Source organism: Microvirga antarctica, from assembly GCF_017921815.1.
Taxonomy (GTDB): Bacteria; Pseudomonadota; Alphaproteobacteria; order Rhizobiales; family Beijerinckiaceae; genus Microvirga; species Microvirga antarctica.
Window position 1 is genome coordinate 1 of the sequence record NZ_JAGEMM010000007.1, and the last position, 57,671, is coordinate 57,671.

49 protein-coding genes are annotated in these 57,671 nt (G+C 65.7%); 25 read left to right on the forward strand and 24 right to left on the reverse strand.

What is annotated here, in order from left to right:
* A partial coding sequence (locus J4G32_RS18050; protein WP_210496950.1) for a hypothetical protein occupies positions 1 to 524 on the reverse strand: 524 nt, incomplete at its 3' end.
* On the opposite strand from J4G32_RS18050, the gene rsmD reads away from it, so the two are divergent.
* Positions 523 to 1,077: a 16S rRNA (guanine(966)-N(2))-methyltransferase RsmD gene (gene rsmD / locus J4G32_RS18055; protein ID WP_210496951.1), complete on the forward strand. Its 555-nt coding sequence runs from the start codon at positions 523 to 525 to the stop codon at positions 1,075 to 1,077. The two genes, J4G32_RS18050 and rsmD, sit on opposite strands and share 2 nt — an antisense overlap.
* 60 nt (positions 1,078 to 1,137) lie before the next feature.
* Here the strand turns inward: rsmD and mutL are convergent, their stop codons facing one another.
* The 7 genes from mutL to ileS all read right to left on the reverse strand — a co-directional run bounded on the left by mutL (position 1,138) and on the right by ileS (position 11,494).
* The gene (gene mutL / locus J4G32_RS18060) at positions 1,138 to 2,979 is read right to left on the reverse strand and encodes a DNA mismatch repair endonuclease MutL (protein ID WP_210496952.1); all 1,842 of its coding nucleotides are present in this window, start codon (positions 2,977 to 2,979) and stop codon (positions 1,138 to 1,140) included.
* A 96-nt stretch (positions 2,980 to 3,075) separates the two neighbouring features.
* On the reverse strand, positions 3,076 to 4,395 hold the full coding sequence (locus tag J4G32_RS18065; RefSeq protein ID WP_210496953.1) for a glucose-6-phosphate isomerase: 1,320 nt from the start codon (positions 4,393 to 4,395) through the stop codon (positions 3,076 to 3,078).
* Between the two features lie 98 nt (positions 4,396 to 4,493).
* Positions 4,494 to 5,771, reverse strand: coding sequence for a M16 family metallopeptidase (locus tag J4G32_RS18070; RefSeq protein WP_210496954.1), 1,278 nt, complete (start codon positions 5,769 to 5,771; stop codon positions 4,494 to 4,496).
* Positions 5,772 to 5,797: 26 nt separating this feature from the next.
* Positions 5,798 to 7,129, reverse strand: coding sequence for a M16 family metallopeptidase (locus J4G32_RS18075; protein WP_210496955.1), 1,332 nt, complete (start codon positions 7,127 to 7,129; stop codon positions 5,798 to 5,800).
* A gap of 200 nt (positions 7,130 to 7,329) precedes the next feature.
* A complete protein-coding gene (locus tag J4G32_RS18080) occupies positions 7,330 to 7,962 on the reverse strand; it encodes a hypothetical protein (RefSeq protein ID WP_210496956.1) in 633 nt (210 codons plus the stop codon).
* Between the two features lie 92 nt (positions 7,963 to 8,054).
* Entirely contained in the window at positions 8,055 to 8,552 is a 498-nt protein-coding gene (gene lspA / locus J4G32_RS18085) for a signal peptidase II (protein ID WP_425515532.1), read from the reverse strand.
* Positions 8,549 to 11,494: an isoleucine--tRNA ligase gene (gene ileS / locus J4G32_RS18090; RefSeq protein ID WP_210496958.1), complete on the reverse strand. Its 2,946-nt coding sequence runs from the start codon at positions 11,492 to 11,494 to the stop codon at positions 8,549 to 8,551. The genes lspA and ileS overlap by 4 nt, the downstream gene beginning before the upstream one ends.
* Positions 11,495 to 11,838: 344 nt before the next feature.
* On the opposite strand from ileS, the gene msrB reads away from it, so the two are divergent.
* Together msrB and J4G32_RS18100 are read left to right on the forward strand one after the other, a co-directional pair.
* Positions 11,839 to 12,369: a peptide-methionine (R)-S-oxide reductase MsrB gene (gene msrB, locus J4G32_RS18095; protein WP_210496959.1), complete on the forward strand. Its 531-nt coding sequence runs from the start codon at positions 11,839 to 11,841 to the stop codon at positions 12,367 to 12,369.
* A 63-nt stretch (positions 12,370 to 12,432) separates the two neighbouring features.
* Positions 12,433 to 13,614 (forward strand): DUF3095 domain-containing protein, encoded by a 1,182-nt coding sequence (locus tag J4G32_RS18100; RefSeq protein ID WP_343232689.1) that lies wholly within the window; start codon positions 12,433 to 12,435, stop codon positions 13,612 to 13,614.
* Here the strand turns inward: J4G32_RS18100 and J4G32_RS18105 are convergent, their stop codons facing one another.
* The 3 genes from J4G32_RS18105 to J4G32_RS18115 form a co-directional block, all read right to left on the reverse strand.
* Positions 13,615 to 14,583, reverse strand: a complete 969-nt coding sequence (locus J4G32_RS18105) for a bifunctional riboflavin kinase/FAD synthetase (protein WP_210496960.1) — start codon at positions 14,581 to 14,583, stop codon at positions 13,615 to 13,617. It abuts the gene before it with no gap.
* A gap of 69 nt (positions 14,584 to 14,652) precedes the next feature.
* Entirely contained in the window at positions 14,653 to 15,534 is an 882-nt protein-coding gene (locus tag J4G32_RS18110; protein WP_210496961.1) for a TIGR01459 family HAD-type hydrolase, read from the reverse strand.
* 51 nt (positions 15,535 to 15,585) lie between these two features.
* Positions 15,586 to 16,929 (reverse strand): EAL domain-containing protein, encoded by a 1,344-nt coding sequence (locus J4G32_RS18115; RefSeq protein ID WP_210496962.1) that lies wholly within the window; start codon positions 16,927 to 16,929, stop codon positions 15,586 to 15,588.
* 260 nt (positions 16,930 to 17,189) lie between these two features.
* Between J4G32_RS18115 and aptA the strand changes: the two genes are divergently transcribed.
* The 6 genes from aptA to J4G32_RS18145 all read left to right on the forward strand — a co-directional run bounded on the left by aptA (position 17,190) and on the right by J4G32_RS18145 (position 23,610).
* Positions 17,190 to 18,536 carry an omega-aminotransferase AptA gene (gene aptA / locus J4G32_RS18120; RefSeq protein WP_210496963.1) on the forward strand — a complete coding sequence of 449 codons (1,347 nt, stop codon included), beginning with the start codon at positions 17,190 to 17,192 and terminating at the stop codon, positions 18,534 to 18,536.
* A 101-nt stretch (positions 18,537 to 18,637) separates the two neighbouring features.
* On the forward strand, positions 18,638 to 20,146 hold the full coding sequence (hisS, locus tag J4G32_RS18125; protein ID WP_210496964.1) for a histidine--tRNA ligase: 1,509 nt from the start codon (positions 18,638 to 18,640) through the stop codon (positions 20,144 to 20,146).
* Positions 20,147 to 20,229: 83 nt separating this feature from the next.
* The gene (locus J4G32_RS18130) at positions 20,230 to 20,793 is read left to right on the forward strand and encodes a hypothetical protein (protein WP_210496965.1); all 564 of its coding nucleotides are present in this window, start codon (positions 20,230 to 20,232) and stop codon (positions 20,791 to 20,793) included.
* 141 nt (positions 20,794 to 20,934) lie between these two features.
* Positions 20,935 to 22,035: an ATP phosphoribosyltransferase regulatory subunit gene (locus J4G32_RS18135; RefSeq protein WP_210496966.1), complete on the forward strand. Its 1,101-nt coding sequence runs from the start codon at positions 20,935 to 20,937 to the stop codon at positions 22,033 to 22,035.
* Positions 22,032 to 23,006 (forward strand): ATP phosphoribosyltransferase, encoded by a 975-nt coding sequence (hisG, locus tag J4G32_RS18140; RefSeq protein ID WP_210496967.1) that lies wholly within the window; start codon positions 22,032 to 22,034, stop codon positions 23,004 to 23,006. The genes J4G32_RS18135 and hisG overlap by 4 nt, the downstream gene beginning before the upstream one ends.
* Before the next feature lie 124 nt (positions 23,007 to 23,130).
* Complete coding sequence (locus tag J4G32_RS18145; RefSeq protein WP_210496968.1) at positions 23,131 to 23,610, forward strand: META domain-containing protein; 480 nt, start codon at positions 23,131 to 23,133, stop codon at positions 23,608 to 23,610.
* A gap of 54 nt (positions 23,611 to 23,664) precedes the next feature.
* Here J4G32_RS18145 and J4G32_RS18150 read toward each other — a convergent pair whose 3' ends face one another.
* The gene (locus J4G32_RS18150; protein ID WP_210496969.1) at positions 23,665 to 25,761 is read right to left on the reverse strand and encodes an ABC transporter ATP-binding protein/permease; all 2,097 of its coding nucleotides are present in this window, start codon (positions 25,759 to 25,761) and stop codon (positions 23,665 to 23,667) included.
* Positions 25,762 to 26,058: 297 nt separating this feature from the next.
* On the opposite strand from J4G32_RS18150, the gene J4G32_RS18155 reads away from it, so the two are divergent.
* From J4G32_RS18155 to J4G32_RS18165, 3 genes are read left to right on the forward strand one after another with little or no spacing between them, the layout of a single operon-like run.
* Positions 26,059 to 27,153 (forward strand): methionine ABC transporter ATP-binding protein, encoded by a 1,095-nt coding sequence (locus J4G32_RS18155; protein WP_281413588.1) that lies wholly within the window; start codon positions 26,059 to 26,061, stop codon positions 27,151 to 27,153.
* Positions 27,143 to 27,808 carry a methionine ABC transporter permease gene (locus J4G32_RS18160; RefSeq protein WP_210496970.1) on the forward strand — a complete coding sequence of 222 codons (666 nt, stop codon included), beginning with the start codon at positions 27,143 to 27,145 and terminating at the stop codon, positions 27,806 to 27,808. The genes J4G32_RS18155 and J4G32_RS18160 overlap by 11 nt, the downstream gene beginning before the upstream one ends.
* Before the next feature lie 27 nt (positions 27,809 to 27,835).
* On the forward strand, positions 27,836 to 28,621 hold the full coding sequence (locus J4G32_RS18165; protein ID WP_210496971.1) for a MetQ/NlpA family ABC transporter substrate-binding protein: 786 nt from the start codon (positions 27,836 to 27,838) through the stop codon (positions 28,619 to 28,621).
* A gap of 432 nt (positions 28,622 to 29,053) precedes the next feature.
* Here J4G32_RS18165 and groL read toward each other — a convergent pair whose 3' ends face one another.
* From groL to J4G32_RS18180, 3 genes are all read right to left on the reverse strand, one after another.
* Positions 29,054 to 30,703, reverse strand: coding sequence for a chaperonin GroEL (groL, locus tag J4G32_RS18170; RefSeq protein WP_210496972.1), 1,650 nt, complete (start codon positions 30,701 to 30,703; stop codon positions 29,054 to 29,056).
* Between the two features lie 55 nt (positions 30,704 to 30,758).
* Positions 30,759 to 31,049, reverse strand: a complete 291-nt coding sequence (gene groES / locus J4G32_RS18175; protein WP_210496973.1) for a co-chaperone GroES — start codon at positions 31,047 to 31,049, stop codon at positions 30,759 to 30,761.
* A 176-nt stretch (positions 31,050 to 31,225) separates the two neighbouring features.
* Positions 31,226 to 32,071 carry a DMT family transporter gene (locus tag J4G32_RS18180; RefSeq protein ID WP_210496974.1) on the reverse strand — a complete coding sequence of 282 codons (846 nt, stop codon included), beginning with the start codon at positions 32,069 to 32,071 and terminating at the stop codon, positions 31,226 to 31,228.
* A gap of 196 nt (positions 32,072 to 32,267) precedes the next feature.
* Here J4G32_RS18180 and J4G32_RS18185 point away from each other — a divergent pair, with 196 nt between their 5' ends.
* Complete coding sequence (locus J4G32_RS18185; RefSeq protein WP_246505271.1) at positions 32,268 to 33,059, forward strand: L,D-transpeptidase; 792 nt, start codon at positions 32,268 to 32,270, stop codon at positions 33,057 to 33,059.
* Between the two features lie 72 nt (positions 33,060 to 33,131).
* Positions 33,132 to 33,461 (forward strand): DMT family transporter, encoded by a 330-nt coding sequence (locus tag J4G32_RS18190; RefSeq protein ID WP_210496975.1) that lies wholly within the window; start codon positions 33,132 to 33,134, stop codon positions 33,459 to 33,461.
* Between the two features lie 25 nt (positions 33,462 to 33,486).
* Here J4G32_RS18190 and J4G32_RS18195 read toward each other — a convergent pair whose 3' ends face one another.
* From J4G32_RS18195 to J4G32_RS18220, 6 genes are all read right to left on the reverse strand, one after another.
* A complete protein-coding gene (locus J4G32_RS18195; protein ID WP_210496976.1) occupies positions 33,487 to 34,224 on the reverse strand; it encodes a DUF2076 family protein in 738 nt (245 codons plus the stop codon).
* Between the two features lie 132 nt (positions 34,225 to 34,356).
* Positions 34,357 to 35,856, reverse strand: a complete 1,500-nt coding sequence (locus J4G32_RS18200; protein WP_210496977.1) for a chromosome partitioning protein ParA — start codon at positions 35,854 to 35,856, stop codon at positions 34,357 to 34,359.
* Positions 35,857 to 35,974: 118 nt separating this feature from the next.
* A complete protein-coding gene (gene glcF / locus J4G32_RS18205) occupies positions 35,975 to 37,312 on the reverse strand; it encodes a glycolate oxidase subunit GlcF (protein ID WP_210496978.1) in 1,338 nt (445 codons plus the stop codon).
* 33 nt (positions 37,313 to 37,345) lie between these two features.
* A complete protein-coding gene (locus J4G32_RS18210; protein WP_343232678.1) occupies positions 37,346 to 37,954 on the reverse strand; it encodes a DUF2585 domain-containing protein in 609 nt (202 codons plus the stop codon).
* A gap of 1 nt (position 37,955) precedes the next feature.
* Positions 37,956 to 39,140, reverse strand: coding sequence for an FAD-binding protein (locus tag J4G32_RS18215; RefSeq protein ID WP_210496980.1), 1,185 nt, complete (start codon positions 39,138 to 39,140; stop codon positions 37,956 to 37,958).
* Entirely contained in the window at positions 39,137 to 40,570 is a 1,434-nt protein-coding gene (locus J4G32_RS18220) for an FAD-linked oxidase C-terminal domain-containing protein (RefSeq protein WP_210496981.1), read from the reverse strand. Before J4G32_RS18220 ends, J4G32_RS18215 begins: the two co-directional genes overlap by 4 nt.
* Positions 40,571 to 40,702: 132 nt before the next feature.
* Here J4G32_RS18220 and J4G32_RS18225 point away from each other — a divergent pair, with 132 nt between their 5' ends.
* The 7 genes from J4G32_RS18225 (at position 40,703) to bfr (ending at position 45,943) form a co-directional block, all read left to right on the forward strand.
* Positions 40,703 to 41,092, forward strand: a complete 390-nt coding sequence (locus J4G32_RS18225) for a c-type cytochrome (protein WP_210496982.1) — start codon at positions 40,703 to 40,705, stop codon at positions 41,090 to 41,092.
* A gap of 393 nt (positions 41,093 to 41,485) precedes the next feature.
* The gene (locus J4G32_RS18230; protein WP_210496983.1) at positions 41,486 to 42,289 is read left to right on the forward strand and encodes a (Fe-S)-binding protein; all 804 of its coding nucleotides are present in this window, start codon (positions 41,486 to 41,488) and stop codon (positions 42,287 to 42,289) included.
* A gap of 37 nt (positions 42,290 to 42,326) precedes the next feature.
* Positions 42,327 to 43,760 (forward strand): LutB/LldF family L-lactate oxidation iron-sulfur protein, encoded by a 1,434-nt coding sequence (locus tag J4G32_RS18235; protein ID WP_210496984.1) that lies wholly within the window; start codon positions 42,327 to 42,329, stop codon positions 43,758 to 43,760.
* Positions 43,757 to 44,428, forward strand: coding sequence for a LutC/YkgG family protein (locus J4G32_RS18240; RefSeq protein ID WP_210496985.1), 672 nt, complete (start codon positions 43,757 to 43,759; stop codon positions 44,426 to 44,428). Before J4G32_RS18235 ends, J4G32_RS18240 begins: the two co-directional genes overlap by 4 nt.
* A 3-nt stretch (positions 44,429 to 44,431) precedes the next feature.
* Entirely contained in the window at positions 44,432 to 45,004 is a 573-nt protein-coding gene (locus J4G32_RS18245; RefSeq protein WP_343232679.1) for a putative glycolipid-binding domain-containing protein, read from the forward strand.
* Between the two features lie 113 nt (positions 45,005 to 45,117).
* Positions 45,118 to 45,375, forward strand: coding sequence for a (2Fe-2S)-binding protein (locus J4G32_RS18250; protein ID WP_210496986.1), 258 nt, complete (start codon positions 45,118 to 45,120; stop codon positions 45,373 to 45,375).
* 82 nt (positions 45,376 to 45,457) lie between these two features.
* A complete protein-coding gene (bfr, locus tag J4G32_RS18255) occupies positions 45,458 to 45,943 on the forward strand; it encodes a bacterioferritin (protein WP_210496987.1) in 486 nt (161 codons plus the stop codon).
* Positions 45,944 to 46,000: 57 nt separating this feature from the next.
* Here bfr and J4G32_RS18260 read toward each other — a convergent pair whose 3' ends face one another.
* Together J4G32_RS18260 and J4G32_RS18265 are read right to left on the reverse strand one after the other, a co-directional pair.
* On the reverse strand, positions 46,001 to 48,730 hold the full coding sequence (locus J4G32_RS18260; RefSeq protein ID WP_210496988.1) for a bifunctional acetate--CoA ligase family protein/GNAT family N-acetyltransferase: 2,730 nt from the start codon (positions 48,728 to 48,730) through the stop codon (positions 46,001 to 46,003).
* Positions 48,731 to 48,851: 121 nt separating this feature from the next.
* Positions 48,852 to 52,310 carry a PAS domain-containing sensor histidine kinase gene (locus tag J4G32_RS18265; RefSeq protein ID WP_210496989.1) on the reverse strand — a complete coding sequence of 1,153 codons (3,459 nt, stop codon included), beginning with the start codon at positions 52,308 to 52,310 and terminating at the stop codon, positions 48,852 to 48,854.
* Positions 52,311 to 52,508: 198 nt separating this feature from the next.
* Here J4G32_RS18265 and J4G32_RS18270 point away from each other — a divergent pair, with 198 nt between their 5' ends.
* The 4 genes from J4G32_RS18270 to J4G32_RS18285 all read left to right on the forward strand — a co-directional run bounded on the left by J4G32_RS18270 (position 52,509) and on the right by J4G32_RS18285 (position 55,998).
* The gene (locus J4G32_RS18270) at positions 52,509 to 52,889 is read left to right on the forward strand and encodes a phasin (RefSeq protein WP_210496990.1); all 381 of its coding nucleotides are present in this window, start codon (positions 52,509 to 52,511) and stop codon (positions 52,887 to 52,889) included.
* Between the two features lie 30 nt (positions 52,890 to 52,919).
* A complete protein-coding gene (locus J4G32_RS18275; RefSeq protein WP_210496991.1) occupies positions 52,920 to 53,540 on the forward strand; it encodes a phasin family protein in 621 nt (206 codons plus the stop codon).
* A gap of 378 nt (positions 53,541 to 53,918) precedes the next feature.
* Complete coding sequence (locus tag J4G32_RS18280) at positions 53,919 to 54,626, forward strand: outer membrane protein (RefSeq protein ID WP_210496992.1); 708 nt, start codon at positions 53,919 to 53,921, stop codon at positions 54,624 to 54,626.
* 127 nt (positions 54,627 to 54,753) lie between these two features.
* Positions 54,754 to 55,998 carry an NAD(P)/FAD-dependent oxidoreductase gene (locus J4G32_RS18285; RefSeq protein WP_425515535.1) on the forward strand — a complete coding sequence of 415 codons (1,245 nt, stop codon included), beginning with the start codon at positions 54,754 to 54,756 and terminating at the stop codon, positions 55,996 to 55,998.
* Between the two features lie 16 nt (positions 55,999 to 56,014).
* On the opposite strand, the gene J4G32_RS18290 is transcribed toward J4G32_RS18285, so the two are convergent.
* Positions 56,015 to 57,424 carry a sensor domain-containing diguanylate cyclase gene (locus J4G32_RS18290; RefSeq protein WP_246505273.1) on the reverse strand — a complete coding sequence of 470 codons (1,410 nt, stop codon included), beginning with the start codon at positions 57,422 to 57,424 and terminating at the stop codon, positions 56,015 to 56,017.
* Positions 57,425 to 57,671: the final 247 nt, after the last annotated feature.

Sequence of the window (57,671 nt, forward strand, 5' to 3'; positions counted from 1 at the left end):
CCGAAGGTGGCAGGAGTGAGGGTGGCAGGCCGCCGTTCCGCGCCCGTCCCGATGTCGGCGAGCGCGCCCACCGACCCGCAGGCGACCGTCCGTTCCGTGCCCGCGAAGGCGACAGCGAGCGGCCGCGCGGGCCTCGGCCCGAAGGTGGCAGGAGTGAGGGTGGCAGGCCGCCGTTCCGCGCCCGTCCCGATGTCGGCGAGCGCGCCCACCGACCCGCAGGCGACCGTCCGTTCCGTGCCCGCGAAGGCGACAGCGAGCGGCCGCGTGCGCCTCGGCCCGAAGGCGGGAGGCCAAGCCGTGGCCGGGACGGCGACAAGCCGTTTCGCGCCGGGGGCGACGATCGTCCGCGTCGGGGTCCGCCCCGGAGCGACGGTCCGTCCCGCGGTGCCCCGCGCGGGGCGCCCGGCGGCGGTTTCAAGGGCGGCCCGAAAAGCGGTCCCGGCGGCGGCAGGGGTGGCCCCCGTGGCGGTGCCAGTGGTGGCAAGGGCGCTCCGAAGGGCCGTCGTCCGTGAGAACTGACGCATGAGAATCGTGGGCGGGCGCTTGCGCGGCCGCTCGCTGGCCGGGCCGAAATCGGACGCGATCCGTCCGACCTCGGATCGGCTGCGCGAGTCGCTCTTCAACGTGCTGCAGCACGGTTATGACGATGCCATCGCGGGCGTGCGCGCTCTCGATCTCTTTGCCGGAACCGGCGCCATGGGGCTCGAGGCGCTCTCCCGCGGCGCGGCCTTCGCGCTCTTCGTCGACGAGGGGGCCGAGGCCCGCAGCCTGATCCGCGAAAATGTCGAGGCTCTCGGCGTCGGTGGCGAGACCCGCCTGTTCCGCCGGGACGCCACCCGCCTGGGCGCGGCCGCGCCCGTTGCCCCGTTCCAGCTCGTCTTCTGCGATCCGCCCTATGGTCGCGACCTCGCTCCGAAAGCGCTCGTCTCCTGCGCCGACGGCGGCTGGCTGTCGCCCGGCGCGCTCGTGGTGGTGGAAGAGGCGCAAAGCGCTCCCCTCACGCTGCCGGCGGGCTTTGTCCAGCTCGAACGGCGCGATTACGGGGACACGCAGGTGGTGTTCGGGCGGTTCGGATAGGCGCGTCTCAAACGCTTGTTCGTCCGAAAACCGCGTGGAACCAATGGCTTGAGGGCGAACCTACCGCCGTCCGAACAGGCGTTCGATATCGGCGAGCTTGAGCTCCACATAGGTGGGGCGGCCGTGATTGCACTGGCCGGAGAGCGGGGTCACTTCCATCTCGCGCAGGAGCGCGTTCATCTCGTCGGGCTTCAACTGCCGCCCGGCCCGCACCGAGCCGTGGCAGGACATGCGGGACAACACCGCGTCGAGGCGGGTCTCGACCGGGCTCTGGCCGCCCTCCCCCCATTCGGCGAGCGCATCCGCCACATCCTGCACCAACGCCTTGATCCGCCCGCCGGCGAGTGCCGCCGGCACCTCGCGCACGAGGATGGCGCCGGGCCCGAAGGGCTCGATGACGAGACCCAGAGCCGCCAGAGTCTCGGACTCCGCACAGACCCTGTCCGCATCCACCGGATCGAGATCGACCACGTCCGGGATCAACAGCAGCTGGCGGGCGATTCCGGCGCTCGCACGCTCGCGTTTGAGCCGCTCGTAGACGAGGCGCTCGTGAGCCGCGTGCTGATCGACGATGACGATTCCGTCCTGCGTCTGGGCCAGAATGTAGGTGCCGTGGACCTGCGCCCGCGCTGCCCCAAGCGGAGACGATTCCATGCCGTGGCTCGGAACGATCCGGCTATCCGCCGAAGGCCCTGAAAAATCCGAAAAGCCGCGCTGCGGTTCGGACAGGCCCTGCCCGTAATCCGGAGCGAGCGGGGCCTGCAAGCCGCCAAAGCCAGCGCTGGAGCGGATCGCGCCGCCGCGATGATGGGAGGCGGCCAGATTGAGCGGGTGATGACCCGGGATACCGCCATGGGGACGCAGGCTGTCCAGCGTGCGCATGCCCCCGGTCGTCGCGGACCGAAAGCCCGAGCGGGTGATCGCCTCGCGCAAGGCGCCGACGACGAAACCGCGAATGAAGGCCGGGTCGCGGAAGCGCACCTCGGTCTTGGCCGGATGGACGTTGACGTCCACGTCGCGCGGATTGAGGTCGATCATCAGCGCCAGCAGGGGATGACGATCGGACGTCATCACGTCCGCATAGGCCCCGCGTACCGCGCCGAGGAGCAGCTTGTCGCGCACCGGGCGGCCGTTGACAACAAAATGGATGTGGGTCGAGGTGCCGCGATGGTAGGTCGGCAAGCCGGCAAAGCCGCTGACCCGCACGCCCTCGCGCGCGATCCCGATCTCCATGGCGTTGTCGGCGAAATCCGGCCCAAGCACCCGCGACAGCCGGCGCAGGAAGCCGTGCTCGCTGGGTTCCTCCGGTGCGTAGGTGAACGGCGTCAGATGCTCGCCCGCCAGCGTGAAGCGAATGGTCGGATGGGCGATGGCGAGCCGCTTGACGATCTCGGCCACCGCCTGCGCCTCCGAGCGGTCGCTCTTCAGGAATTTCAGGCGCGCAGGCGTCGCGGCAAACAGATCCGTGACCTCGATCCGGGTTCCCACGGGGGCGGAAACCGGCCGCACCGGGCCCTTCAGGCCAGCCTCGACCACGAGATTCGCCGCCATATCGGCCGCGGGCGTGCGGGTGGTGATGGACAGGCGCGCGACGGCCCCGATGGACGGCAGGGCCTCGCCCCGAAAACCGAGAGTGCTGATGGCAAACAGGTCGCCGTCCGGAATTTTCGAGGTGGCGTGTCGCTCCACGGCGAGCGCCAGATCGTCCGGGCTCATGCCATGCCCGTCATCGACGATCCGGATGAGCTTGCGGCCGCCCGCCTCGATGGCGACCTCGATGGAGCGGGCGCCCGCATCGACCGCGTTCTCGACCAGTTCCTTCACGGCCGAGGCCGGACGTTCGACCACTTCGCCGGCGGCGATGCGGTCGACCAGGATGGGATCGAGACGGCGGACGATCATGACGGTTGGGGCTCGGACGATTCGGAGGGAAACAATAGGCCCATTGCGGGCCGCATTCCACAAACGGCCCCGTAAGAGCAGGGGACGACGGGTCCCCTACTTGCCCTCGGCCAGATATTGCTTGGCGAGGATCTTGCCTTCCTCCACCGCCGGCTGGTCGAACGGATCGACGCCCAGCGCATAGCCGGTCAGGATCGTCTCCAGCATGAAATGCATCAGCAATTCGCCAAGCGAGCGTTCGTCGAGCGTGTCGAGGTGCATGGTGCGGGTCGGACGGCCGTTGCGGGCGAGCGTATCGGCCGTAGCGCGTCCCTGGGCCGCCACGAGATCGCCCATGTGCTTGCCGGCAAAGCCCGCCTCGCCCGCGCGCTTGGACAGTTTCTCGTCCATCACCGGCCCGAGACCCGCAACGCCTGTCGTCATGACGGTGAACAGCTTGTCGTTGGGGCCGCCGAGATAAAGCTGCATCTGGCTATGCTGGTCCACCGGCCCGATGGCAGCGACGGGCTGCGAGCCCTTGCCGTCCTTGCCCACGCTTTCGGCCCAGAGCTGCACCCACCAGCGGGTGAAGCGCTCCAGCCGGTCGGCATAGGCCATGGTGACGGTGATGGCGCGGCCTTCCAGCGCCACCGCGATGTTGAGCGCCGCCCCCAGAGCCGCGGGAACATCCCGCGCGGCCTTGCCGTCGCGGACCGGCCCGTAGGCATCCGCCGCACCCTGCCGGATGGCCTTGACGTCGAGGCCCATGACGGCCGCCGGCAGCAGGCCCACATTGGTCAGCACCGAGAAGCGGCCGCCGACGCCGGGATTGTGGTCGAGAAACCGCACGCCCTCCGGCTCGAGCAGATCGCGCAGGCCGTTCTTGCGGCCCTCCACGCGGGGCTCGGACAGACCCAGAAGGGTGTCGGCCGGCCGCGCCCGCAGACCCGCCTTTTCGAGCGCGCCGAGGACCGCGATGGTCTGCATCAGCGTCTCGCCGGTGCCGCCGGATTTCGAGATGGCGACGAAGCGCGTGGAGGACAGCGGCAAGCGGTGCAGGATGTGGTCGAAGGTGATCGGATCCAGATTGTCGAGGAAATGCACGCGCGGACTGTCGATGAAACGACCGGCGCCGGGCACCGCGTAATCCTTGAGCTGCGCCAGCGCCTGTCCGCCGAGGCTCGACCCGCCGGTGCCGAGAAACACCACGTCCGTCGCGTCCCGCCGCAGGAACGCAGCCGCATCCGCGATGGCTGTAAGATCGGCGGTCTCGTAGGGCAGTTTGAGGAGCGGCAGGCGACCCGAGGTGTCATCCTCCAAAAGCCGCTTCAGCGCTGTCTCGACGGCGGACAGCGCCGCATCGAGCGCCATCGTCGGAAGGCCGCTCGCGCCGATGGACGAGGCAAGGGCAAGATCGATGGATTGCTTCAGGGCCATGCGGGAACGCTCCGAGTCGTCACAAGAGGGAGCCGAACACTAGGGCAGACGCGCCGTGGCGGGAAGAGCGCCGCCCGCCCGTCCGAACGCGACAGGCCTCAGAGGCCGGTGGGACGCCCGGCGATCACCGTCAGCATCGGGCCTGTGCCGAAGATCCGGTCGCTGGCGCTGCGGATATCGGCCTGCGTAACCGACGCCACCAGTTCGTTGCGGCGGGCGATGTAATCGATGCCGAGGCCCTCGAAGGCGATCTGCACCAGTGTATGGGCGATCTTGGTCGAGGTATCGAAGCCGAGCGCGTAGGACCCGACGAGATAATCCTTCGCCTTGCGCAGTTCGTCATCGGTCGGCCCATCGGTGTGGAGCCGTGCGATCTCCGATCCGATCACATCGAGGCACTCGGTCACGCGCTCGTTCTTGGTGGCGGTGTAGCCCCACGTCATCGACGCGGAGCGATAGCTCACCAGCGACGTGCCGACGCTGTAGGCGAGGCCGCGCTTTTCGCGCACCTCCTGGAACAGCCGCGATGTGAACGCGCCGCCCCCCAGAATATGATTGAGCACATAGGCCGGGATGAACCCGGGATCGCGCCAGGTGATGCCCTGCGTCCCGAACCGGATCACCGATTGCGGCACGTCGAGATCGGCCACGATGCGCTGACCCGTGGCGATCAGCCCGACGGTCTCAATCGGCGTCAGCGGCTCGGCCTCGTGCAGGCCGCCAAAGACCTTGTCGACGAGGGCCGACAGGCGCTCCGCATTGATGGCGCCGACAACCGCGATCTTGACGCGACCACGGGCGATGAGGCGGCGATGCATGTCCACGAGGTCATCGCGCGTGATCATCGACACGCTCTCGACCGTGCCGGATGTGGGGCGCGAATAGGGATGGTCCGGGAAACCCGCTTCAAAGAAATGACGGGTCGCCATGACGCCGGGATCGTTCTGCTGGTAGCGCAGGCCCGCAATCGTCTGCGCGCGCACGCGCTCGATGGAATCGGCATCGAAACGCGGCTCGGCAAGGGCCAGCCGCAAAAGATCGAATGCTTCATCGGCATGCTTGAGCAGGGTTTTCAGCGAGCCGCCGATGGCGTCGTTGCCGGCGTTGAACGACAGCTCGATGGCGCGTCCCGCAAGACGCTCCTGAAAGGCGTCCGAATTGTAGTCGCCCGCGCCCTCGTCGAGCAGGCGGCTCAACATCTGGGCCACGCCGGGCTTGTCGACCGGGTCCTGGGCCGAGCCGCCTTCGAACGTGAAGGCGACGGCGATGAGCGGCACCACATCCGATTCCACATGCCACGCCTCGACGCCACCCGGAGACGTCAGGGTCTTCACCACGGTCGGGGAGGCAGAGCGCGTTGCAACGGAGGATGTCATGAAACTCTCACTCAAAGAACCGGCGATCAGCCAGCAGGCTTTTTCAGGTATCCGGTCACAGACCGGCGCGGGATGAGAAAGCGTTCGGCAACGGACGCGAGATCGTCCTTCAGCACGGCCTCGATCTCCGACGGCCAACGCTGGACGTCCTCGATGCTCTCGCCGATGGCGAGCGCCGAGCCGTAAATGCGCGCCAGCGACGACTGGCTGTCGGTCGAATAGATCGTCTCGGCCACCAGGCGGATCTTGGCGCGCTCGATTGCCTCGCCATCGAGCGCAAGAGCAGGCGCGGCGCGCAACGCCGCATCGACGGCAGCTTCCAGCGTCTCCAGCGATACGCCTTCAGCCGGCACCGCATAGACGCTGAAGCGCGTCTCTTCCATGGCCGATGACATGTACCAGGCGCCGGCATTGACGGCGACGCCCTGCTCGAGAACGAGCGCGCGATACAGATAGGAGGTCGGCCCGCCGCCAATGACTTCGGCCAGCAATTCGAGCGCGTAGCAATCGCGATCCGTCGCCGAGCAGCAGGACGGAACGAGATAGAGCCGCTGCAGGGTCGGCTGTTCCACCTTCGGATCGGTGACCGTGATATGGCGCGCAGCGGTGGGTTCGGGCTCGCGCGGACGGAAGCGGATCGGCCGTTCGCCGCGCGAGGGCACGCGGCCGTAGGTCTCCTCGCTCAGCAGGCGCACTTCGTCGGGCGTCACATCGCCCGCCACCACCAGGATGGCGTTCTCGGGCGTGTAGAAACGGTTGTAGTAATCGAGCGCGTGCGCCCGGTTGAGGCCTTCGATCTCGTGCATCCAGCCGATGATCGGAATGCCATAGGGGTGATGCACGAACAGGGAGGCGGCCATCGCCTCCGACAATTGCGCCGACGGATCGGTTTCGACGCGCATCCGGCGCTCTTCGAGCACGACGTCGCGCTCGGGCGCGATGACGCTTTCGTCGAGAAGCAGGTTGGTCATGCGGTCGGATTCGAACTCCATCATGGTCTTGAGGTGTTCGCGGGTGACGCGCTGGAAATAGGCCGTGTAGTCGAACGACGTGAAGGCGTTCTCCTGGCCGCCGAGGCCCGACACGACCTTGGAGAATTCGCCCGCCGGATGTTTGGCCGTTCCCTTGAACATCAGGTGCTCGAGAAAATGCGCGATGCCGGATTGGCCGAGCGGATCATCCGCCGAACCATTGCGATACCAGATCATGTGCGTGACGACGGGCACGCGGTGATCGGGGATCACGACAACGTCGAGACCGTTTTCCAGCGTGAAGGACGACACCTCGGGACCGCCACCCTCAATGCGCCCGAAAGGCGGAGCATCTGTGCGTCGAATGGGCCGGGGGACAGTATCCATGACGGTTCAACCTTAACGGAATCGGATCGGCTGACGATTTTCTCCTATGGGAGATACTGCAATCCGACGATCAAGCAAGCGAAGCAGGGCACCTTTGGGGTGCAGAGGCTATAATTCGCAACGGCGACAGCAAGTCAGAAACGGCTTCGGGCGAAGCGGAGAACCGTTCGCCCGAAGGAAAAGCATACAAGGGGAAGCGCTTAGCGCTTGTTTTGCTGCTGAATGAAGCCAAGAGGGCTGTCCGGATCCACCACCGGGACTTCGTCCACCGAGGCCTTGAGCGGCGCGCCGCCCTGGGCCTTGAGAAGCGGAGCCGGCGGATCGCTGAGATAGCGGCGCTCGATCCCGTTGCCCGACAACTTGACGTCGTCGCCGGTCTTGAAGGAGCGGAGCTGGTCGGGGCTCATCTTGCTGTTGTCGGCCTGGCCGCCGACCATGGCGGGCGGCGTCTTCACGTAATTGTCCGGGTTCCGGCCGGCCCGCATCTCCTCGGGCGACAGAAGGCCGCCGCGATTGGCGCGGTAGACGTCCGAACTGGTGGCCGGAGCCCGCGCATCGGCCGAGGCCTTGCGGGCCGCGGCGACGTCCGGATCCTTCGGCCAGTTCGCGGTGGATTCGGCGCTGCGCGGAGGCGCAGGCGCCCGCAATTCCATCTTCGGCGGAAGAACGAGCGGCGGCCGCTCGTTGTAATTGATGGGCGGCTTGTCCTTGGGGATGATGCCGATGCTGCCGAGGAGGCTCTTCATGACCTCCCCTTCCTGGGCCGACGCGCCAGAGGCCGCGACCATCAGCGCCAACGCGCCGGCACAACCCAAGACCTTCAATCCCCTCATGGCACCCACCTTCCGGATATTCCCATTGTGGCCGAAACGCCTGATCGCCCAATGGGGCAAACATAAGGCAAAGGCTCGTTTTGGTGCCGGGCTCAAGCTAAGCGGCGCCGTTCCAGCACGAAGGAGTCATAGAGCAAACCGACCACCCCCGCAACGATGGCCGCATCCGCCACGTTGAACACGTACCAGGACCAGTCCCCGATCCGCAGTTGAATGAAGTCGAAGACGGCCCCGTAGGCGAACCGGTCGATGACGTTGCCGACCGCACCGCCGACGATGAGGCCGAGGGAGGCCGCCAGCATCTTGCCGGAGGCCCGGCGAATCCACACCGTCAGGGCGATGGCGGCCACGATCGACACGACGATGAGGATCCAGCGCCCGAGATCCTCGTGCTGCTGAAACATTCCGAACGAGATTCCGCGGTTCCAGACCACGATCAGGTTGAGAAACGGTCCCAGCACCACGGGTTCCCGTACCGGCAGGTCGTAGACGAACAGGGTATAGAGCTTCGTCGCCTGATCGAGGATCAGGACGAGCGCCGCGATGCCGAAACCGATCCGGGCAGCCGCCGACGTGGAAGGCCGGCTCACGCGCCGGCCCTCGCGAGGTCCCATTCGCGCAAGGCCAGCGCGTCGCGCGGCGTCACGTCCGGATATTCGGGATCGGCCCCAACATCCGGCGAGACCTTCCACGAGCGGGCGCATTTGCGGCCTTCGGCCAACGCCGGCACGACGGCCACACCCTTGACGTCCTCCAGCCGGAACGCGTCTGCCGGGCCCTCGCCGGCTTCGACGCGGATATCGGACGTGATGCAGATTTCGGCGAGATCCAGCCCCTGCACCGCCGCGAGCAGGTCCGGATCGGTCACAGAGACAATCGGTGCCGCCTCGAGGCTCGCGCCGATGCGTTTCTGCGCCCGCTCGATCTCCAGTGCGCCGGTGACGACCCGGCGCACACGGCGCACCTTCGCCCAGCGGGCCGCAAGCGCATCGTCGCGCCATGCCGCCGGGATCTCGACGAAGGTCTCCAAATGCACGGATTCGGCGTCCGGATAGCGCGCGAGCCATGCCTCCTCGGCCGTGAAGGCGAGGATCGGCGCCATCCAGGTGGCGACCGCGCGGAACGCCACGTCGATGACCGTGAGCGCGCTCTTGCGCACATGGCTCGAGAGCGGATCGCAATAGAGCGCGTCCTTGCGGATGTCGAAATAGAACGCCGACAGGTCGCTTGTCAGGAACCCGTTGAGCAGCGCGATCACCCGCTTGTAGTCGAAGCTGCGATAGGCCTCGCGCATCTCGCCGTCGAGTTCGGACAGGCGATGCAGCACGAAGCGCTCGAGGTCCGGCATGTCGGCGAACGCCACCGTGTCGGCCGCGTTGAAATGACCGAGCGATCCCAGCATCCACCGCACCGTGTTGCGCAGCTTGCGATAGGTCTCGACGAAGGTCTTCAGGATCTCGGGACCGATGCGCAGATCGTCCGCGTAGTCGGAGGCCGCCACCCACAGGCGCAGGATGTCGGCGCCCGATTCCTGGATGACCTTCTGGGGCGCCACGACGTTGCCGATCGACTTCGACATCTTCTGGCCCTTCTCATCGAGAACGAAGCCATGGGTCAGGACAATGTCGTAAGGCGCGCGCCCGCGCGTGCCGCAACTCTCCAGCAATGACGAGTGAAACCAGCCGCGATGCTGGTCGGTGCCTTCGAGATACATGACCTGGTCGGGCCCGCCATCGACCTTGCGCTTCACCTTGAGATCGTCGCGTTTTTCGAGCGCGAAGGCGTGCGTGCAGCCGGAATCGAACCACACGTCGAGGATGTCGCCGATCTTGTCGAAATCAGCCACCTCGTGACCGCCCGCCGAAAGGAAACGCTGGCCGTCATCCGCATACCACGCATCGGCGCCCTCGGCCTCAAAGGCCGCCGCGATGGCGGCGTTCACGCGCTCGTCCTTGAGGATGTCGCTCGTGCCCTTGCGCACGAAGACCGCGATGGGAACGCCCCAGGCCCGCTGCCGCGAGACGACCCAGTCGGGCCGGTTCTCGATCATGCCGGTGATGCGGGTCTCGCCCGATTCAGGAACCCATTCGACCGTGCGGATGGCTGTCAGCGCGCGCTGGCGCAGCGTGTCGCCCTCGTGGTCGAGCGCCTTGTCCATGGCGATGAACCATTGCGGCGTGTTGCGAAACAGCAGCGGGGCTTTCGAGCGCCAGGAATGGGGATATTGGTGCTTGAGACGACCGCGCGCGATCAGCGCGCCGACTTCCATCATCTTGCGGATCACCGCCTCGTTGGCGCCGCCATCCTTGCCCTTGTCGTCGTAGACGCGCTCGCCCGCAAAAAACGGGATGTCGGAGAAGTAGGACGAATCCGGCGACACCGTATGCGGCACCTGCGGCGTGCCGCAGGCCTCGAACACCGCCCGGTGCTTGAGGAAGGTGTTGTAATCATCCGCGCCGTGTCCGGGCGCGGTGTGCACGAAGCCCGTGCCCGCATCGTCGGTGACGTAATCGGCCGGCAGCACCGGGACGGCGAAGTCCCAGTAGCTGTTCGCGCCTTCGAGCCCGCGAAACGGGTGCGCGGTGCGCTGGATCATCACCGGCAGCACATCCTTCACGCGCGCATAGGCCCCGACTCGGGCGGCCGCGAAGACCTCGGCTGCGAGCTTGTCGGCCAGCACGAGGCGGTCGCCCACCTTGGCCCAGTTATCCTCCGCCGCCTCCGTGACCTCATAGAGGCCATAGGCGATGGTCTCGCCATACGCGATGGCCCGGTTGGCCGGGATCGTCCACGGGGTCGTGGTCCAGATGACAACGGACGCGCCGGCGAGGTCGCCGTCGAGCGTCTCGGTGATGGGGAACTTCACCCAGATCGTGCTCGACGTCTTCTCGTGATATTCGACTTCGGCCTCGGCCAGAGCCGTCTTTTCCACCGACGACCACATCACCGGCTTCGAGCCGCGATAAAGCTGGTCCGTCACGGCGAAATTCATGATCTCGCGCGCAATCTGCGCTTCCGCATCGAACGACATGGTGGCGTAGGGATGGTCCCAATCGCCCTCGACCGCCAGGCGCTTGAACTCGGCGCGCTGGATGTCGATCCATTTCTCGGCGAAGGCGCGGCACTCGCGCCGGAACTCGATGACCGGCACGTCATCCTTGTTCTTGCCGCGGGCGCGGTATTCCTCCTCGATCTTCCATTCGATCGGCAGGCCGTGGCAATCCCAGCCCGGCACGTAGTTTGAATCGAAACCGAGCATCCCTTGCGAGCGCACCACGAGATCCTTGAGGATCTTGTTCAGCGCGTGTCCGATATGGATGTTGCCGTTGGCGTAAGGCGGGCCGTCATGCAGGACGAAGCGCGGACGCCCCTTCTGCACCTCCCGCTGGCGCTGGTAGAGCTTCATCTCCTCCCAGCGCTTCAGCAGCTGCGGTTCCCGCTGCGGCAGACCTGCGCGCATGGGGAAATCGGTCTTGGGCAGGAAAAGCGTCTCGGAATAATCGCGAGCCGGGGTTTGCGTCGTATCGGTCATGGTGGTCAATAATCTCGGGCTTCCCGCAAGGGCGCGGCACAATCAGGCAATCTGTGAGGGCGAGGTGTGTGTTGGTCGCGTGATCCGAGCCCTGGTCCGGTCTCGGCGGCGGCGGGTCACGCGTGACATCCCGGACATCGCGTTCAAGCGAGGGCCGGGCCGGTAATTCGCGGAATGCGTGCGACGCGCGCGCGGATCGCCTGGGAAACCTGGGACATGGCTGCCTTTTAGCAGCGACGCGCGGCAGAATAAAGCGGGCGGGAGGCGAATGGCCCCTTGAAAAAGCCGTACCCGCGCCCGACCCTTCGGAAGACCCCTCACCCTTGGTGAAAGTGACGATACCCATGACCTCCACCTCTGTGACCTCCACCTCTGTGCCCTCGACACCCGGGACCGAACGCCGCTCGCAGGCGGGCTTCGACCTCTCGCCGCCCTCCCCCGAGCAATTCAGCGCCCTTGTGGCCGATCTCGACGACGAGGAGCGCCGCGTTCTCCTCGACCACGGGACAGAACGCCCGTTCTGTGGCGTCTTCAACGAGGCCAAGGGCAAGGGCACCTATGGCTGCCGCCTGTGCGGCCTGCCGCTGTTCAAATCCGGCACGAAATTCGAATCCGGCACCGGGTGGCCGAGCTTCTTCGACCCGATCGACCGCGAGCACGTCGCCTTCATCCGCGACCAGAGCTTCGGCATGGTGCGCACCGAGATCCGCTGCGCCCGCTGCGAAGGGCATCTCGGCCATGTGTTCGACGACGGTCCGCCCCCCACCGGCGAACGTTACTGCATGAATTCGGCTTCCTTACGCTTCGTGGCCGATGGCGACCCGCTCCCCGACGATCTCGGCCGCGGGGCCCCGGAAGGCGAGCGCTTTGCCTAGCGGCCCATCGGCCCCATAGTGCCGGTGGGATTTCGGAAACCCCGCCGGAGGTCGCGCGTGCCGATTGAGATAACCAACCCGGCCGTGGGACGTGCGGCGGCCCCGGCCGCGCTCACCGGCTTCTATGCCGGCCTCCCCGTCTTCGACAGTTTCGAACACCTGACCGACCCGTCGATCTATACGCCGCTGCCGGCAGGCTGGCTGATCGGCACCTCGGACATCGTGCGCTCAACCGCCGCGATCGAAGCGGGTCGGTACAAGGTCGTGAACACCGCGGCCGCGGCGGTCATCGTGGCTGTGGCTAACGCCCTGAAAAACAATGACTTCCCGTTCGTTTTCGGCGGCGATGGCGCAGGCTTCGCGTTGCCGCCGGAGCTGCACGACCTTGCGGCCGAGGCGCTGGCCGAGGTCGCCACCTGGGTGCGCGACGAATTCGACCTCGACCTGCGCGTCGCCCTGGTGTCCATCGACACCCTCCGGGAGCGGGGTTTCGACGTCCAGGTCGCCAGGTTCGCGCCCTCGACCCATGTCTCCTACGCCATGTTCACGGGCGGCGGCCTCGCCTACGCGGAACGGCAGATGAAAGCGGGCGAGTTCGCCGTGCCCCCGGCGCCTGTGGGGGCCCGGCCGGATCTCAACGGCCTGTCCTGCCGGTTCGAGGAGATCCGCGCCGAGAACGGACTCATTCTGTCGCTCATCGCCATCCCGGCCTCCCCCGAGGTGGATCTTGCGACGTTCAACGCGGTGGTGGCCGATATCCTGCGCCTCGCCGAGCGGGGGCATGGCGGGAGCCGGCCAATTCCCGAGGGCGGCCCGTCTCTTGCGGCGCCCTTTAAGGGCTACGGGATCGAGCGCAAGGCCCTCCAGAAGCCCGGCCTTGCCGGCGCGCTCGGCCTAGCCGCCCGGCGCCTGGTCTCTTACGCCATTTTCGCGCTCAACCGCCCCGTCGGCAATTTCGATCCGACGCGGTATCGCCAGCAGCTCGTCGACAACACGGATTTTCGCAAGTTCGACGATGGCCTGCGCATGACGCTGGATTGCACACCGGCCCTTGCCGATGCCCTCGAGCGTCGTCTCGCCGAGGCGGAGCGGAAGGGCATCGTGCGCTTTGGCCTGCACCGGCAGGAGGCGGCTCTCATGACCTGCTTCGTGCCGTCCGCGACCCGCAGCGACCACATCCATTTCGTCGATGGGGCGATGGGCGGCTACGCGATGGCGGCCCGGGCGCTGAAACCGCAGGACTGATCAGCCGATCATCGACGCAACCGCGTCCTTGGCGAGCATGTGCCGGGCCTCTTCGGAATCGCGATCCATCCGCTGGATGAGCGCCTCGATGCCGTCGAATTTCTCTTCGCCACGTATCCAGCCGACGAATTCCACATCAAGCTCGCGCCCGTAGAGATCGCCCGCGTAGTCGAACAGGTGGACCTCCAGCAAGGGCGCGCCGTTGTCGAAAGTCGGGCGGCGTCCGAAGCTTGCGACCCCATCGACGTGTCTGCCCGCGACAGAGGTCCGGACGGCGTAGATTCCATGACGCAGCCCGCAATCGTCCGGCAATTTGAGATTGGCCGTCGGATAGCCGAGTTCACGGCCGCGCTTTTCCCCGTGACGCACCTCGGCCCGGACGAACCAGCGATAACCCAGCATGGCGTTCGCGCTCGCCACGCGACCGGCCTCAAGCGCCTGGCGAATGGCGCTGGAGGAAACCGGCTCCGAGCCCTCGGTCACGGCCGGGGCCACGTGGCAGGCAAGGCCACGCTCCCGGCACAAGGCCGCCATGATGGCGGGCGTTCCGGCCCGGCCACGGCCGAAATGGAAATCGTAGCCGATCAGCACGCCCGAGAGCCCGAGATCCTGCGCCAGAAGGTCGACGAATTGCTCGGCCGTGAGCGCGGCGAAATCCGCGTTGAAGGTCCGCACGAACACCCCCGCAAGCCCCATCCGCTCAAGGATGGCGAGCTTGATCGGCTCCGGGGTGAGCCGGAACATCGGGACATCGGGCTGGAAGTAGGAGCGCGGATGCGGCTCGAACGTCACCACGGCGGCGGGGCGTCCGGTTCCAAGCGTGAGCCGGATGAGTTCCTGATGCCCCCGATGGACGCCATCGAAATTGCCGATGGCCGCGACCGCGCCCTGAAGGCGCGCCGGCACGACATCGCCGTCGCGGCAGACGGCGAAACGCGGCGGGGACGGCGATGGGTCGGTGTGGGGCATGGATCTGGAAGTGGCCTCAGCGGTCGCGACGGTGTCGAAAACCCGCCCGCGGGTCAAGCGGGCGCAGTGTCAGGCTGCCCATGTCAGCACCGTGGTCACGGCGATGGGCCGCGCGCTCTGCCGGTCGACCCAATCCTGCACATGGTCGGATACCAGCGCGCCGCGATGCAGGTTGAGCTCCTCCGCGTGAATGCCACGGGCGACCAACAGGGCATCGATGCCGAACGCCACGGCCCCCGCGATATCGGTGCGGATGGCGTCGCCAACGGCCAGAATGCGGGCCTTGTCGATGGCCCGTCCAGACAGCAGCTCGGCTCCAGCGACCGCGCGCTCATAGATCGGCCGATGGGGCTTGCCCGCATAATAGACCCGCCCGCCCAATTCCTCGTAGGCAACCCCGATCGCGCCCGCGCAAGGGATGATGCGGTGGCCGCGCTCGACGAGCAGATCGGGATTGGCGCAAACCATGAGCAGATCGCGCGCCCGCATCTCCTCAAGGCGGGAGAGATAGTCGGCGGCAGTCTCGCGCTCGTCGTCGTCGAGGCCCGAGCACACCACGTAATCGGCCTCAGCCACCGTTCCGAACCGGACATCGAGGCCGTCATAAAGCGGCGTGTCGCGCTGCGGGCCGATATGGTGGACGACCTCGGAAAGGCGCTCCTCGATGGCAATCCGGGTCAGGTCGCCGGAGGTCACGATCGCGTCATAGGCGGACCGCGGCACGCCGAAGGAATCGAGCTGGGTAGCAACGGCCGATCCCGGCCGCGGCGCATTCGACACCAGAACGACCTGCCGGCCGGCGGCGCGAAAGCGCGTCAGCGCGTCGCCTGCGGCCTCATAGGCGGTCAGCCCGTTATGCAGCACGCCCCAGATATCGCAAAGGATGAGGTCATACCCATCGGCCAGGGGCTTCAGGCCCTCGACAAGAGCGGGACGGAGCGGCGCGGTCATGAGATCTCACTGGCTGTTCAGCCGGGCGGGTAGGCCGTCGGAGCCTTCAAGTCAACCGACGCGGCGCAGTTCCGTTGCCCGCAAAGGCATCGCGGCGGGTCCGAGGACTTCCGCGCGCACCGCCCGCGGGGCCGCGAACACGAAGCCCTGGGCCAGCGGCACGCCCAGATCCACGAGGGTCGGCACCATGTCCTCGTGGTCGACCCGGTCGGCAATCAAGCGGATCCCGGATTTGCGCAGCAGGGAGGCGAAATCGCGCACGCAGAGATCCGCCTCATTGTTCTCGCCTGCCGCCGCGATCAGCATCTCGGCCGGGAACTTGAGGAACCGCACGCCGCTTTCGGACAGCGCCCGCGCATCGAGGGAGAGGTCCGGCGCCTGGTCGAGGGAGAGCGGCAACCCGCAGCGGCCGAGGGCGGCGAGCGCTCCCCTCTCGCCGTCATCGAGCCCGCGCCAGCAGGCCTGGGACAATTCGAGTACGATCTTGCCGACAATCTCCGGCGAGGCGGCGACCATCCCCTGGAGCTGGTCGATGAAGTCCGGATGGGTCACGGAGCGTGGGGAGAGATTGACCGCGACGATGGCCTCGCTGCCTCGGGACATCAGATGCCGCGCCACGGCCATTGCCCGCGTCAGGACACGCCGGTCGAATTCCGGCGCGCGGCCGAGGCGCTCGATGCGGGAGAGGAATTCGGCCGGGGCCAGCAATGTGCCATCGTCGAGACGCAGCCGGGCGAGCGCCTCGTAGAAGCGGACTTTCCGGTTCGGCAGGCTGACCACGGGCTGCAGGTGGACCTCGATGCGGTCGGCCTCGAATGCCTGCGTCACCAGCCGGGTGCGATGAAGCTCGCTTTCGGTTTCGAGGGGTCGAAGAGGCAGCAGGGAGGGGTCCGGTTGAACCACCGCAACAGCGACCGGCCTTTCGTCCACCCGCCTGAGCGACGGTCGGGCGGCCGCGCCCGCGGGCTGCTGGAGGCTGTCCTTGATGTCCGCCACGTCCCGGTTTTGCGCCGCCACTGTGCGCGCGAGTTCGCGCACGACACCGCCGAGCATCCCGACCGTTCCCGTCACCTCCGCCATGGTGGAGCGCAAGACCGGGGACCCGCCTTGCGGGATCCGCGCCTGCTGCTGTTCAAGCCGCATCAGGCGACCGGCCAGGAAATCGACGTCATGGGCGTTGCGCCGCGCTTCCGCGGCGGCGGCTTTCGCCCGCACCCACGCCAGCGCGAGAATCGTGAGGGCGGCCACATGAAACACCAGAAGGAGAATGCTCATCAGCCGCACCTGCAGGGCGTAGCCGATCACCGCGACGGCAGCGCTTGCGGTGATGCCGATGGCGACAAGCCGTGCCTCGCCACTGTCGAGCCATCCCCGGTCTCTGGCTGGTTCCAGCATGGACGCCCCTGGTCCGGGCGATCCACCTTTCCGCGCCGGAAAGCCTCGCGAATCACCGCCTGAGGATGGTGTCCGACCGCAAGCGCGGCCGCAAGAGTCCGGCACGCACTGAGCAGTGTTTTCAAAGGGTTTGCGCAGATATGCAGCCCTCAGGCGCGACCATTGTGGGCCGCGCGGCCCGTCGCGTCTCGAAGAGTTCTTTTGCGGCGGCCTGAAACCGCTGATAGATTGTAGCCGAATCCAGCATCCGGGGACCGGACATGACAGCCCATTCAGCACGCGCCGCCAACGATCTTGCCGCCCCCAACGATCTCGAGGCCTGGTGGCTGCCGTTTACGGCCAACCGTTCGTTCAAGCAGCGCCCGCGCATGGTCGCCCGCGCCAAGGACATGTACTATTACACGCCGGACGGCCGTCAGGTGATCGACGGCGCCGCCGGCCTCTGGTGCTGCAATGCCGGCCATAACCGCGACGAGATCACGGCCGCGATCCAGCACCAGGCGAGCGAACTCGATTATTCGCCAGCCTTCCAGTTCGGCCATGCGGGCGGATTTTCGATCGCGTCGCGCATCGCGCAGCTGGCGCCGGGCGATCTCGACCATGTGTTCTTCTGCAATTCCGGCTCCGAGGCCGTCGACACCGCGCTGAAGATTGCACTCGCCTATTGGAACGTCACCGGCCAGGGCAGCCGCACGCGCCTCATCGGCCGCGAGCGCGGCTATCACGGCGTCGGCTTCGGCGGCATCTCGGTCGGCGGCATCGTCAAGAACCGCCAGTTCTTCGGCACCCTGCTGGCAGGCGTCGACCACCTGCCGCACACCTATAACCGCGCCGAGCAGGCCTTCACGCGCGGCGAGCCGGAATGGGGCGCGCATCTTGCCGACGATCTCGAGCGGATCGTGGCCCTGCACGACGCCTCGACCATCGCGGCGGTGATCGTCGAGCCGATGGCGGGCTCCACCGGCGTGTTGCCGCCGCCGAAGGGCTACCTGCAGCGGCTTCGCCAGATCTGCGACAAGTACGGCATCCTCCTGATCTTCGACGAGGTCATCACCGGATTCGGCCGCCTTGGCACGGCCTTCGCGGCCGAGCGCTACGGCGTGATCCCGGACATGATCACCTTCGCCAAGGGCGTCAATTCCGGCACCGTTCCGATGGGCGGCGTGGTGGTTCGCAAGGGCCTTTACGACGCCTTCATGAAGGGGCCGGAGAACATGATCGAGCTGTTCCACGGCTACACCTATTCGGGCCATCCGCTGGCCTGTGCGGCCGCCATCGCCGCGCAGGACATCTATCGCGACGAGAAGCTGTTCGAGCGCGCCAAGAGGCTTGAGCCCATCTGGGCCGACGCCATTCACGGCCTGAAGGAGCTGCCCAACGTGCTGGACATCCGCACCGTCGGGCTTGTCGGCGCCATCGACCTCGCGTCCCGCCCCGATGCGGTGGGCGCACGGGCCTTCGAGGCGATGGACCGCGCCTTCAATGACGGGCTGATGATGCGCATCACCGGCGACACCATCGCGTTGTCGCCGCCGCTCATCGTCACCGAGGACCAGATCGGCGAGATCGCCGAGAAACTCGGCAAGGTGATCCGCGCCGTCGCCTAGCGGGGCCATCATGGCAGGGGCGCAGGCGAGGCTTGCTCCAAGGTGCCGCGCGCGGTAGGACCCGGCACGCTCTTTTGCTGAAAAGAAACGGCTCTCCCACCATGTCAAAAGCCGACAAAGTCAAGGCTCGCGCGCCGCGCGGCTTCGCCGATCGCGGTCCAGCGGATCTTGCCGCGACCGAGCGCATGCTCGCCAGCATCCGCAAAACCTATGAGCTTTACGGCTTCGAGGCGGTCGAGACCTCGTTCGTCGAATATACCGACGCGCTGGGCAAGTTCCTGCCGGATCAGGAGCGGCCCAACGCGGGCGTGTTCTCGTTCCAGGACGATGACGAGCAATGGCTGTCGCTGCGCTACGACCTGACCGCACCGCTCGCCCGCTACGTGGCCGAGCATTTCGACGCCCTGCCGAAACCCTATCGCAGCTATCGCGCCGGCTGGGTGTTTCGCAACGAGAAGCCGGGGCCGGGCCGCTTCCGCCAGTTCATGCAGTTCGATGCCGACACCGTGGGTGCGGCCTCTGTCGCGGCGGATGCGGAAATCTGCATGATGGCGGCCACCACCCTCGATCACCTCGGCCTTGAAGGCCAATACGTCATCAAGGTCAACAATCGCAAGATTCTGGACGGCGTCATGGAGGCGGCGGGCCTCGACGGCGACGACAAGGCGGGTCAGCGGCTCATCGTGCTGCGCGCCATCGACAAGCTCGACCGGCTGGGCCTGAAGGCGGTCGAGCAGCTGCTCGGCGACGGCCGCAAGGACGACAGCGGCGACTTTACCAAAGGGGCGGGCCTCAACCCGGGACAGATCGACACCATCATCAATTTCGTCGGCGCCGGCGATGGGGAAATCTCGAGCGCGCGCGGCGTCAGCAACGTCGCGACGCTGGACAACATCGAGGCCCGCGTCGCTCTCTCGCCCAAGGGTCTCGACGGCCTGCGGGAATTGCGCGACATGGCGGTGCTCATCGAGGCGGCCGGATACGGGAATGGCCGCATCGTCATCGACCCCTCCGTGGTGCGCGGACTCGAATACTACACCGGCCCGGTCTACGAGGCCGAGTTGACGTTCCAGGTCGCGGACGAGGACGGCAAGGCGGTCCGCTTTGGCTCGGTCGGCGGCGGCGGTCGCTATGACGGACTCGTCGGACGCTTTCGCTCCGAGCCGGTCCCCGCGACGGGTTTCTCCATTGGCGTGTCGCGGCTGTTGTCGGCCCTGCAACTGATGAAAAGCCCGATCGTGTCGGGCAAGGAAGCGCCCGGGCCGGTCGTGGTGCTGGTGATGGACAAGAATGAGATCGCTGCCTACCAGCGCATGGTCATGACCCTGCGGGAAGCCCAGATCAGGGCCGAGCTCTATCTCGGCTCGTCGGGCATGAAGGCGCAGATGAAATACGCCGACAAGCGCAACGCACCCTGCGTCATCATTCAGGGCTCCAACGAGCGCGAGCGCGGCGAGGTCGAAATCAAGGACCTGATCGAAGGCGCGAGAGCCTCCGATGCCATTGTGTCGAACGCCGAATGGAAAGCCGCCCGTCCGGCACAGTTCTCGGTTTCCGAAGCTGGGCTTGTGGACGCGGTGCGTGAGGTTCTGGCGCGGCACTTCGCTTGATCCTTGAAGCCCGTTTGTCGCTTGCTGGAACCGAACACCCGTCCGCTTGTTGATCTGCAAGCTTGACCATGAGGAGAGACATCGTGCCGAAGGCTAAGACCACTCCCAAGAAGACGAAGACCCCTCTTAAGAAGACCAGGACGGAGCCTAAGAAGGCCAAGCTGGACCTCAAGAAGGTCACCGCGAAGCCGAAGAAAAAGGATGCCGCTGCCAAACTGACGAAGGCGTTCCGCAACTTTGGCCCGATCAAGGAACTGATGAATTCGGATCTCGGCCGCGAAGTCCTGGCCGATGTGCTGATCGCCGCAGCCGGCGCTGCCGCTGCATCGCTGACCAAGAACCGCGTGGCCGCCGGCAGCGCCGTCTCAAGCGCCAGCACCTTCGCGGCGGATGCGACCCGTCAGGCCGTGCAGACGGCAGCCGGCGCCGTTGCCGGCGTGGTGACCGATGCGGCCCGCCACTTCCTGCCTGCCTCGCTGCTCGCCGACGAGCCGGCGAAGATCGCTTCCGGCAGGGGGCCCGCCGCCAAGACGGCCAGAGCCAAGGCACCGGGCGCTCCCAAGAAGCCGCGGGCACCCCGCAAGGCGGCCGCGCCTGCTGCTTCCGTCGCCCACGACGCTCCGGCAGCAAAAGCTGCCGAGTCCTAAGACAAGCCGCTCTTTCCGTCCCGCCGTGGGGCGGGAAGAGCTCCTGTCTCGTCCGGCCGTTCACCCTTCTGGTCGAAAACGGTCGCGTTCCCGGCCCAGCATTGCTAGAGAGCATCCCTGATCGAAGGTTGGGGCCAGGCCGTGACGGAGAACGACGCCATTCTTGCACTGATTGCGCTGTTCGAGCGCGAGGGCTACCTGCGCGTCGAACCCGCTATTCTGCAACCCGCCGACGTGTTCGTGGACCTTTCCGGCGAAGACATCCGCCGCCGCATGTTCGTGACGCAGGACGCCTCCGGGGCGGAATTGTGCCTTCGACCCGAATACACCATCCCCGTCTGCCTGCAGCATCTCCACACCCACGGGGCGGAGCCCGCCGGTTACTCATACGGCGGCCCGGTCTTTCGCATGCGCGCGGGTGAAAACGGCGAGTTCCTGCAGGCTGGCCTTGAATCCATTGGACGCACCGACCTGTCGGCGGCTGATGCCGAAATTCTGGGCGTCGCCCTTGAGGGCCTTGCGCAGATCGATGGCCCGCCCTCCCCCCGCGTCCGCCTCGGCGATATGGGCCTTCTCAACGCGTTGATCGACGCGCTGGGGGTCTCGCCAGCGGCCAAGCGTCGGCTCGTCCGCGCCATCGTGTCCGGGCAGGGGCTGGAGAGCCTCATGGCGTCGGAAGCACAGGGCGCGACTGAGCATGCGGGGCTGTTGGCGGCCATCGAGGGCCAGGCACCGCAGGCCGCCAAGGCCTTCGTCGAAGACATCCTGTCCATTGCGGGCATCGCCCGGGTCGGCGGGCGCAGCGCCGGAGAAATCGCCGAGCGCTTTCTCGCCCGCGCCGCGAACCGGACCGGCCTGCCGGACGCCGCGCGGGACGTGATCGAGCGTTATCTGAAGATTGCGGGCGATCCTGATCAGGCGGCTTTCGCCATCTCCCAGTTGGCGAGCGAATCCGGCCTCGATCTCGACCACGCGCTGAGGGCCTTCGAGGAACGTACCGGCTTCATGGCGGCACGAGGCCTTCCCGTTGAGACATTCGCGTTCTCGGCAACCTTCGCGCGCAATCTCGACTATTATACCGGCTTCATCTTCGAGGTGCAGGATCCCCGGCGCAGCGACGGCAAGCCGGTCGTCGGCGGCGGTCGCTACGATGGCCTGCTCGCGCATCTCGGGGCAGAAGCGCCCATTCCGGCGGTGGGATGCTCGTTCTGGCTCGACCGCATCGTGGACAAGGCCCGATGACCGATTCCCCTCTCATCCTTGCCGTTCCGTCCAAGGGCCGCCTGCAGGAAAATGCCGCGGCGTTTTTTGCCCGCGCCGGGCTCGTGTTTTCGCAGACCCGCGGCGCGCTCGACTACCGCGGCACCCTGAAGGGCGTGCCGGACGTGGAGGTGGCCTTCGTGTCGGCCTCCGAGATCGTCAACCAGCTCGCCACCGGTGCGGCCCATCTCGGCATCACCGGCGAGGACCTGATCCGCGAACAGATTGCGGATGCGGATGACGCGGTGGAGATCCTGACGCCGCTGGGCTTTGGCCATGCCAACGTGATCGTGGCGGTGCCGCAGGCCTGGATCGACGTGCGCAACATGGCCGATCTCGACGAGGTCGCGGCCGACCTTCGCTCGCGGCACGGCCGCAAGATGCGGGTCGCCACGAAGTACGTAAACCTCACCCGCCGCTTCTTCGCCGAGAAAGGGCTTGCCGATTATCGGATTGTGGAAAGCCTCGGCGCCACCGAAGGGGCGCCCGGCGCAGGCTCGGCCGAACTGGTGGTCGACATCACCACCACGGGCGCGACCCTGTCGGCCAATGCGCTGAAAATCCTCGATGACGGCCTGATCCTCCGCTCGGAGGCCAATCTGGTGGCCTCCGCCCGCGCCCCTTGGTCGGCCCGCGCCCGGCAAGCCGCCATCGCGGTGCTGACGCGCATCGCCGCCGAGGAGGAAGCCCGCACGAGCCGCGAAATCCGCGCCAGTCTCGATCCTGCGCACCTCGAATCCCTGATGGAACTGGCACGATCGGTCGAGGCGAACCTGCCCTACGGCGAGCCACAGGGCCGCGAGGTCGTGCTCCATTGCCGCAACGCCATGGTGTTCGACCTTGTCGCCGGCCTCCAGGCTCTGGGCGCACAGGATGTCACGGTTCGAACCTTCGACTATCTGTTCCGCCCCACCAACGCACTGAGCGAGCGGCTCATGCGCCGTCTCGGGTGAGCGGGCGCCTTCATGGAGGCTTCAGCTTGCGCATGTTTCAACACGACAGACACAAACCCGGCCCGGGCGTTGCCTCTGTGCAAAAGCCCCCTTATGGTCCGGCGTTTCGACGAATGAGGTTCTGATGAACGCGCTACGCCTTGCGGCGCTCCTGGCCGCCTTTGCTGCCGTGCCGGCAGCCATTGCCCAGACCCCCCCGGTGCTCGGCCGACCCGTCGGACCGACGCGCGGGGTCGACACCAAAGTCCCGCAGCCCGGACAATTGGACAAGATTTTTCCCCTTGGATCGTCCTGGGTCGCCGTCAGCCTGAACGGCAAGCCCTTCGGGGGCGCCGAGCGTCCCACCTTCGCCCTCGACGACCAGCTGCGCGCCCGCGGTTTCGGCGGCTGCAACAACTACTCGGCCACCGCCTATCCCCTGCGCGAGCAGGGTTTCGCGGTCGGCCCCTTCGCGCTGACCAAGAAGGCGTGTGAGAAGGGCCAGATGGCGGTCGAGCAATCGTTCCTGGTCGCGCTGCGCACCGCCGCCAAGTGGGACGTGAACGGCTCGACGCTGATCATCAAGACCCAGAACGGCGAATTGCGGTTCGAACGCTCCCTCTGAGGAAGCCCGCTCCGGCGTGAGGGCGAAGCCGCATCGGCTTCGCCACCGATCACCTCAGACTGCGGACTCGCGCTCGCGCTTTTCCACCGGTTCGAACAGCCCGTCTTCGCCCTTCACCATGCCGATGCTGCGTTGGTGGAACGCCGCCAGGGTCGAGCGGTGGCCGATCGACACGATGGTGGTGGCCGGCAAGGTCTTCTTCAGCATCAGGTAGATCTCGGCCTCCGTCGGCTCGTCGAGCGCGGCCGTGGCTTCATCCAGCAGCAGCCAGTCGGGTTTGGCCAGGAGCGCCCGCGCGATGGCAAGCCGCTGCTGCTCGCCAAGCGAGAGGGTCTGCGCCCAGGCGCGGTCCTCGTCGAGGCGGTCGACGAGGGCTGGAAGTTTGGCGGCTGTCAGCGCCGCCCTGATGGCGTCATCCGGATAATCGCCGTGCATCCCCGGATAGGTGATGGCGGCGCGCAAGGTCCCCATGGGGATGTAGGGACGCTGCGGCAGCAGCATCATGCTCTGGCCTTGGGGCACGCTGACCTGCCCCTTGCCAAACGGCCAGATGCCGGAGATGGCGCGGAACAGGGTGGATTTGCCGGAACCCGACGGTCCCGTCAGAAGGGTGCTCTCGCCGCCGCGGAAGGTGACGGCATCGGCCCGCATGAGGGCTTGCCCGGTGGGCAGCGCCACTTCGAGATTGGCAACCGACAGGTCCGCCGACCCCTGCCCCCCTTGCGCGACCTGCACCCCCTTGCCGGATTCCCGGCGCACGCCGTTGATCGCCGCCTCGAAGGTGGTGAGACGGTCGATGACGGCCTTGTAGCTCGCGATGCTCGAATAGGACGTGATGAAGAAGGTCAGCGCGCCCTGGACACTCGAGAAGGCGCCCACCGTCTGCTGCATCTGGCCGAGCGTGATGCGATCGATGAAGTAATACGGCGCCGTGAGGATGTAGGGCACGACCACGTTGGCCTGGAAATAGGTCGACTGGAAGATGGTGAGGTTCATCACCCGCCGCACGATCTGCATGTAGTTGGCGACGATCATGCCGAAGCGGCGCCCCAAGGCCTGCTTCTCCGCCTCCTCGCCATCCAGCAGCGCAATCTGCTCGGTGTATTCCCTCAGGCGCGCGAGCGAGAAGCGATAATCGGCCTCCACCTGCTCCTGGCGGAAATAGAGCCCGATCAGGGGACGGCCGATCAGGTGGGTCAACCAGGTGCCGAACAGCGCGTAGAGGATCGCCACCCAGACCAAGAGCCCCGGCACGGGGATATCCGTCCCCGGCATGGTGAAATCCTTCGACAATGCCCACAGGATGGCCACGAACGAGATCAGGGTGGCGGACTGGTTCAGAAGGCCGATCGACAGGGTGTAGGTCTGGTCGATGTAGTTGCGCAGGTCGTCGGCGATACGCTGGTCGGGGTTGTCGGCCTCGCGCCCGACCAGTTGCATGCGGTAATGCGTGCCGTCATCGAGCCAGGCGCTCACATAACGCTCGTTGAGAAAAGCCCGCCAGCGGATGCGAAGGACGTATTGCGAGACGATTTCCACCATCGCCACGCACACATAGACCGCCGCCAGCGGCACGAAGATCCAGAACAGCTGATACCAGAAGGCGGGGCCGTCCTTGGTCTGCAGCGCATTGAACATGTCGCGGCCAAAGAAATTGAGCCGGACGCTGAGCGCGACCTGGAACAGGTTGATGGCGATGAGCAGGGCCAGAAGCACCGTGCCGATGCGCCCTTCGGCGGCCCTCACCGTGCCGATCAACGGAATGTTGATCTCGCGCAAGGCGGTGGAATCGAAGTACCGGTCGGCGATCGTCATGATCGTGCGGATCACCGGCAGCCGAGAAATGCCATAGATGATGAAGGCGAAAACGGTGGCGCCGGCCAGCATGGAAGCCGGCGGCACGTAATTGGCCAGGTCCTCGGAGAACCAGCCGGCGGCATTGGCCAGGATCAGGCTCAGCAGAACGAGCGTGACGCCCGCCAGAACACCATTGAATACCTTGAGAAACTTCGGCATGGAGGCGGACAGGAACAGGGCTGCGCCCAGGCCCAGGATCGACACCGGCACCAGCAGGGACAAGGGCAGACCGGCAAACCGGATCGCAAACAGAGCAAGACCCGCAAGTCCCACCGCAAGGCTAGCCTTCACCATCAAGTTTTTTCCTGCGAATGATCTGCGGACCGCTACGTCATCTAGGCGGTCCGGCGGATGGGGATCAACCGCTTAGCGCCATCGACCCGATTTTTGGCGAAGATATGGACAAAATATGCCGTGAACCGCCTGCACGTCGCGAAACGGCGCCGCCGCTGAGGTGGTTGCCTGAAGCGAACCTGCCGTTCGGATAAGCAGGCTAATCCGCTTAAAAGAACACTTAGGTTGACAAAGAGAACGCCGTCCGGCATGCTTCAACCTGCGAGAGCCTCGATGGTTACGAAAGACCGAATTGGAATGAACGCGTCCCCTGGATATCTGGACGACCTGGTGCATCAGCGCCTGGTTCCGGCCGAAGCGATGATCCGGCTAGAAGGCGTCTCCAAGGTCTTCACCGGCCGACAGGGCGCGCCTGTCACGGCCCTCGACGGGGTGGATCTGTCGGTTGACCAGGGCTCCGTGCTGGGCGTCATCGGCCGCTCCGGCGCCGGCAAATCGACCTTGATCCGCCTGGTCAACGGCCTGGAAAAGCCGAGCGCCGGCCGCGTGGTTGTCGACGGGTCCGATATCGCGAGCCTGCCGGAGACGACGCTTCGACATTCCCGGCGATCGATCGGCATGATCTTCCAGCACTTCAACCTGCTGTCGTCGCGGACGGCTGCCCAGAACATCGCTCTGCCGTTGGAAGTGGCGGGTTTCGACAAGGCTGCGATTGCTGTCCGTGTGGGCGAGTTGCTGGACCTGGTCGGGCTCGCCGACAAGCACAACCGCTACCCGTCGGAACTGTCGGGCGGACAGAAGCAGCGGGTGGGCATTGCGCGCGCGCTCGCTACCAAACCCAAGGTCCTGCTGTCCGATGAGGCGACCTCGGCGCTCGACCCGGAGACCACCCGGTCGATCCTCGCGCTGCTGGCGCGCATCAATGCGGAACTGGGATTGACGATCCTGCTCATCACCCACGAGATGGCCGTCATCCGCTCCATCGCCCGCGACGTGGCGGTGATCGAGGCCGGGCGCATCGTGGAACAGGGCGACGTCTTCGACGTCTTCACCCGGCCGCAGCACGAGGTCACGCGCTCGTTCCTGGCGGACGAGACCGGCCGCGCGCTGCCGGCTTATATCGCGGAGCGGCTCACGCCCGACGCGGTCCCCGGCGGGCAGGCCATCGTGCGCATCGGATTTCGCGGTCCGCACGCGACCGATCCGGTTCTGGCCCGGCTCGCGCGCGATCTCAACGTCGAGGCGAATATCCTGGCCGGATCGGTCGACGAAATCGGGGGGCGGCCGTGCGGCCTCCTGGTGATCGGAATCCCGGAGGATGCCCTCTCGCCGACACTCACCTTTTTGAAGCAGTACGGACTCGACACGGAGGTGCTCGGCCATGTCGCCTGAGATGATCCGCCTGATCGTCGGCGCTACCGGCGAAACCCTCATGATGGTCGCCATCGCGGCGGGACTTGGCACGCTGTTCGGCCTGCCGCTCGGCGTCTTTCTCGCCACCAGCGGCAAGGGCGAGCTGTTCGCGGCCCCATGGGCGAACCGGGTGCTGGGGATCGTCGTCAACGCGGCCCGCTCGACGCCCTTCATCATTCTCGTGGTCGCCATCATTCCCTTCACGCGCCTGATCGCCGGCACCTCCATCGGCACCAACGCGGCGATCGTGCCGCTGACGGTCGCGGCCACCCCGTTCATCGCCCGGCTCATCGAGGGCGCGATCCGCGAGGTGGATCAGGGCCTGATCGAGGCGGCGCGCGCCTTCGGAGCAAGCCCGCTGCAGATCGTGTTGAAGGTGCTGATCCCCGAAGCGCTCCCGGCCATCGTTCTGGGCCTGACGCTCGCCGTGGTCTCGCTGGTCGGGTTCTCCGCCATGGTCGGCGCTGTCGGCGGCGGCGGCCTGGGCGATCTCGGCATCCGCTACGGCTACCAGCGCTTTATGCCCGAGATGATGGCGGCAGTCGTGGTCGTGCTGATCGTCCTCGTGCAGGCCATTCAAAGCCTCGGCGACCGCCTGTCGCGCCATCTCAACAAACGCGTGCGACAGGCCTGACTTCACCATCCAACAAGGAAGAACACGATGTCTCTCACAAAACTCGGCCTCGCGGCCCTTCTGACCCTGGTGGCCCTGCCCGCAGCGGCCCAGACCCAGATCGTCCGCATCGGCGTGACGCCCGGGCCCCACGCGCAGATCCTGGAAGCCGTGAAGCCGATCGCGGCCAAGAAGGGCATCGATATCAAGATCACCGAGTTTTCGGACTACGTGGTGCCGAACGCCGCGCTGGCCGCCGGCGAGATCGAGGCCAACTCGTTCCAGCACCAGCCCTATCTCGACAACCAGAAGGCCGATCGCGGCTACAAGCTCGAGACCGTGGCCCAGACCGTGAATTTCCCGATCGGCATCTATTCCAAGAAGCACAAGGCGTTCGACGCCATCCCCAATGGCGCAACCATCGCCATCCCCAACGATCCGACCAATGGCGGCCGTGCCTTGCTGTTGCTGCAGGACAAGGGCGTCCTGACGCTCAAGGACGGCGTCGGCTTCAAGCCCACGATCCTCGATATCACGGCGAATGCCAAGAAGTTGAAGTTCGTCGAGATCGATGCGGCGCAGGCGCCACGGGTGCTCGATGACGTGGATGCAGCGGTCATCAACACCAACTACGCGACCCAGGCCGGCCTCGACCCGGTGAAGGACGCCCTGACCCGGGAGAACCCAAAGGGTCCCTACGTGAACATCATCGCGGTTCGCGCCGAGGACAAGGACAAGCCCTGGGTCAAGGTGCTGGTGGAATCCTACCATACCCCCGAGGTGAAGAAATTCATCGACGACACCTTCAAGGGCGCTGTGCTCACCAGCTGGTAGACGACCCGATCCACCTCCTCCCTGAACTGGCCGGGCCACGCGCCCGGCCTTTTTTTATCCCGTTCTGGCCGGGCGGACGGTCTGCCGCTCACGCACGCGCAGTTCCGGCAAGAGGCACAGACACGACGATCCGCCTTGCCGCGTCCCGCTTGGGATAACCTTAGGCCAAGCGTAGGCTAGATCCCGACTTCGCGCCCCGGATTGGTCTACGAGGCGCACGAAAAAGGCCCCGGATCGCTCCGGGGCCTCGTCTTTAGGATTGGTCGCTGGGTAGACCTAGACGTCCATGCCGCCATCGAAGCCCGGCGTGCCGGACTTCGACTTTTCACATGATGGGCGGCTTTTTCGAACTTCTTAGAAGTCCATGCCGCCATCGAAGCCCGGCGTGCCGGCCTTCGACTTTTCACATGATGGGCGGCCTTTTTGGACTTCTTAGAAGTCCATGCCGCCCATGCCGCCCATGCCGCCACCGCCGCCACCCATCTGGGGAGCGGAGTCACGACGGGGAGCCTCGGCCACCATGGCTTCCGTGGTCACCAGGAGGCCTGCAACTGACGCTGCGTCCTGCAGGGCCGTGCGGACGACCTTGGCGGGATCGACGATACCAGCCTGGAGCATGTCGACATACTCTTCGGTCTGCGCATTGAAGCCGAAGGTGATCGACGGGTTCTCGAGGATCTTGCCCACGACGATCGAGCCTTCCACACCGGCGTTCTCGACGATCTGACGGATCGGAGCCTCGAGAGCACGCAGCACGATGTTGATGCCAGCCTTGACGTCCGGATTGTCGGTCTTGAGCTTGGCGACAGCAGCCTTGGCGCGCAGGAGAGCGACGCCGCCGCCGGGGACGATGCCTTCTTCGACAGCAGCCTTGGTGGCGTTGAGCGCGTCGTCGACGCGATCCTTCTTCTCCTTGACTTCGATCTCGGTCGCGCCGCCGACGCGGATGACCGCGACGCCGCCAGCGAGCTTGGCGAGACGCTCCTGGAGCTTCTCACGATCGTAATCCGAGGTGGTCTCTTCGACCTGCGCCTTGATCTGCGCAACACGCGACTCGATGTCGGTCTTGGAACCGGCGCCGTCGATGATCGTGGTGCTTTCCTTGTCGATGCGGATGCGCTTGGCGCGGCCCAGCATGTCGAGGGTCACGGTCTCGAGCTTGATGCCGAGATCTTCCGAGATGACCTGGCCGGCGGTGAGGACGGCGATGTCCTCGAGCATGGCCTTGCGACGGTCACCGAAGCCCGGAGCCTTGACGGCAGCGATCTTGAGGCCACCGCGGAGCTTGTTGACGACGAGCGTTGCGAGAGCCTCGCCTTCGACGTCTTCAGCGATGATCAGGAGCGGCTTGCCGGTCTGAACGACAGCTTCCAGGATCGGCAGCATGGTCTGCAGCGACGAGAGCTTCTTCTCGTGGATGAGGATGTAGGGATCCTCGAGCTCGGCAACCATCTTCTCCGCATTCGTGATGAAGTACGGGGACAGGTAGCCGCGGTCGAACTGCATGCCTTCGACGACATCGAGCTCGGTCTCGGCGGTCTTGGCTTCCTCGACGGTGATGACACCCTCGTTGCCGACCTTCTGCATGGCATGGGCGATCATCTCGCCGATTTCCTTGTCGCCGTTGGCCGAAATGGTGCCGACCTGCGCGACTTCATCGGAGGACTGCACCTTCTTGGCGCGGGCCTGGATGTCCTTGACGGCTTCAGCAGCAGCCATGTCGATGCCGCGCTTGAGGTCCATCGGGTTCATGCCGGCAGCCACCGACTTGGCGCCCTCGCGGACGATGGCCTGGGCCAGAACCGTCGCGGTGGTCGTGCCGTCGCCGGCGATGTCGTTGGTCTTGGACGCGACCTCACGGACCATCTGGGCGCCCATGTTCTCGAACTTGTCAGCGAGTTCGATTTCCTTGGCGACCGTCACACCGTCCTTCGTGATGCGCGGAGCGCCGAAGGACTTTTCGATAACGACGTTACGGCCCTTGGGACCCAGCGTCACCTTGACGGCATCGGCCAGGATATCGACGCCGCGGAGCATCTTGTCACGCGCGTCGGAGGAGAATTTTACGTCTTTGGCAGCCATGGGCTTTGCCTCCAGTTGATGTCTATTGGATTCTCAAAACGAACGGATTCGCAAATTACTGCGCGATCACGCCCATGATGTCGGATTCCTTCATGATCAGGAGATCCTGACCGTCGATCTTCACCTCGGTGCCGGACCACTTGCCGAAGAGGACGCGGTCGCCCGTCTTGACATCGAGAGCCACGAGCTTGCCGCTCTCATCGCGCGCGCCAGCGCCGACGGCGACGATTTCGCCCTCTTGCGGCTTTTCCTTAGCGGTATCCGGGATGATGATGCCGCCCTTCGTCTTCTCTTCGCTCTCAAGGCGACGGACGACGACGCGGTCGTGCAGCGGACGGAATTTCATGGAACTTCCTCTTTGACTGTTAGCGCAGCCCCCAAAAGGCCACGTCTCATCTTGATTGGACGCTGTTAGCACTGGTTTGACCCGAGTGCTAACGGCTGACCGCGAGATAAGCGCAGGGCCTCCGGGAGTCAAGGGATTCGCCATCGGATTGGTGAATCGCGGGAGCGTCGGGGTCCCTAGCGACGGGATGCGAGGGCCGCGGCCAGCACGATCAGAACCCCGCCGCCGAGGGTGGCCCAGGTGGGAATCTCGGCAAACACCCCGTAGCCGATGAATGCAGCCCAAATAAGGGCCGTGTACTCAAGTGGCGCGAGCTTGGCGGCCGGTGCCTTGGCATAGGCGGTCGCGAGCAGGATGTGGCCGACGACGCCGAGGCCCCCAATGACGGCGAAAAAGCCGAGATGCCAGGGATCGAGGGGCTGCCAGAAGCCGACGGCGAAAGGCGCGACGAACAAGCCCGGCCCGAGATTCGACAGCAGCACGATGTGCATGAACTTGTCGCGCTGGGCGCGCTGGCGCAGCAGGACCAGGCTCAACGCATAGGTAACCGCCGCCAGCAGCGCCGCCGCCACCCCGCTCCAGGAGCGCTGGGCGGAAGGATCGGCGCTCTGGCCGAGAACAACCACCAGCGTGCCGCCAAACCCGACCGCGATGGCGAGCAGGACCCGGCTGTCGACCCGCTCCCTCAGCAGCAGGAGCCCGAAGAGGGCGACGAACATGGGGGACAGGAAGGACAGGACGAGGGTCTCGGCGAGCGGCAACTGGCCGAGGGCATAAAAGAAGCTGACCGCCGTGATCACCGCCACGACGGATCGCAGAAGATTGGCCCGGACGGTTTCGGCGGATGGCCATCCCGGCCGCACGATGGCCACGATCGCAAGCGCGATCAGCGATCCCGCGGCAAACCGCAGGAAGGTCACCTGGACGGTCGGATAGAAGGCCACCATCGCCTTGATGACCGCATCCATGATGGACAAGACCGCGATTCCCGCGGCTGCCCGCGAGGCGGGACCGAACTGCATGATGATGGACCAACCCGACAGGGGCGCTCAGGCGCGTGAATACGGCGGTCGTTCTAGCCGAGTTTACGGCGGGTGACAGCCATCGCGCGTCGCTCTCGACAGGAAACGTTGAAACTCATCCAGGATTCCCGTGCGCCCGCGGGAAACAATCGCACCGCTTGCCGTTAACCAGCAGATTTGCAGGAGATCCGTTCCCATGCGCGACAAGTTGCTTATTTCGGCAGTAATGCTGTCCCTGCTCATTCCTGTGTCAGCGTCCGCCCAGCCCTTCCCGCAGGGTGCGCGGGATGTCTATGGCAACCGGCTCACCGTTCCCGGCTACGGCCACAGTTACGGCAGCGATTACCCGCCGGGCTATCCGGCTGACGGATATGCCGAGCAGTATCCGCTCGTGACCCGCCCGGCCATGCGCCCGCGGGCCCGGGCAGTCGACCCCATGACCGGATATGCCTACGGCACGCGGCCGGGGGAGGATCCTTATGAGCGTTCGCCCGTGTCGCTGCCCGCCTACGAGCCCGCCGAGCCTGGAATTTCCTCGGCCATCGCGCCGCAATATCAGCGGCAGGTCGTGGCCTATCGTGGCAAGGAGCCGGCGGGCACCATCATCATCGATACCCCGTCGAAATATCTCTACCTCGTGCAGGGCGACGGCCGCGCCCTCCGCTACGGCATCGGCGTCGGACGCCCGGGCTTCGAATGGGCCGGGCGCAAATCGGTCAGCATGAAGAAGGAATGGCCGGATTGGCGGCCGCCGAAGGAAATGCTGCAGCGCCGGCCGGATCTTCCCACCTACATGGAAGGCGGACCGGACAATCCGCTGGGCGCCCGCGCCCTCTATCTCGGCTCGTCACTCTATCGCATTCACGGCACCAACGAGCCAGATACCATCGGTCACGCAGTGTCGTCCGGCTGCATCCGCATGCTGAACCGCGACGTGATCGACCTGTATAACCGCGTGCCCGTCGGCGCGCAGGTGGTCGTCATCTGATCGATCGGCCGGGTCTGATGCCAAAAGGGCTTCCGTGCTACGACGGAAGCCCTTTTGCCGAGAAAGCCCGCGATGAATTTTGTCTTTCTGTTTGCCGCCATCCTCTGCGAGGTGGTGGCAACGACTGCGCTGAAGGCCGCCGAGGGGTTTACCCGCTTGTGGCCGTCGGTGATCGTCGTCACCGGCTACGGGCTGGCGTTCTTCTTTCTGTCTCTCACGTTGCGCACGATCCCCGTGGGGATCGCCTATGCGCTTTGGTCGGGCATCGGGATCGTGCTGATCGCGGCCGCCGGCTGGGTGGTCTACCGGCAGACGCTCGACCTGCCGGCCCTGATCGGCATCGGGCTGATCCTGTCCGGCGTGGTGGTCATCCAGACATTGTCACGAACAGCGGGCCATTGAAGACCGCGAACACGTCTCCGCGCTCTCAGGCCCAGTCGCCCTCATCGCCTGAATCGCCCCCGAAATCAGCGTAATCGTCAGGCTGTTCCTGAGCGGGATGCTCGTAGAGCGAGTCGGTGATGCCGGAATTGTCCGTTGGGTTTTCTGCCGCTGCCGTGTCGGCCAGGCTCGTCTTTTCCCCTGCGGCCGCCTCGGTGCCTTTTCCCCCAAAGGCGTTGGTCAGCACATTGCCCAGCATCATGCCGCCGGCGACGCCAGCGGCGGTGGTCAGGGCGCCTTGCAGAAATCCCCCGCCTCCTCCGAATCCGGGCCGCTGCGGCTGGCCCATGCCGCCGCCCCACGGTCCGCCATGCGCTCCCGCGGAGGGAGGCGCTCCGCCAGGAGCGGCCATTCCTGGGTCCCCATAGGCCTGCTGGCGCTGGGGAATGGCGGGCACGCCCCATGGCGAGGCCTGGCGGCCCATGGGCTGCGCGTCGGCCGGGCGCGGTCCGCCGCCAAAGAGCGACGACAGAATCCCGCCGCTCGGCTGCGGCTGGCGACGCAGCTCCTCGACCTCCGCCCGGAGAGCCTCAAGCTCCTCGTTGAGATTGGTGAGTGCCCGCTCCTGCACGAAGATGGTCTGCGCCATCGCATAGGGGGCGTAGGGCTGCTGGCGAATCCGGTCGGCGATGAAGCGCTCGGCCTCGGGATCGCGCGGCTGCCCGGCGACCTGCTCCAGACGGCGGAAGATATCCGCAATCACGTCGCGTTCCTGATCATTCACGGCGAATCTCCCTGAAAGCCATGCGTGGTGGGAGAGATGTAAGCATGCCCGGCCGCATTGGTAGAGGCCCTCGCGACGAACCGGTGCCTGTGCGGCACAGCGCGCCGGCGGCAACGTCCCGGGCTCTGGCTTCTATTCCGCGTCGGTGGATTTCAGAGGGCGGACATTCGTCTCCGTATCGCCGTCCTCCGGGCCGGTATCGTCGCCTTGCGCGTCGAGGCGCGTGTTCTTGCGCAGGCTGACGTATTTCTTCTGGATCTTGACGCGGCTTTCCCGCGCGATCTCCAGCGCGCCCTGGATCAGGGAGCGCTCGGCCTTCTCGTTCTGGAGTTCCTCGGTGAGACGCCGGTTGGCAGCCTCCAGGATGCTGCGATCTTGCTCGAAGCGCTTGGTGAGCTGGTCGATCCGCTCCGACAGGCTGGCCACCTTGTTGTCCGAGCTTTCGATCTGGAAATCCTTGGCGGCAATCGCCTTGTTGAGCATTTCCACGCGCTCCTGCAGTTCGATGCGCGAACGCTGCAACTCATTGACCATGCCGACCTGCCGCTCGACCTCCTGTTGGGTCGCGTCCAGGCGCCGGTCGACGGTGTTCTTCTCGATGACCGTCTCCTTCAAGGTCCGCTCGACCCCGCGATGGGCCTCGTTCTTGTCGCGCAACTGGTCGCGGGTATGGGCCAGGATCTTGTCGGTGGCGGCGAGCCGCGAGGTCAGCCCCTCGATCTTCATGTCGAGCGAGGACAGATCGGTCTGGTGCGCCGAGCGCTCGGAATCGAGATGGGTTTCGAGGCGTTGCCGGGCGACCTGCTCGGCCATCAGCCGGGTTTCGAGCTCGGAGGCGCGCTGGCGGGTGCCCTCGAGCTGAGTCTCCATCTCGCCGTAGCGGTTCGTGAGGCTCGACAGGCGGTAATTCTGCTCCTCGGCGACCTTCTGCAGCCGCTTGACCTCATGGTCGAGAAGCCCGTTGCGCTCGCGGGTCTCGATCAGTTCGCGCTCGGCCCGGGCAACAGTCTGGTCGGCCTCCTGGGCTTCGAGGCGCAGAGCCTGGTTTTCTTCCGTGATATTGCGGGCGCGCTCCGTCTCGATGGAGAGCTGGTTTTCCAGATCGACGCCGATGGCCTCCTTGTCCTTGATGCTGAGGCGCAGATCCTCAAGGGTGGAATCCTGGTCGCGCAGCTTGGTCTCGGCCTTGCGCAGCTGGGACACCGTCGCCGACAGGTCGTCCGCGATGCGGGCATTCACGCTCGTGAGATCGGCCAACTCCCGCCGCAGGGACCCGGTGGTCTCGGTCTCCTGGCGGAGCACCGCCTCGGTCTCCATCAGCCGCGATTGGATCTGCGGATAGGTGCGGATCAGGTCGTAGACCGGCTCGCTGAGCAGGGTGAAATCGTCCTTCAGGCTGCGGATTTCTTCCAACCGGTCGATGAGATTGGCGAAGCGAACCCGGATCAGCTCATTCTTCTGGCCGACGCCATCCAACTTTCCGTTGGGGCGGACAAGCGGCGCATCCCCGCGGGCCGGGGCCTGCTCCTCCGCCATAGCCGAGCGAACAGCATCCTCGCCGACGATGCCGGGCAGGGATTCCTGTTCCTTCTTGCCGAAACGGGATTTGAAAGACGTCCAACCGGATGACATGGAGCCGCCCCCTTTGCCGCACGAAAATGAAGCTGTGGGGGTCTTTTACCGCAGTCCGGCAAGGGTTGGAAACTAAATTTCGTTGCGCAACAGAGTCGCGCGCAAAGTGGGGAGCCTGTCAGGTCGCGTGGACGCCCTGCCGACCGACCAAGCCTTCGATCGCCTCCGGGACCGGGCCACCGGTTGCCCAATCCAGCAGTTCCACCGTGTGAACCATTGGAATCGCGGTGCCTTTCTGGATCTGGGTCATGCAGCCGATATTGCCGGTGGCGATGAGATCCGGACGGGTCCGCTCGATATTGGCGACCTTGCGGGCCCGCAACTGCGCCGCGATCTCGGGCTGCAGCATGTTGTAGGTTCCCGACGAGCCGCAGCAGATATGCCCCTCCGGCACGTCCTTGACCGTGAAGCCCGCCCGCTTGAGCAACGCCTTCGGCTCGGTGCGGATCTGCTGGCCATGCTGCATGGAGCACGCCGACTGATAGGCCACCACGAGATCGGTCTCGCGCACCGGCTCCATCAGGGTGAGGCTGGTGACGTATTGGGTGATGTCACGCGTGATCGCCGAGACCCGCGCGGCCTTGTCCGCGTAGACCGGGTCCTCGCGGAACATGAACCCGTAATCCTTGATCGTGGTGCCGCAACCGGAGGCCGTGATGACGATGGCGTCGAGCCCCTCCCCGTCCATCTCGGCGATCCAGGCATCGATGTTCCGCTTGGCGAAGGCGTGGCCTTCCTCCTCTCGGCCCATGTGATGGACAAGTGCGCCGCAGCAGCCCTCGCCCGCGGCCTGGATCACCTCGACCCCGTGGCGCGCAAGAAGACGGATGGCCGCCTCGTTGAAACCGGGCTTCAGGACCGGCTGGGCGCAGCCGGCGAGGATCGCCACCCGGCCCCGTCGCGGCCCCTGCGCCGCAAACGTATTGGGGCCCTCCAGCGGAGAGCGCGCCGGCACCCGGCTCGGCGCGAGATCGATCATCGCGCGCAGACGCTGGCCGAACAGGGGAAGCCCGCCGATCACGCCCTTGAGGGGCTTGGCCAGCATGGCAAGCCCGATCGCGAGACGAAAGCGATTGGGATAAGGCAGGATATGCGCCAGCACCGAGCGCAGCAGGCGGTCGTGCCACGGCCGCGTATAGGTCGCCTCGATGTAGGAGCGGGCGTGATCGACCAGGTGCATGTAGTTCACGCCCGACGGGCATGTCGTCATGCAGGACAGGCACGACAGGCAGCGGTCGATATGCTTGACCACCTCGGGCGTGGCGGGCTTTCCGCCCTCCAGCATGTCCTTGATGAGATAGATGCGCCCGCGCGGGGAATCGAGTTCATCGCCGAGGAGCAGATAGGTCGGACAGGTGGCCGTGCAGAACCCGCAATGCACGCAGGTGCGCAGGATCTTGTCGGAACTCGCCATTGCGGTATCGCGCAACTGATCGGGCGTGAAGTTGGTCTGCATCGTGGTTCGCTCACAATCCCGTCGGGTCGCTTGTCACGCGCCGGCCTGCCACTGATTGATGGCCTCGACCGGGTGGATCAGCATGATGATGTTGAGCGCGAGATTGTCGCGGATCCAGTAGCCGACGAACAGCTCCATGGCGATGGCGCTTGCCACCGTCAGCCAGACCGGCCAGCGCCAGGCGAGCCAGAAGCCGAGCGACATGGCAAGCATGTCGGACATGGAGTTGAGGACGCTGTCGCCATAATAGTCGAGCGCGATAGTCGTCGCGCGATACCGCTCGATGATGAAGCTGGAATTCTCGACGATCTCCCACCCGCCTTCGAGCACCAGCGCGATGAGAAACGCCACGCCGATCGGCAGCGGCTTGCCCCGGATCAGGCCGATGATCCACGCGCCCATGTAGAACAGGTAGCCGTGGATGATGTGCGAGAAGGTGTACCAGTCCGAAAGGTGCTGGGAGTTGCCGGAATCGTTGATCGTTCCGTGCCAGAGCTGGACGGTGCCGCATTTGCAGATCGGCAGCCGCCCCATCGCCAGCAGGATGGCGGCAGTCGCCGCCATGATGAGCACGGCAAGGCCGAGATAGAGCGGCCACGAGCGCTGCTTGGACCCTGACGTCAGAGCGATTGTTCCGGCCACGCTAGACTCCCGCATACATGCGGCCAGGATTGAAAATTCCCGCCGGATCGAATGATGCCTTGATGCCGCGCTGCAATGTCATGATCGCCTCGGATTGCGGCTCGAACACGTCGACCGTATCGCGGATGGCGTCAGGCGCGCGCAGAAGCGTCGCGTGGCCGCCGGCCGACCGGGTTGCGGCCCGCACCACCGCCGCGCCGGCATCGCCCTCCGGTCGCGTGGCGATCCACAACAGCCCGCCGCCCCAATCGTAGAACCATTGCGCATCGAGCGCGCGGGCGACTTCCGCGGCGAGCGCCGGCGCCTTTGACGGCGCGGTCGAGACGCGCCACACCGCGCGCTCCGCATGGTCCTGCAGCACCGTCGCGTCGCGCACGGATTGCCAGAGACTTTCGGCGCCGCGCCCCTCCAGGATTTCGGCCGAGCCCGCGCCCTTGAGAAGACGTCGCACTTCGCCCAGCCGGTAATCGACCGAAACCGAGAACCCTTCCAGCCGGATCAGCGTGCGCGAACCCTTCACGTCGGGGGTCGGAAGATGCGCCGCGCCCGTGATGTCGAACGGCGATCCGAGGGCGCGCGACAGGGCGGCGATCGCCCGCACATCGTCGAGGCCGCGCCAGATCAGGGTCGCCATCCGCTCAGTCCGGGGCAGCACCTTGAAGGTCACCTCGGTGAGAAAGCCCAGCGTTCCCCAGGAGCCCGCCAGCAGCTTGACCAGATCGAGACCGGTGACGTTCTTCATCACCCGGCCGCCGGATTTTACCACCTGTCCGCGCCCGTTGACGGCGCGTATGCCGATCAGGCTGTCGCGCGCGGCTCCCGCCATGATGCGGCGCGGCCCTGAGATGTTCATGGCCGCCAGCGCGCCGATGGTGGGCTCCATCCGGGTGCCGAGAAGCGGCCGGTAGTCCATGGGTTCGAACGGCAGTTCCTGGCCCCGCTCGGTGAGCACGCGCACCACCTCGGATACCGGCGTGCCGCTTTTCGCCGCGATCACGAGTTCGGCCGGCTCATAGAGCGTCACGCCGGACATCTGGGTCGAGGAAAGACGGGAATCGACCTCCATCCGTCGTCCGAGCGCAGCCTTGCTGTTGGCGCCGCCGATGGCCAGGCGCAGCCCGCCGGCTGCCGCCTGGGCGACGATGGTGGCGGCCTCGCTCTCGTCGCGCGGGGTGTAGACCTTCACGAGAACTGCCTTCCGTCGAGCGGGAACACCTTGGCGGGATTGAGCAGCCAGAGCGGATCGAACACAGCGCGCACGCGCATCTGCTGCTCGAGATCGGCGGTGTTGAACTGGAACGACATGAGATCGCGCTTTTCGATTCCGACCCCGTGCTCGCCGGTGAGACAGCCGCCCACTTCGACGCAGAGCTTCAGGATCTCCTCGCCCACATGCTCGGCCTTCTCCATCTCGCCCGGCTTGTTGGTGTCGAACATCACCAGCGGGTGGAGGTTGCCGTCGCCCGCATGGAACACGTTGGCCACGCCCAAGCCCTCGGCGGCGGCGATCTCGTCGATGCGCTTGAGCACATACGGCAACTGGCCGGTCGGGATGGTGCCGTCCATGCAGATGTAGTCGGCCACCCGGCCGGTGGCCCCGAAGGCGGATTTGCGGCCCTTCCAGATCGCCGCACTCTCGGCCTCCGATTGCGACACCCGGATGGTCTTGGGATGGAACGGCTCCGCGATGGCGACGATGCGCCGGAGCATGTCGTCGATTTCCGCATCCGAACCTTCGACCTCGACGATCAGCATCGCGTCCACGTCGAGCGGATAGCCCGCATGCGCGAAGGCTTCGCAGATCTGGATCGCCGGGCGGTCCATGTATTCGAGCGCAACCGGGATGATGCCGGCGGCGATGATCGCGGCCACGCAGGCGCCCGCGTCATTCACCCGCTCGAAGCCGAGCAGCGCCGGCCGCGCCCCTTCGGCCGCATGCAGGATGCGCACGGTGGCCTCCGTCACGACTCCCAGCTGTCCCTCCGAACCGGTGATCAGGCCGAGCAGGTCGTAGCCCGGGGCGTCGAGCCCGTCGCCGCCGATTTCGACGATGGTGCCATCCAGAAGCACCAGCGTGACGCCGAGCAGGTTGTTCGTCGTCACGCCGTATTTGAGGCAATGCGCCCCGCCGGAATTCATCGCGATGTTGCCAGCGATCGTGCAGGCGAGCTGGCTCGAGGGATCGGGGGCATAGAAAAACCCCTCATGGGCTACCGCCTGGCTGATGCCCAGATTGGTGATGCCCGATTCGACCCGGATCAGCCGGTCGGCGAGGTTGACCTCCAGCACGCGGTTCATCTTCGACACCCCGAGCACGATGGCGTCTTCCTGCGGGATCGCCCCGCCGCACAGGGACGTGCCGGCGCCCCGCGGCACGACCTTGACCCCATGCGCGTGGCAGAATCGCAGGATTTCGGACACCTCGGCGGTGGAGGACGGCAGGACGACGGCGAGCGGCATCCGCCGATAAGCGGTCAGCCCATCGGTCTCGAAGGCGCGGCGCTCGTCCTCGGAGACGATCAAGGCCTCGTTGGCGACGAGACGCGAGAGCCCGGCAAGGATCTCCGCACGGTTGGACAGGACGGCCTGGTCTGGCTTGGGAAAGGCGATGGACATGGCGTTTCTCCCGTCAGGATGGGCACGTGCCGGCTTGCCCCCCCTGCCAGACGGTAGCGGCTCCGCAAGGATTTTTCCAATAACGTGGAATCTCTCTAAGATGTCTCCCGCGTCCACGCCATGGGGTTTCGAATGCGTCTTCAGGTTTTTCCGGTCCTTCTCTGCCTTGCCGGAGGGGGAACCGCCCAGGCCCAGGACGCGGCCCTGGGCGAAAAGGCGTTCATTCCCTGCAAGGCCTGTCACCAGATCGGCGATGGCGCGACCAACGCCATCGGACCCTCGCTCAACGGGGTCATCGGCCGCAAGGCCGGCACGTTTCCCGGCTACAGCTACTCCACGGCGAACCAGAGTTCCGGACTGACCTGGGACGAGGCGACCTTCCGCGACTACATCAAGGCGCCTGCCGCCAAGGTTCCCGGCACCAAGATGACCTATGTGGGCATCAAGGACGATAAACGGATCACCGACCTTCTCGCCTATCTCAAGCAGTTCGACGCCACCGGCCACATCGTGCCCCGTTGACGTCTGGCCGCAGGAAACTAAAGTTCAAAACTATATAATAAAACATTATAATGTTTTAATCGCTTCCCTATGCTCGCCAGCTCGGCAAGCTCGGGCGGAAGTCATGACGATCCATAAAACACCGATCAAGAACCAGGCGTCGACGGCTCCGGTGACGCGGCAGCCATTGCATTCGCGCAGGTGAAGGCCGGCATGCTGCTGAAAGCATCGGACTTCATGTTCGTCTAGCCGCTCGAGGAGCCGGCCCCGGACGGGTGCATCCCTCCCGCCGGGGACCATTCTGACGATCGCCCAACGCCCCGCGGTCCCGCCGCAGCGTCCGGCATGTCAGGCAGACCTTGACCTCCTGCCATCAAGGATGGTGCTGTAGCGTCAGCTAGGAGCATCGCATCTTTGGAACTCTCTCCCAATCCGTCTCCCCGCCCGGTCCACAGGCCGCGGGTCGGACTCTTCGTGACCTGCCTCGTCGATCTGATGCGGCCGTCGGTCGGGTTCGCAGCTGTCAAACTCCTCGAAGAGGCCGGCTGCATCGTCCAGGTGCCGGAGCAGACCTGCTGCGGACAGCCCGCCTACAACACCGGCGATCGCTCCACGACCCGCGCGATCGCCGAACGGGTGATCACGGAGTTTCGCGGCTACGATTATGTGGTGGCGCCCTCGGGGTCCTGCGCCGGCATGATCCGGGCGCATTATCCGGAACTCTTCGCCGACGATCCGAACTGGCTGCCGCGCGCCAACGAACTGGCGGCGCGCACCCATGAGCTGACGAGCTTCCTCGTCGACGTGCTCGGCGTGACACGGGTCGCGGCGCGGTTCGACGGCACGGTCACCTATCACGATTCCTGCTCCGGCCTGCGGGAGCTCGGCATCCGCAGCCAGCCGCGCCGCCTGTTGCAGAGCATCGAGGGATTGCGGCTCGTCGAACTTGAGGAGAGCGACGTGTGCTGCGGTTTCGGCGGGACTTTCGCGGTGAAGTACAGCGACATTTCCGGCGCGATCGTCGAAGCCAAGGCCCGCAACGTGGTCGAGACCAGCGCGCCGACGTTGCTCGCGGGCGATCTCGGATGCCTTCTCAACATGGCCGGCAAGCTCAGTCGCGACGGCGCGCCGATTCACGTGCGCCATGTGGCCGAAATTCTCGCGGGCATGACCGACGAGCCCCCCATCGGCATCGCCAAGGAAAGGCCCCGCACATGATGATTTTGTGGATGCCGGCGGACCGGATCGTCGCCCGATGAGCCTCAACAGCACCTCACCGCAATTCAAGGACAACGCCGCGCGGGCGCTGGGAGACGTCCAGCTGCAGAAGGCGCTGCTCAACGTCAAGCAGGGTTTCATCGACAAGCGTCAGAAGGCGACCGAACGCCTGCCCGAATTCGAGGCTCTGCGCGATTCCGCCCGCGACATCAAGAACCACACGCTGCAGAACCTCGACCTCTATCTCGAGGCCTACGAGGCGAAGGTGCAGGCCTCGGGCGGCCATGTGCATTACGCGCGCAACGCCGCGGAGGCGCGCGACATCATCCTGCAGCTCTGCAAGGATGCGGGTGCCCGCACGGTCACCAAGGGCAAGTCGATGATCGCCGAGGAGATCGCCATCAACGATCACCTGGAAAGCCACGGCATCGTGCCGATCGAAACGGATCTCGGCGAGTACATCATCCAGCTGCGGCATGAGTTGCCGAGCCACATCATCGCGCCCGCCGTGCATCTCAACGCCACGCAGGTGGAAGAGGATTTCCGACGGGTCCATACCCATCTCGATCCCAAGCGCGATCTCTCCGAGCCGGTGCACCTTCTCACCGAAGCCCGCACTGTCCTGCGCGAACGCTTTCTCGCGGCCGATGTCGGGATCACGGGCGCGAATTTTCTGGTCGCCGAAACCGGCACGTCGGTGATCGTCACCAACGAGGGCAATGGCGATCTGACCCAGATCCTGCCCAAGACCCACATCGTTCTCGCATCGATCGAAAAGCTGGTCCCGACCCTGGAGGATGTGAGCCAGATCTTACGGGTTCTCTCGCGATCCGCGACGGGCCAGGAGATGTCCGTCTACACCACCTTCTCGACCGGCCCCCGTCACATCGGCGACAGCGACGGTCCGGAAAATTACCATGTGGTGCTGCTCGATAATGGCCGCTCGGCCATGCTCGGCACCAGCTTCGAGGAGATGCTGCGCTGCATCCGTTGTGGCGCCTGCATGAACCATTGCCCGGTCTATCATGCGGTCGGCGGGCACGCTTACGGATGGGTCTACCCGGGTCCGATGGGGGCAGTCCTGACCCCGACCTTGATCGGCATCGACCAGGCCGGACATCTGCCCAACGCCTCCACCTTCTGCGGACGCTGCGAGAGCGTGTGCCCTGTGAAGATCCCGCTCCCGAAGCTCATGCGGCATTGGCGCGAAAAGGAATTCGAACGGCACCTGACGCCTGCCACAATCCGCTCCGGGCTCGGCGTCTGGGGATTTTTCGCCAGGCGCCCGGCGCTCTACCGCCTCGCCACGCGACTCGCCATCGGGGCGATGGGGCTGGCGGGCCGCAAGACCGGCCGCTTCCGATGGTTGCCGCTCGCCGGCGGCTGGACCCGCAATCGCGATCTCGCCGCCCCGCAGGGCGAGACGTTCCAGGCGCGCTGGCGCCGCGAGCGCGGACGGAGGGCCGCATGAGCGCCCGCGACGATATTCTCGGCACCATCCGCCGCTCGCTCGGCGTGTCGGGCAAGGAGACCATCCGGCGGCAGATCGTGGCCGACCGCCTGGAGCGCGCGCCCAAGGGCGTAATCCCGGCGCGGGGGCAGCTTTCCGGGAATGCCCTGCTGGCCCTGTTCAAGGTGCAGGCCGAAGCAGCTTTGGCGACCGTGACCGAGGTCGCCTCGGCGGCCGACGTGCCCCAGTCGATCGCCCATTTCCTGCGCGACCACAATCTTCCGGCCACCTTGCGCATGGGCGACGACCCGCGCCTCAGGGCGATGCCTTGGAGCGAGACGACCTTGGCCATCGACCACGGCCCGAGCGGCGGACAGGACCTGAATGCGGTGAGCCATGCCTACGGGGCCGTGGCCGAGACGGGATCGGCCGTGATGGTGTCTGGATCGGAAAACCCCTCGACGCTCAATTTCCTGCCCGACAACCACATCGTGGTCATCGCCGCCAAGGATATCGCGCGGGATTACGAAAGCGTCTGGACGAAAATCCGTTTCACGTTCGGCAAAGGCGGCATGCCGCGCACGGTGAACTGGATCACCGGTCCGTCACGGTCCGGCGACATCGAGCAGACGATGCTGCTGGGCGCCCACGGGCCGCGCCGCCTCCATGTGATTGTCGTGAAAGCCTGACGCGTGACGATCTTCCCGCCCCTCTTTCCAGCCTCGCTGCGGTGGAGTGCCTGGACTGGCGCGGAGGCGGGCCTCGAACACCTCGACCTGGGACGCAGCGCCGACGGCATCATCGCCTCTGCCGTCGTCTTCGGGGTCGACGGCCCCGTTCGCTTCGGCCTCCGCTATCGTCTGGTGATCGACGACCTCTGGCGCGTCCGCGACGCGAGGCTTGAGACGACCGCCGGGCAGCGCTTGCATCTCGAGAGCGACGGAAAGGGACGCTGGCGGCTGGACGGCCATGCCGCGCCCGGACTCGATGACTGCATCGACATCGATATCGAGGCGACGCCGTTTACCAATACGCTGCCGATCCGGAGGCTGGACCTCGCCGACGGCCAGACCGAATTGATCCGCCTGGCCTATATCCGGGTTCCGAGCCTCTCCGTTGCACCGGGTCGGCAGCGCTATACGGCCATGAAGGCTGGAACCCGGTATCGTTTCGAGAGCCTGGATCACGACTTTTCCGCCAACCTCCCAGTCGATCAACAAGGTCTCGTGAGGGATTACCCTTCGCTGTTCCGCCGCCTCGCCTGAAGCGAAGCGAGGCCGTGACAACTCAGCGCGGCCGGAGCGCTTGGCAAATGCCCGCGCAATGCGTAAGTGTTTGTAAAGACAAGCACTTTTTAATAATTCTAAACTAGAAACCCATGATCGTCTGTTCCTGCAACATTCTCTCCGACGGCGACGTCAAAGCGTGCCTGCGGCCTGGGCCGGAATGCCCCCGCACGCCGGCGCAGGTTTATCGCTGTCTTGGCTGCAGCCCCAATTGCGGACGCTGCGTGCGCACCATCCGGGCGATCATGCATCAGGCCCTCGCCGAGGCTCGCCATGCGACCGCGCCTGCCTGCAATCGCGGCTGCTGTCCGGTGGTCCTCGAACAGGCCGCTGCGGAACCTACCCTTTGACGCAGGGGTGTTCGTCCTTTAGATTATAATCCTTCTAAATTGATGCGGTCGGCGAAGAGCCGGCATTTGACAAGAGGCATGGATGAAGGGCGACCCGAAGGTTATCGACTATCTCAATCGCGGTCTGCGCAGCGAATTGACGGCTGTGAGCCAGTACTGGCTCCATTATCGTCTGCTCGAGGACTGGGGATACAAGGAGCTCGCCCAGGCATGGCGCAAGGAATCCATCGAGGAAATGCAGCACGCGGACCGTTTCGTCGAGCGCATCATCTTCCTCGACGGCTTCGCCAACCTTCAGGTCCTCGATCCGCTGCGGATCGGCCAGACCGTCAAGGAAATCCTCGAATGCGATCTCGCCGGTGAGAACGACGCCCGCAACCTCTACGGCGAAGCCGCAGGCTATTGCGAGAGCGTTGGCGACCGGGTGTCCAAGAACCTCTTCGAAGAACTGATGAAGGACGAGGAGGGGCATATCGACTTCCTCGAGACCCAGCTCAACCTCGTCGAACAACTTGGCCTGCAGCTTTACGCACAGAAGCATATGGGCGGTCTGAAGGACGACCACTAGCCGCGACATGAGGGTCCGCAACTCCGGCCGCGGACCCTCTCCTTCTCAAGCGAAACGTCAGCTTTCGTCGACGAAGAGATCCTCGGGCTTCTCAATTGTGGCCACCGGCAGGGTGACGATGAGAAGGTCCACATCTCCCGGATCGTTGCGGATCGAGAATCCCAGCCGTCGGCACATGTCCAGCATGGTTGTGTTCTCCCGCAGAACTTGCCCCTCGACAATGCGCAGGCCATCCTCCTTGGCCCACTCGATCATGAACCGCATCAGATCCCAGCCCAGCCCCATCCCCTTCAGGTCGGAGCGCAGCAGGATGCCGTATTCGCCGGTCTCATGATTGGCGTCTGCGTGGAGCCGCACCGCCCCCAGCATGTCCCCGCTTTGCGTATCGAACGCCACGAACGCAATGGCGCGCGCATAATCGAGCTGTGTGAGGCGGGCCAGAAAGACGTGGTTGAAATCCCGCACTGGCGCAAAGAATCGCAGCCGCAGGTCCTCATGCGTCACGCGCTTGAAGAACTCCAGGAATTTGCCCTCGTCCTCCGGTCGCACCGGCCGGACGAAGGCCTGACGCCCATCGCGCAGCGTGATCGTGCGCTCCCACTCCTTCGGATAGGGCCTGACCGCCAGGCGCGAATGTCCCTTGCGTTCATGGGGCGACAGGGGCGCAACGGCCACCCGCGCATCGACAGCAATCACGCCCGTCTCGTCCGCCAGCAGCGGGTTGATGTCGATCTCCCGAATTTCGGGCACGTCCGAGGCGAGTTGAGAAAGTTTCACGAGCACGAGAGCGATCGCCCGCTCGTCGGCTGCCGGCACGTCGCGATAGGCCTTGAGGAGGCGCGACACCCGGGTCCTCGCAATGAGGTCGGCCGCGAGGGTCAGATCCAGCGGTGGAAGCCCCAGGGCCTTGTCGTTGATGACCTCGACGGCGGTGCCGCCCCGTCCGAACAGAATGACGGGTCCGAAGGTGGGATCGTCGGCCAATCCCACGATCAGTTCGCGCGCCTTGGGCCGGCGCACCATCGGCTGCACGATGACGCCGGTGATCACTGCATCCGGACGCAGCCGGGCCGCGCGCTCGAAAATATCCTCCACGGCCAATCGCACGGCCTCCGCGGAGGAGAGATCGAGCTTCACGCCGCCGATATCCGATTTGTGCACGATATCCGGCGACAACACCTTGATGGCCACCGTTCCGCCATCGGTCAGGAAGGAGTGGGCCGCGGACACCGCTTCGTCGGCCGAGTGGGCGAGGACAAGGGGCGCGACCGGAATGTCGTAGGCGCGCAGCAGGGCATTGACCTCCAGCGGATCGAGCCATTGACGCTTGGCCGCGACCACGCCCGCGACGATCGCCTGGGCAGCCTCCACGTCCGGCGCGAAATCGTGCGGCAGGCTGTCCGGGGTCTCCATCAACTCCGCCTGCGCCTCGCGGTAGCGCACGAGTTGCACATAGCCACGCACCGCATCGGCCTCGGTCGTGAAATGCGGAATCCGGACCGACTCGAAGATGTGGGCGGATTCGGCGTCTTCGCCGATCCAGGCGGCAAAGACTGGCTTGTGGCGCAGGCCACTGCCGCGATCGCGCCTGACGGCGTCGGCCACGGCCGCTGCTGCGTCGGCGGCGGCCGCCACTGCCGTCGGAACGTTGAGGATCAGGATCGCGTCGTTCTCGTCGTCGGCGAGCAGGGCCTCGAGCGCGGCCGTGTAGCGCTGCGCATCCGCATCCCCGATGATGTCGATGGGATTGCCGTGCGACCAGTTCGCCGGCAAGGCGGCGTCAAGACGGGCGAGCGTCGCGTCCGAGATGCCAGACAGTTTTCCACCCAGATCAATCAACCGATCGACCGCCAGCACGCCCACCCCGCCGCCATTGGTCAGGATCGCCAGCCTGTTTCCCGGAAACGGCTTCTGCCGGCCCAGCGTTTCGGCCGCTGCGAAAAGCTGATCGAGATCCAGAACGCGCAACAACCCGGCGCGGCGGAAGGCCGCCTCGAAAACCGCATCGGAGCCCGCAAGCGCTCCCGTATGGGTCGCCGCGGCCTTCGCACCCTGGGCGTGCCGGCCCGCCTTGATGACCACCACGGGCTTGGTGCGGGCGGCCGCACGGGCGGCGGACATGAACTTGCGGGCGTTGTCGAGGGACTCGATGTAGAGAAGGATCGCGCGGGTGCCGGGGTCGGCTGAGAAGAAATCCAGGCAGTCGCTGAAATCCACGTCGATCTTGTCGCCGAGCGACACGATGGCCGAAAACCCGACCTGGCGCTGCGCCGCCCATTCCACCAGCCCGGCCGCCACCGCGCCAGATTGCGACACCAATGCCAGATCGCCGACCTTGGCGCTGCGCGCGGCGAAACTCGCATTGAGGTTGGCGCGCGGCGCAATGACGCCGATGCAATTGGGCCCGACAATCCGCAAGCCACGCTGACGCGCCGCCTGTCGGACGGCCTCCGACATGGACCCAGGCCCGTATCCGAGCCCAGCGGTCGCGATGATGGCGGCCGCCACCCCGCGCCGGGCCGCCGCCTCGACGACGGACAGGACGCGCTCGGGCGGGACCGCAATCACCACAAGGTCGGGGGTCGCCGGCAGGGCATCGATTGACGCGAAGCAAGGGAGCGACTCGATCTCGCTGTGATGCGGGTTGACCGGGTAGATCGTCCCCGCAAAGCCCCCAGCGACAAGGTTTCGAACGAACGTTAGGCCAAGGGAACCCGGGTGGTTGCTGGCGCCCACGACGGCGACGGCATTCGGCGCAAACAGTTTGTCGAGGCGATAGGTGGACATGGCGATCCTTCGGCCCGCACCGTGCGAGACCAGCCCTGACCTCTAGCGGGTCGCGGACGGGATTGAATTGATCGCGCTCATTGGCGCCCGGCACAAGTGCGCCGGTCCGCGGCCGGTCGCATCACTCGGCAAGCACACGCGTCGGCGGAAAGATCACTTCGACCAGCGTGCCCTCATTCGGATGGCTCGAGATCTGCAGCGCACCGCGATTGGCCTCGACCAGCGCCTTGGTGAGAGGCAGGCCCAACCCGGTGCCGCCGCGCTTGCGGGCCGTCGCCAACTGACGGAACGGCTCGAGCGCGGCCTCGACCTCCTCACCGGTCATGCCGATCCCCGTATCGCGGACGCGGAACGCGACCTCGCCCCGGTCGGTGAGCGCGGTGGACACGATCACCTGGCCGCCGGCATCGGTGAACTTGATGGCGTTGGAGACGAGGTTCAGCACGATCTGGCGGACAGAGCGGTCATCCGCCACGACCGGCGGCAGCTTGGCGGCGAAACTCGTCCGCATGACGATCCGGTCGCGGGCGGCCTGGGGCTGAAGCAGGGTGAAGCAGCTCGACACCAGGTCGTTGAGGCTGACGCTGGTAAACGTCAGTTCCATCCGGCCCGCCTCGATCTTGGCAAGGTCGAGAAGGTCGTTGACGAGGCTGATGACGTGCGCCCCGGAGGCATGCACGTCCTTCAGGTATTCCTTGTATCGATCGTTGCCGATGGGGCCGAAGCGCTCTTCCAGCATCACCTCGGCAAAGCCGATGATGGCGTTCAGGGGCGTGCGGATCTCATGGCTGATCTTGGCCAGGAGATCGGACTTTTGCGCATTGGCCTGCTCGGCCGCCTTGCGCGCGCCCACAAGCTCGCCCTCGGCCTTCTTGAAGGGCGTGATATCGCGCAGCACGGCGCAGAGCTTGCGCTCCGGGCCGTCATTCACATGGCCCATGGTCATGAACAGCGGGATCGTCCCGCCCTGCCGGACGCGTCCGAGCACTTCGCGGCCGTCATTGAGCAGGCTCGCAACGCCCGGCGAGCGCAGCCCCTCGAGGTAATCGAGCGCCAGAATATGGCTCTCCGGCGACAACAGCACCGTGATGGCGTCGCCCACCACCTCGTCCTGGTTGTAGCCGAACAGGGCCTCGGCCGAGCGATTGAGAGAGAGGATGCGGCCGGTCTCATCCAGCACGATCACCCCGTCGGTGGCGGTATCGAGAACCGATTCGAGCTCCTGGATCCGGATGTCGCGCACGCGCAGATCGGCTTCCGCCTCGCGCAGGCGGTGGGCGGCGTCGCCCTCCGGCGAACGGTGGATCAACACGAGATCGGCCACAGCCCCGTTCCAGTCGATGGGGGCTCGGTCGAGCTGAACCGTGAGGCTCTCGCGCTGGCGGGTTGAGAGCGTGGCGGCCTTGACGGAGGCCTCCGGGCTCGCACCGAAGAGCCTGGGCAACCCGCCCGCTGCCGCGAGATGCTCGCGATCGTCGTAGCCTGACAGGGCGAGAACGGCCCGGTTGGCGAACAGGATGTGATCGGCCTGCAGAACCAGAGCCGGAACCGGCAGGCGCTCCAGCAGCGCCTGGCCGTCGACCGCCCCCTGCCCTGCAAGCGCCGCGGGGGAATCGCCGCCCGCACCCGATGCCGCCTCCGCCAAGGGTTGCGGCTCCACGACGTCAGGGACGGGGATTGCGGAGATCAGATCAGCGAGGGCTGGCGCATCGAGCGACGGCACAGGGTCCGGCTGCTGCGGTCCGGCCGATGGCGTTTCCGGCGCCGGGGCATCGACGGGCGGGACTGGCGCCACGGCCCGGAACGGCGATCGTTTGTCGTGCGGGCGAGAAACCTGTGGGGCTTCGGGCTCAAGGTCGATCTGGGCCCCCAGCGCGCGTGCGATTTCGCGGAAGGCGTGGCGCTCCGTGCTCGACAGACCCGGCGCCTCCGCGAGCGGTGACGGGCGCACTGTCGCAACCGGAGGTGCTGCGGGCATCGGGGCTTCGGTTTCGGGCTCCTGGTGATAGATCGCGTCCGGCCCTTCGGGCTCTTGGTGATAGATCTCGATGGTCGGCTCGGACAGGGAGGCGGCGACGGTCTCGCGCAGTTGCTCGAAAAGCTTCTCCTCGGCCGTCAGGTCGCGGCGCGGTTCGGCCGGAACCGGTTCGGGCTCCTCCAGAACGACGGGATCGTCCGGCTCGAATTCAATGACGATCTCTTCGGGTTCGTCGGCTGGCTCGGTCGTCATCACCGCGATGGATTCAGCCTCGGCCGCTGGTGCCTCAGCCCCCTTGAAGAGCGCAGCGTCGGCGGCATCGGTCCCCCCGACCTCCGTCGCGTGGTCGCTCTCGCGGTCAGCGTGACCCGGACTGTCCGGGCGGAGCCGAATGATCTGTGCGGAGGCGGGAGCTTCATCCGCGCGTGCATCCGCTTCCTCTGCTGATTCCTCTGCTGATTCCTCGGCCGATTCCTCGGCGATGTCCGCATTGGCATCGAGGTTGATCATCGCCGGGAGGTCGCCGGTTGCGTCGGACGGTGACGCGATGGCCTCGGCCTCGACGTCAATGTGGCCGGCATCGTCAAAATGGGCATCGAGATCGATGACGGGGACGCTGTCGGCGGTGGGCTCTGGAAGAAGCGCGGGCAGGCCAGCTGCCGCCTCGGCCCCTGCGACGATCGCAACGGTGACGGGGGCATCCTGCGCAGCGGTCTCGTCAGCGACGACGGGCGGTGCTTCCACCATTTCGGCAGCAGTCGGGACGGGCGCAACCGTGGCTGCCGGCGCACCGGGGAGCGAGCGCAGGGCATCGCGCTTCACGAGGCCGAATCCGCGGAAACCCACGAGTTCGCGATCCGTGCCGTAGACCGGCATCCCGGCCCAGTCGACCGGAACCCGACCCACCTTGTTGTCGACGCTCCAGCCGATCGTGCGACCGCTCCAGGTCTCCTTGCGGGCGAACAACCGGGCGATCTCGCCGCCCGGATCTTCTGCCATGGAGGAACTCACCTGCTGCCAGGTGCGGCCGAGAATATCAGCGGCCATCGGACCGACAGCGTCCGCAAGCCCCTTTGAAACCGTCATGAACTGCGTGTCGGGGCCCGCCTGCCAGACGAACCGGATGCTGCCGCCTGCGGCAATCTCCCGGGGTTGCGCGTCCGGCTCCGCTGCCGGCAAATCCGACACGGGAGCCGCCGCGGCTGCCTGTTTCCGGCGCCCCGTCGGGACCGGGCCGACGATCACCGTGACGAGCACCGGGGTTCCATCATCGACGGCGGACAATCGGCAGGCGCAGGTCATGGGAGGGGACAGGCGGCTGGGCTCGAGCATGAGGCGCTCGAGGCGGACGCCCTCGCGGGGAGCAACGCCGGAGGCCAGGGCCGCCAGACGTGATCTCGCACGGGAGGAGGACGCAAGCCTGCCGGCGTCGTCGACAAGCGAGGCGGCAAAACCCGACGCTGAAAGTGAAGACCAGACGAGTCTCTCGCCAGCCGCGTCCCACACCATGACGGCCGCGTGCGGCGTCAGGAGGCTGGCCAGGGCCGGCTCCTGCCGGAGACGGGCGATCACGTTTTCATATTGATCCGGAGTTTTCGTCATGAGCGGCCTCGACCCCTATCCGCTGACACTATCCACCTGTTACCAAGGTTGTAGAGCATTTCGCGGCGAGGAACCCGCCCGGCGATGCTCCTCATGCCTTTTACTTCGTGGTAACGTTAATGGGTAGGGAATGATTTGATTTCGCATTGCACAATGTGATATTGCACTGCACAAATGTCCCGCTAACAGGAGTGACACATGGCGACGAACCAACCCGGCTACGAGATTCCGACCGAAATGCGCGACTTCGCCGAGAAGAGCGTCGAGCAGGCGCGCAAGGCGATCGACGGTTTCATGGGCGCGGCTCAGAAGACGGTCGACACGTTCGAAGGTTCGGCGACCACCGTTCATTCGAGCGCCAAGGACGCGACCCGCAAGACCCTGACCTATGCCGAGCAGAACATCTCCGCGGCCTTCGATCTGGCCCAGAAGATGGTGCGGGCGAAGGACATGCAGGAAGCCATGCAGATCCAGAGCGAATTCGTGAAGACGCAGTTCGAGTCGATGCAGCGGCAGATGAAGGAATTCGGCTCCATGGCGCAATCCGCCATGAAGGCTTCGACTCCTCCCAAGAAGTAAACCCAACCGAGCCTTACTGAGGATCTCTCCATGGTCGTGATGAAGAAAGCGGGCCCCAAGGGCCCCGTGAAGGCGCCCGCCGCCGTCAAGGACGCGGCCGCGTTGGTGAAACCGAAGGTCAAGGCAACAAAGCCGGTCGCGCAACGCGCGGCCGAGCAGCGTGTCCCCGAGCCCACGGTCGTGTCGACACCTTCGCCGCTCGCCGCACCGGCCAAGGTCGCTGCACCTGCGGAACTGCCGAAAGTGGTTCCGGCTCAGGTGACTGCGCCCGCCCCTGCCGTCGTGGCGGCGTCGCCATCCGTTCCCGTCGCGGCGGCGGTGGAAACCATTGCGGCAGCCGTCGCGCCAAAAGGCGCGGTGCTGCGTCAGGCCGTCAGCGAGGCGGTTTCCGCCTCGGCCCAGGGGGCTCTTGCGGTCAACGACAAGATCCTCGACGCGCTCCACAGCCAGGGCCATGCCGCCCTGGATCTCTGGCGCGATGCAATCGCGACCCCTCACCTGCCCGATGCCATTCGCCTTCACAGCACCAGCGCGCGGCAGGCCTACGAGACGGCCTCGGCCCAGTGGCGCGACATTGCCGAGACCACGGCACACTGGTTCGGCAAAGCTGTCGAGCCGCTGAATTCGGCAATCGGCGAGCGTAAGCGTTAAAGAACGCTCCTTCCCCGACGGCCCGACTTGGCTGTCGGACACCGGCGCCCTCCCCGATACTGTACCCAGCGCGCCTGCATGCGGATGATCCGGGTGAAAGGACCCTGCCGCGCGGGCAGGGCCAAGCGGGTCTCGTCTCGCTTCGGGCCAGAGCCTGACGCTTGGCCCGATCAGCGCATTGTGGCGGCCAGAGCGTCAATCGCGCATCTCCACAAAGGTTAGCGAAGACTTAAATTCATACTCGATAAACGATACGCCGATGTTGTTATATGATAGTATTGCATTTGCACGTGTGGGCGAGGTATTGGTGAGTTCGATAGGCGCGAAAGCCTAGAGGATCTCGCCTCGTCTAAGACCTCCATCCACGGAAAAACTGTCATGCGTAACCTTCTTATCGGATTGCTCACTGGGACGGCGGCCCTTGCTCTGGCCGCCTCTGCCGGACACGCCGCGGACATGCCGTCCCGCTATGCACCGGCGCCCGTTTACGACGCGATGCCGGCCTTCACATGGACCGGCTTTTACGCGGGCGTGAATGCGGGCTATGGCTGGAGCACCGGCACAAGCCGCTATTACGACCCTGCCTTCGGCTATGTCGGCGGCAACAGCAACGGCGGCTTCGTCGGCGGCGGCCAGGCCGGCTATAACTGGCAGACCGGCATGTTCGTGCTCGGCGCCGAAACCGACATTCAGTACGCCTCGGTGGGCAACAAGGGCTCGGCTTACGGATCGCGCTACTACGCGGGCGATTCCGACGGCTATTACGGCACGCTGCGGGCCAGGCTCGGCTTCGCCTTCGACCGCGCTCTGATCTTCGGGACCGGTGGTTTCGCCTACGGGGATGTGGGCGGAAACAACGCCGCCGATCCGTTCCTCGGCTACCACAAGGGCAACAGCACCAATGGCGGCTGGACGCTCGGCGGCGGCGTCGAATATGCGGTCACCAACACCATCACGGCGAAGGTGGAAGGCTCGTACATCAACCTCGACACGCGCGGCAACTATGCCAGCGCGGCTTATCAGGGCGCACGGCGCGATACCGAGTTCGGTGTGGTGAAAGCAGGCCTGAACTACAAGTTCAACTGATCCACGCAGCAGCGCGACCATCAGGGCCCGGTGGCGACACCGGGCCCTTTTCTGACGTCCGTCAGACGGTGGGAACGGTCCTCCCCAAAGGGCGTTACAGAGCCCTGCTCTGGAGCGATCCCCCATGATACCGACCGACGATCAAGAAGCCTCTGCGGACAAGCATGAGCTGCGCTCCGGCTCACCGCCATGGCATATCAACCAGGCACCATTCCATCGCACGCCTCTGCCGAGCGAGACCCGCTGCGACGTCGTGGTGATCGGCGCCGGCATCACCGGCTCGCTCGCGGCGGAAGCGCTTACCCGTGCCGGCAAGTCCGTCATCGTCGTCGACAAATTCATGCCGGGGCGCGGCAGCACGGCGGCGAGCACGGCGATGCTGCAATGGGAAATCGACACGTCCCTGGTGGAACTCGCGGGCCTTTACGGCGCGGAGAAAGCAGCCAACATCTACCGCCGCAGCCAGGCCGCCGTCACCGACCTGGGAAGCCTGGTGGCAAGCCTGAACGTCGCCTGCGCGTACACGCCACGCGCGACCCTGTTTCTCGGAGCAGGCGAGCACGGCTACGGCGAATTGTCCGCCGAACACGACATGCGCAACCGCGCCGGCCTGCCCGGGGCCCTGATCGAGCGGGGTCCGCTCGTCGATACCTTTGCGATGGACCGACCTGCTGCGATTCTCTCGCCGGGCTCCGCCGAGGCGGACCCGCTGCAACTGTCACTCGGTCTGCTTCGCATTGCGCTCGAGCGGGGCGCAACCCTCGTGGAGGACGAGGTGGTAGCCTATGAGTGGAGCGATCACGCCGTGCACCTGACACTGGCAGGCGGCGGGGCCATCGAGGCTGCATACGCGGTCCTCGCCACCGGTTATGCCATGCCGTCTTTCGTCACCGCCGACATCCACAAGACCGTGTCCAGCTGGTGCCTCGCCACCCGGGTCCAGCCTCAGGAGAACCTGTGGCGGGATCGCGTCCTGCTGTGGGAGGCATCCGATCCCTACCTTTATTCGCGCACCACGGCGGAGGGTCGCATTCTCATCGGCGGCGAGGATCAGGAGACGAAGGACGCCGACGAGCGGGATGCCCTCATGCCCGAGAAACGCGCCCGCCTGATCGCCAAGATGAGCGCGCTGTGGCCACGGGCGGATTACACCCTCGACACCCAGTGGACGGCGGAATTCGGCGAGACGGACGACGGGCTGCCGCTGATCGGACGCGTGCCGGGCGCCAAGCGTTTCTTTGCCGCTTACGGCTACGGGGGCAATGGCATCACGTTCAGCTACATGGCGTCCCGGATGCTGATGGCGTGTCTCGCGGGAGAGGAGCGTCCCTGGTTCGACGATTTCGCCCTCGATCGGCCTCCGGTCGGCTGACAGGAGCCTGCCGGGCTCAGCCTTGCAGGGCGGCGTAATGGGCGCGCTTCGACAGATACATCTGCTGATCGGCGCGCTTCACAACGTCCTCGAGCCGCTCCCCAGGCTGCCGGGTCGCAGCGCCCATGGCGAAGCTTAAGGTGAGGCCGGAATAGAACTGGTTGTTGAGCTCGGCCAGCTTCTCGATGCTTTCCATCATGGCAAGACCCTCGCGCTCGTCCATCGACGGCAGCAGGATGGCAAACTCGTCGCCCCCGATCCGGGCCGCGCATGCCGGCTTCTCCACGATCTTGTTGAGAACCTCGCCCGCGCGCCGCAGCAGGCCATCGCCGGCCGCATGGCCGAGCTGATCGTTGGCGACCTTCAGGCCGTTGAGGTCCGCCACGATGATGGTGATCGGCGAAGGTCCCTTGCGTTCGAGGCGGTTCAACTCATCCACGTAGAACGAGCGGTTATAGATCTTGGTCAGCACATCATGCTTGCCGAGATATTCCAGATAGGCCTCGGCCTTCTTGCGCGCGGTGATGTCGGTCAAGGCCACCTGCACCAGCGACCAGTCGTGCTGATGTCCGGGCAGGACCGAGAATTGCAGCTGAAGATACACTTCCTCGCCGTCGAGCGCGTAATTGAGAACCTCACGCTGCTGAAAGATCTTGCCATCCCAGAGGTCGATGAGCTGTTCGCGGAAATGATGGCGCATGTCGTCGCGAAAGATATCGCGCACGCGTCGCAGAAGGGTCGGCTTGTCGGGTGCGCCGAACAGGTCGAGCGTGTGCTGGTTGACGTCGATGACACGGATCTCGCTCATGCAGCGATCGACGAATTCAGGATGCACGTCGGTGAACACGCGGAAATCGCGGATACCCTGCGAGCGCACGTCGTCGAGCAGCGATTTGATGACGCTGAAATCCTCCACCCACAGGGAGATCGGCGAATGCTCGAACAACCCCTGGGCATAGTCCTCGCTCAGCGCGAGCTTGCGACGGGCGGTCTCCCGATCGGTCACATCCTCGATCGCCACCAGGACCCGGTCCCAGGTGGATTCGGAGCCCGGCAGGACGCGACCGCGCAGCTGGATGTCGAGGCGGCGGCCGCTCAGCGTGTAGTTCACCGTGTCGCTCGAAAATTCCACATCCCCGTTCCAGAGCTGGACGAGTTCGCCGATATGCGTGTCCAGCATGTCGTTTCGAAACACCTTGTCGAGATTTCCGACCAGATGAGCGAGGTCATCGGCCTCGAACAGCGACAGCGTCTTGCGGTTGACCTTCATGACGCGGATCTGGTCCGAACAGGCCTGAACCCGCGCCACGTCGTCCATGAGGTAGGCCCGCAGATCGGTGACGCCCGCCGCGCGCCACGTCTCGAAGAGCGCCTTCAGACCACTGTAATCCTCGAGCCAGAGTGAGACGGGTGCCAGATCGAGCATTTCCGCATCGGTGTGATGCTCGGGCCGAGACGGGGCAAATATCGAATCGTCGGAATGCCGCATAAACAAAGAGCCTGCTGGATATAGGAACGATGTCTTCCTGTCGGGGCGCCGTCTTCGTGCAGCGTGCACCGGGTCTCGTGCTGCGAGCGCGCCCGATCCCACGGATCAATCACGTCGCAGGCCCTTATTACTCTGCGTCAGCCTCATCTGTCACGTCCGGGCTGCGCCGGCTTGACGGGACCTT

Bases quoted from the DNA above. Each gene is read 5' to 3' on its own strand.
- J4G32_RS18105 (WP_210496960.1), bottom strand. From the start codon at position 14,583: ATGCCCCACACCGACCCATCGCCGTCCCCGCCGCGTTTCGCCGTCTGC.
- J4G32_RS18145 (WP_210496968.1), top strand. From the start codon at position 23,131: ATGAACGCGCTACGCCTTGCGGCGCTCCTGGCCGCCTTTGCTGCCGTG.
- J4G32_RS18220 (WP_210496981.1), bottom strand. From the start codon at position 40,570: ATGTCCATCGCCTTTCCCAAGCCAGACCAGGCCGTCCTGTCCAACCGT.
- glcF (WP_210496978.1), bottom strand. From the start codon at position 37,312: ATGCAGACCAACTTCACGCCCGATCAGTTGCGCGATACCGCAATGGCG.
- mutL (WP_210496952.1), bottom strand. From the start codon at position 2,979: ATGATCGTCCGCCGTCTCGATCCCATCCTGGTCGACCGCATCGCCGCC.
- groES (WP_210496973.1), bottom strand. From the start codon at position 31,049: ATGAAATTCCGTCCGCTGCACGACCGCGTCGTCGTCCGTCGCCTTGAG.
- J4G32_RS18280 (WP_210496992.1), top strand. From the start codon at position 53,919: ATGCGTAACCTTCTTATCGGATTGCTCACTGGGACGGCGGCCCTTGCT.
- J4G32_RS18185 (WP_246505271.1), top strand. From the start codon at position 32,268: ATGCGCGACAAGTTGCTTATTTCGGCAGTAATGCTGTCCCTGCTCATT.
- J4G32_RS18080 (WP_210496956.1), bottom strand. From the start codon at position 7,962: ATGAGGGGATTGAAGGTCTTGGGTTGTGCCGGCGCGTTGGCGCTGATG.
- J4G32_RS18190 (WP_210496975.1), top strand. From the start codon at position 33,132: ATGAATTTTGTCTTTCTGTTTGCCGCCATCCTCTGCGAGGTGGTGGCA.
- ileS (WP_210496958.1), bottom strand. From the start codon at position 11,494: ATGACCGATACGACGCAAACCCCGGCTCGCGATTATTCCGAGACGCTT.
- rsmD (WP_210496951.1), top strand. From the start codon at position 523: ATGAGAATCGTGGGCGGGCGCTTGCGCGGCCGCTCGCTGGCCGGGCCG.
- groL (WP_210496972.1), bottom strand. From the start codon at position 30,703: ATGGCTGCCAAAGACGTAAAATTCTCCTCCGACGCGCGTGACAAGATG.
- J4G32_RS18115 (WP_210496962.1), bottom strand. From the start codon at position 16,929: ATGCTGGAACCAGCCAGAGACCGGGGATGGCTCGACAGTGGCGAGGCA.
- J4G32_RS18235 (WP_210496984.1), top strand. From the start codon at position 42,327: ATGAGCCTCAACAGCACCTCACCGCAATTCAAGGACAACGCCGCGCGG.
- J4G32_RS18160 (WP_210496970.1), top strand. From the start codon at position 27,143: ATGTCGCCTGAGATGATCCGCCTGATCGTCGGCGCTACCGGCGAAACC.
- J4G32_RS18265 (WP_210496989.1), bottom strand. From the start codon at position 52,310: ATGACGAAAACTCCGGATCAATATGAAAACGTGATCGCCCGTCTCCGG.
- J4G32_RS18155 (WP_281413588.1), top strand. From the start codon at position 26,059: ATGAACGCGTCCCCTGGATATCTGGACGACCTGGTGCATCAGCGCCTG.
- J4G32_RS18260 (WP_210496988.1), bottom strand. From the start codon at position 48,730: ATGTCCACCTATCGCCTCGACAAACTGTTTGCGCCGAATGCCGTCGCC.
- J4G32_RS18110 (WP_210496961.1), bottom strand. From the start codon at position 15,534: ATGACCGCGCCGCTCCGTCCCGCTCTTGTCGAGGGCCTGAAGCCCCTG.
- bfr (WP_210496987.1), top strand. From the start codon at position 45,458: ATGAAGGGCGACCCGAAGGTTATCGACTATCTCAATCGCGGTCTGCGC.
- J4G32_RS18290 (WP_246505273.1), bottom strand. From the start codon at position 57,424: ATGCTCGATCTGGCACCCGTCTCACTCTGGCTCGAGGATTACAGTGGT.
- J4G32_RS18225 (WP_210496982.1), top strand. From the start codon at position 40,703: ATGCGTCTTCAGGTTTTTCCGGTCCTTCTCTGCCTTGCCGGAGGGGGA.
- J4G32_RS18240 (WP_210496985.1), top strand. From the start codon at position 43,757: ATGAGCGCCCGCGACGATATTCTCGGCACCATCCGCCGCTCGCTCGGC.
- aptA (WP_210496963.1), top strand. From the start codon at position 17,190: ATGACAGCCCATTCAGCACGCGCCGCCAACGATCTTGCCGCCCCCAAC.
- J4G32_RS18275 (WP_210496991.1), top strand. From the start codon at position 52,920: ATGGTCGTGATGAAGAAAGCGGGCCCCAAGGGCCCCGTGAAGGCGCCC.
- J4G32_RS18250 (WP_210496986.1), top strand. From the start codon at position 45,118: ATGATCGTCTGTTCCTGCAACATTCTCTCCGACGGCGACGTCAAAGCG.
- J4G32_RS18150 (WP_210496969.1), bottom strand. From the start codon at position 25,761: ATGGTGAAGGCTAGCCTTGCGGTGGGACTTGCGGGTCTTGCTCTGTTT.
- J4G32_RS18065 (WP_210496953.1), bottom strand. From the start codon at position 4,395: ATGGCCCTGAAGCAATCCATCGATCTTGCCCTTGCCTCGTCCATCGGC.
- hisG (WP_210496967.1), top strand. From the start codon at position 22,032: ATGACCGATTCCCCTCTCATCCTTGCCGTTCCGTCCAAGGGCCGCCTG.
- J4G32_RS18200 (WP_210496977.1), bottom strand. From the start codon at position 35,856: ATGTCATCCGGTTGGACGTCTTTCAAATCCCGTTTCGGCAAGAAGGAA.
- J4G32_RS18075 (WP_210496955.1), bottom strand. From the start codon at position 7,129: ATGGATACTGTCCCCCGGCCCATTCGACGCACAGATGCTCCGCCTTTC.
- msrB (WP_210496959.1), top strand. From the start codon at position 11,839: ATGACCTCCACCTCTGTGACCTCCACCTCTGTGCCCTCGACACCCGGG.
- J4G32_RS18070 (WP_210496954.1), bottom strand. From the start codon at position 5,771: ATGACATCCTCCGTTGCAACGCGCTCTGCCTCCCCGACCGTGGTGAAG.
- J4G32_RS18180 (WP_210496974.1), bottom strand. From the start codon at position 32,071: ATGCAGTTCGGTCCCGCCTCGCGGGCAGCCGCGGGAATCGCGGTCTTG.
- J4G32_RS18270 (WP_210496990.1), top strand. From the start codon at position 52,509: ATGGCGACGAACCAACCCGGCTACGAGATTCCGACCGAAATGCGCGAC.
- J4G32_RS18165 (WP_210496971.1), top strand. From the start codon at position 27,836: ATGTCTCTCACAAAACTCGGCCTCGCGGCCCTTCTGACCCTGGTGGCC.
- hisS (WP_210496964.1), top strand. From the start codon at position 18,638: ATGTCAAAAGCCGACAAAGTCAAGGCTCGCGCGCCGCGCGGCTTCGCC.